The 52,813-nt window shown below is 43.4% G+C and carries 44 protein-coding genes and 1 pseudogene (1 of these 45 running past the window's edge); 21 read left to right on the top strand and 24 right to left on the bottom strand.

Going from position 1 to position 52,813, the window contains the following annotated elements; all coding sequences use genetic code 11:
- A pseudogene (locus C505_RS24595) lies at nucleotides 1-237 on the top strand (IS256 family transposase); the annotation flags it as partial.
- 22 nt (nucleotides 238-259) lie between these two features.
- Here the strand turns inward: C505_RS24595 and C505_RS0117425 are convergent.
- From C505_RS0117425 to C505_RS22835, 3 genes are all read right to left on the bottom strand, one after another.
- Nucleotides 260-2,791: a hypothetical protein gene (locus C505_RS0117425; RefSeq protein WP_018693918.1), complete on the bottom strand. Its 2,532-nt coding sequence runs from the start codon at nucleotides 2,789-2,791 to the stop codon at nucleotides 260-262.
- Nucleotides 2,792-3,038: 247 nt separating this feature from the next.
- The gene (locus tag C505_RS0117420; RefSeq protein WP_026318061.1) at nucleotides 3,039-4,016 is read right to left on the bottom strand and encodes a 2-hydroxyacid dehydrogenase; all 978 of its coding nucleotides are present in this window, start codon (nucleotides 4,014-4,016) and stop codon (nucleotides 3,039-3,041) included.
- Between the two features lie 186 nt (nucleotides 4,017-4,202).
- Complete coding sequence (locus C505_RS22835; RefSeq protein WP_018693916.1) at nucleotides 4,203-6,086, bottom strand: lipoxygenase family protein; 1,884 nt, start codon at nucleotides 6,084-6,086, stop codon at nucleotides 4,203-4,205.
- A gap of 198 nt (nucleotides 6,087-6,284) precedes the next feature.
- Between C505_RS22835 and C505_RS0117410 the strand changes: the two genes are divergently transcribed.
- The 14 genes from C505_RS0117410 (at nucleotide 6,285) to C505_RS0117345 (ending at nucleotide 18,273) form a co-directional block, all read left to right on the top strand.
- Nucleotides 6,285-6,887, top strand: coding sequence for an anthranilate synthase component II (locus tag C505_RS0117410; RefSeq protein ID WP_018693915.1), 603 nt, complete (start codon nucleotides 6,285-6,287; stop codon nucleotides 6,885-6,887).
- 162 nt (nucleotides 6,888-7,049) lie between these two features.
- Nucleotides 7,050-8,192: an HDOD domain-containing protein gene (locus C505_RS0117405; protein WP_018693914.1), complete on the top strand. Its 1,143-nt coding sequence runs from the start codon at nucleotides 7,050-7,052 to the stop codon at nucleotides 8,190-8,192.
- A gap of 275 nt (nucleotides 8,193-8,467) precedes the next feature.
- Entirely contained in the window at nucleotides 8,468-9,685 is a 1,218-nt protein-coding gene (locus tag C505_RS0117400) for an aspartate aminotransferase family protein (RefSeq protein ID WP_018693913.1), read from the top strand.
- An 82-nt stretch (nucleotides 9,686-9,767) separates the two neighbouring features.
- The gene (gene astA, locus C505_RS0117395; protein WP_018693912.1) at nucleotides 9,768-10,796 is read left to right on the top strand and encodes an arginine N-succinyltransferase; all 1,029 of its coding nucleotides are present in this window, start codon (nucleotides 9,768-9,770) and stop codon (nucleotides 10,794-10,796) included.
- 19 nt (nucleotides 10,797-10,815) lie between these two features.
- Nucleotides 10,816-12,291 carry a succinylglutamate-semialdehyde dehydrogenase gene (astD, locus tag C505_RS0117390; RefSeq protein ID WP_018693911.1) on the top strand — a complete coding sequence of 492 codons (1,476 nt, stop codon included), beginning with the start codon at nucleotides 10,816-10,818 and terminating at the stop codon, nucleotides 12,289-12,291.
- 55 nt (nucleotides 12,292-12,346) lie between these two features.
- The gene (locus tag C505_RS0117385) at nucleotides 12,347-13,147 is read left to right on the top strand and encodes a DUF1338 domain-containing protein (protein WP_018693910.1); all 801 of its coding nucleotides are present in this window, start codon (nucleotides 12,347-12,349) and stop codon (nucleotides 13,145-13,147) included.
- A 139-nt stretch (nucleotides 13,148-13,286) separates the two neighbouring features.
- On the top strand, nucleotides 13,287-13,637 hold the full coding sequence (locus C505_RS0117380; protein ID WP_018693909.1) for a DUF3802 family protein: 351 nt from the start codon (nucleotides 13,287-13,289) through the stop codon (nucleotides 13,635-13,637).
- Nucleotides 13,638-13,835: 198 nt separating this feature from the next.
- Nucleotides 13,836-14,651: an adenosylmethionine decarboxylase gene (speD, locus tag C505_RS0117375; RefSeq protein WP_018693908.1), complete on the top strand. Its 816-nt coding sequence runs from the start codon at nucleotides 13,836-13,838 to the stop codon at nucleotides 14,649-14,651.
- 80 nt (nucleotides 14,652-14,731) lie between these two features.
- The gene (gene epmA, locus C505_RS0117370) at nucleotides 14,732-15,697 is read left to right on the top strand and encodes an elongation factor P--(R)-beta-lysine ligase (protein ID WP_018693907.1); all 966 of its coding nucleotides are present in this window, start codon (nucleotides 14,732-14,734) and stop codon (nucleotides 15,695-15,697) included.
- 262 nt (nucleotides 15,698-15,959) lie between these two features.
- Nucleotides 15,960-16,220 (top strand): helix-turn-helix domain-containing protein, encoded by a 261-nt coding sequence (locus C505_RS22830; protein WP_018693906.1) that lies wholly within the window; start codon nucleotides 15,960-15,962, stop codon nucleotides 16,218-16,220.
- 1 nt (nucleotide 16,221) lies between these two features.
- Complete coding sequence (locus C505_RS24590) at nucleotides 16,222-16,416, top strand: hypothetical protein (RefSeq protein ID WP_018693905.1); 195 nt, start codon at nucleotides 16,222-16,224, stop codon at nucleotides 16,414-16,416.
- On the top strand, nucleotides 16,400-16,993 hold the full coding sequence (locus C505_RS0117355) for a hypothetical protein (protein ID WP_018693904.1): 594 nt from the start codon (nucleotides 16,400-16,402) through the stop codon (nucleotides 16,991-16,993). The genes C505_RS24590 and C505_RS0117355 overlap by 17 nt, the downstream gene beginning before the upstream one ends.
- A gap of 271 nt (nucleotides 16,994-17,264) precedes the next feature.
- Entirely contained in the window at nucleotides 17,265-17,852 is a 588-nt protein-coding gene (locus tag C505_RS0117350) for an LON peptidase substrate-binding domain-containing protein (protein WP_018693903.1), read from the top strand.
- A 46-nt stretch (nucleotides 17,853-17,898) separates the two neighbouring features.
- Complete coding sequence (locus tag C505_RS0117345; protein WP_157369173.1) at nucleotides 17,899-18,273, top strand: hypothetical protein; 375 nt, start codon at nucleotides 17,899-17,901, stop codon at nucleotides 18,271-18,273.
- 418 nt (nucleotides 18,274-18,691) lie between these two features.
- Here the strand turns inward: C505_RS0117345 and C505_RS0117335 are convergent, their stop codons facing one another.
- Nucleotides 18,692-19,837, bottom strand: a complete 1,146-nt coding sequence (locus tag C505_RS0117335; RefSeq protein WP_018693900.1) for an acyl-CoA dehydrogenase family protein — start codon at nucleotides 19,835-19,837, stop codon at nucleotides 18,692-18,694.
- Between the two features lie 719 nt (nucleotides 19,838-20,556).
- Between C505_RS0117335 and C505_RS22825 the strand changes: the two genes are divergently transcribed.
- From C505_RS22825 to C505_RS23865, 3 genes are all read left to right on the top strand, one after another.
- Nucleotides 20,557-22,773 (top strand): cytochrome c peroxidase, encoded by a 2,217-nt coding sequence (locus tag C505_RS22825; RefSeq protein WP_157369171.1) that lies wholly within the window; start codon nucleotides 20,557-20,559, stop codon nucleotides 22,771-22,773.
- A gap of 178 nt (nucleotides 22,774-22,951) precedes the next feature.
- Nucleotides 22,952-24,136: a hypothetical protein gene (locus tag C505_RS0117325; protein WP_018693898.1), complete on the top strand. Its 1,185-nt coding sequence runs from the start codon at nucleotides 22,952-22,954 to the stop codon at nucleotides 24,134-24,136.
- Nucleotides 24,137-24,423: 287 nt separating this feature from the next.
- Nucleotides 24,424-24,849, top strand: a complete 426-nt coding sequence (locus tag C505_RS23865; RefSeq protein WP_169337065.1) for a CesT family type III secretion system chaperone — start codon at nucleotides 24,424-24,426, stop codon at nucleotides 24,847-24,849.
- A 78-nt stretch (nucleotides 24,850-24,927) separates the two neighbouring features.
- On the opposite strand, the gene trpS is transcribed toward C505_RS23865, so the two are convergent.
- Complete coding sequence (trpS, locus tag C505_RS0117315) at nucleotides 24,928-25,932, bottom strand: tryptophan--tRNA ligase (protein ID WP_018693896.1); 1,005 nt, start codon at nucleotides 25,930-25,932, stop codon at nucleotides 24,928-24,930.
- 290 nt (nucleotides 25,933-26,222) lie between these two features.
- On the opposite strand from trpS, the gene C505_RS0117310 reads away from it, so the two are divergent.
- Genes C505_RS0117310 through C505_RS0117300 form a run of 3 tightly spaced genes read left to right on the top strand, consistent with a single transcriptional unit; the run spans nucleotide 26,223 to nucleotide 29,069 of the window.
- Nucleotides 26,223-27,221: a TRAP transporter substrate-binding protein gene (locus tag C505_RS0117310; RefSeq protein ID WP_018693895.1), complete on the top strand. Its 999-nt coding sequence runs from the start codon at nucleotides 26,223-26,225 to the stop codon at nucleotides 27,219-27,221.
- Nucleotides 27,214-27,780: a TRAP transporter small permease gene (locus C505_RS22815; RefSeq protein ID WP_018693894.1), complete on the top strand. Its 567-nt coding sequence runs from the start codon at nucleotides 27,214-27,216 to the stop codon at nucleotides 27,778-27,780. The genes C505_RS0117310 and C505_RS22815 overlap by 8 nt, the downstream gene beginning before the upstream one ends.
- Nucleotides 27,768-29,069, top strand: a complete 1,302-nt coding sequence (locus C505_RS0117300) for a TRAP transporter large permease (protein ID WP_018693893.1) — start codon at nucleotides 27,768-27,770, stop codon at nucleotides 29,067-29,069. The genes C505_RS22815 and C505_RS0117300 overlap by 13 nt, the downstream gene beginning before the upstream one ends.
- A 70-nt stretch (nucleotides 29,070-29,139) precedes the next feature.
- Here C505_RS0117300 and rpe read toward each other — a convergent pair whose 3' ends face one another.
- The 19 genes from rpe to C505_RS0117205 form a co-directional block, all read right to left on the bottom strand.
- The gene (gene rpe, locus C505_RS0117295) at nucleotides 29,140-29,802 is read right to left on the bottom strand and encodes a ribulose-phosphate 3-epimerase (RefSeq protein ID WP_026318058.1); all 663 of its coding nucleotides are present in this window, start codon (nucleotides 29,800-29,802) and stop codon (nucleotides 29,140-29,142) included.
- A 20-nt stretch (nucleotides 29,803-29,822) separates the two neighbouring features.
- Nucleotides 29,823-31,265 (bottom strand): metalloprotease TldD, encoded by a 1,443-nt coding sequence (gene tldD, locus C505_RS0117290; RefSeq protein WP_018693891.1) that lies wholly within the window; start codon nucleotides 31,263-31,265, stop codon nucleotides 29,823-29,825.
- A 16-nt stretch (nucleotides 31,266-31,281) separates the two neighbouring features.
- Nucleotides 31,282-32,124, bottom strand: a complete 843-nt coding sequence (locus C505_RS0117285) for a carbon-nitrogen hydrolase family protein (protein ID WP_018693890.1) — start codon at nucleotides 32,122-32,124, stop codon at nucleotides 31,282-31,284.
- A 9-nt stretch (nucleotides 32,125-32,133) separates the two neighbouring features.
- Nucleotides 32,134-35,967 carry a YhdP family protein gene (locus C505_RS0117280; RefSeq protein WP_157369169.1) on the bottom strand — a complete coding sequence of 1,278 codons (3,834 nt, stop codon included), beginning with the start codon at nucleotides 35,965-35,967 and terminating at the stop codon, nucleotides 32,134-32,136.
- Nucleotides 35,967-37,439: a ribonuclease G gene (rng, locus tag C505_RS0117275; RefSeq protein ID WP_018693888.1), complete on the bottom strand. Its 1,473-nt coding sequence runs from the start codon at nucleotides 37,437-37,439 to the stop codon at nucleotides 35,967-35,969. Before rng ends, C505_RS0117280 begins: the two co-directional genes overlap by 1 nt.
- On the bottom strand, nucleotides 37,439-38,002 hold the full coding sequence (locus C505_RS0117270) for a Maf family protein (protein ID WP_018693887.1): 564 nt from the start codon (nucleotides 38,000-38,002) through the stop codon (nucleotides 37,439-37,441). The genes rng and C505_RS0117270 overlap by 1 nt, the downstream gene beginning before the upstream one ends.
- Nucleotides 38,003-38,010: 8 nt before the next feature.
- Nucleotides 38,011-38,502 carry a rod shape-determining protein MreD gene (mreD, locus tag C505_RS0117265; protein ID WP_018693886.1) on the bottom strand — a complete coding sequence of 164 codons (492 nt, stop codon included), beginning with the start codon at nucleotides 38,500-38,502 and terminating at the stop codon, nucleotides 38,011-38,013.
- Complete coding sequence (gene mreC, locus C505_RS22810; RefSeq protein ID WP_083938381.1) at nucleotides 38,495-39,361, bottom strand: rod shape-determining protein MreC; 867 nt, start codon at nucleotides 39,359-39,361, stop codon at nucleotides 38,495-38,497. Before mreC ends, mreD begins: the two co-directional genes overlap by 8 nt.
- Nucleotides 39,362-39,369: 8 nt before the next feature.
- Nucleotides 39,370-40,413: a rod shape-determining protein gene (locus C505_RS0117255; protein WP_018693884.1), complete on the bottom strand. Its 1,044-nt coding sequence runs from the start codon at nucleotides 40,411-40,413 to the stop codon at nucleotides 39,370-39,372.
- A 183-nt stretch (nucleotides 40,414-40,596) separates the two neighbouring features.
- On the bottom strand, nucleotides 40,597-42,480 hold the full coding sequence (locus C505_RS0117250; protein WP_018693883.1) for a formylglycine-generating enzyme family protein: 1,884 nt from the start codon (nucleotides 42,478-42,480) through the stop codon (nucleotides 40,597-40,599).
- Between the two features lie 206 nt (nucleotides 42,481-42,686).
- Nucleotides 42,687-47,507 (bottom strand): LamG domain-containing protein, encoded by a 4,821-nt coding sequence (locus tag C505_RS0117245; RefSeq protein ID WP_018693882.1) that lies wholly within the window; start codon nucleotides 47,505-47,507, stop codon nucleotides 42,687-42,689.
- Nucleotides 47,504-47,968: a hypothetical protein gene (locus tag C505_RS0117240; RefSeq protein WP_157369167.1), complete on the bottom strand. Its 465-nt coding sequence runs from the start codon at nucleotides 47,966-47,968 to the stop codon at nucleotides 47,504-47,506. The genes C505_RS0117245 and C505_RS0117240 overlap by 4 nt, the downstream gene beginning before the upstream one ends.
- The gene (locus C505_RS0117235) at nucleotides 47,940-48,803 is read right to left on the bottom strand and encodes a PulJ/GspJ family protein (protein WP_018693880.1); all 864 of its coding nucleotides are present in this window, start codon (nucleotides 48,801-48,803) and stop codon (nucleotides 47,940-47,942) included. Before C505_RS0117235 ends, C505_RS0117240 begins: the two co-directional genes overlap by 29 nt.
- On the bottom strand, nucleotides 48,803-49,342 hold the full coding sequence (locus C505_RS0117230) for a prepilin-type N-terminal cleavage/methylation domain-containing protein (protein WP_018693879.1): 540 nt from the start codon (nucleotides 49,340-49,342) through the stop codon (nucleotides 48,803-48,805). The genes C505_RS0117235 and C505_RS0117230 overlap by 1 nt, the downstream gene beginning before the upstream one ends.
- Entirely contained in the window at nucleotides 49,329-49,868 is a 540-nt protein-coding gene (locus tag C505_RS0117225) for a type II secretion system protein (RefSeq protein ID WP_018693878.1), read from the bottom strand. The genes C505_RS0117230 and C505_RS0117225 overlap by 14 nt, the downstream gene beginning before the upstream one ends.
- A 19-nt stretch (nucleotides 49,869-49,887) precedes the next feature.
- Nucleotides 49,888-50,415 (bottom strand): type II secretion system protein, encoded by a 528-nt coding sequence (locus C505_RS24855; RefSeq protein WP_018693877.1) that lies wholly within the window; start codon nucleotides 50,413-50,415, stop codon nucleotides 49,888-49,890.
- Nucleotides 50,416-50,426: 11 nt separating this feature from the next.
- Nucleotides 50,427-50,993, bottom strand: coding sequence for a type II secretion system protein (locus tag C505_RS0117215; RefSeq protein ID WP_018693876.1), 567 nt, complete (start codon nucleotides 50,991-50,993; stop codon nucleotides 50,427-50,429).
- 60 nt (nucleotides 50,994-51,053) lie between these two features.
- Nucleotides 51,054-51,608, bottom strand: coding sequence for a hypothetical protein (locus tag C505_RS0117210; protein WP_018693875.1), 555 nt, complete (start codon nucleotides 51,606-51,608; stop codon nucleotides 51,054-51,056).
- On the bottom strand, nucleotides 51,605-52,813 hold the 3' portion of the coding sequence (locus C505_RS0117205; RefSeq protein WP_018693874.1) for a type II secretion system F family protein. 9 nt of this gene lie beyond the right edge of the window; 1,209 of the gene's 1,218 nt are visible here — the last part of the coding sequence; its start codon lies off the right edge, out of view; the stop codon is at nucleotides 51,605-51,607. The genes C505_RS0117210 and C505_RS0117205 overlap by 4 nt, the downstream gene beginning before the upstream one ends.

The following is a 52,813-nucleotide window of genomic DNA, read 5'->3' as shown; positions in this document are numbered from 1 at the left end:
ATTCGAACGACAAATCCAATCGAGTCCGTGTTTGCGACGGTTCGTTTAAGAACCACGAAAAGTAAGCATGGTGGCAGTCGAAAAACGACACTGGCGATGGCTTATAAGCTGCTGGTAACCGCACAAAATAAATGGCGTCGATTGAGAGGCTACCGCCTTCTAGCTGATGTCATTGCAGGGATCGAATTCAAGGATGGAGAAAAAGTAACGTCGGATGATCAACAGGATGCTGCATGATCATGTCATACACCAGATTTGACTATAGCTCGCCGATGATCCCTTCCAGCTCAGCAGATGAAAATTTATTCGATTCATCAATCCACCCAGGGATCATCGCATCCACTCGCGCTGCCGCATCTGTTCGCGGGCCATGTGACATAGCTGAAACAAACTCATGTTGTGGTATATGATGTTGAAACGTATCCGTCGCGAGAGTTGAAGACATCGCACTCATAGAACTGTTCTCAAGTGAAGATGTTGTCGTACTGTGTTGAACATCATCTGACTGAGATGGGGAAACGCCTTTCGACTCAACATGTTTCTGTTGCGCGCTCGGATCTTCCATTTTTTTGGAGTTAAATTGAATTTTTTCTGGAAAGTCTCCAACAAATTCAGGCTCATAACCCATCAATGCTGGATAATTCGCAGCAAGCACTTCTTGAATATTCATATCAAACTTCGTATTCAAATCGAAGTCCCAAGAAATCTCCCTTAAATCCGGCTGCTGCGGATTATCTGATGCATCGTATTTCGCAGAGATAGTAAACTTGTGCGGATCATCTGCACTTGGAGTCGCCCGAACATTTTGTAGGAGCGGATGTTCCATTGCCAATGCACTTTCAATCATGCGTTGAACAGACATCGCATTTGAACGGATTGTATTTTGCATTAATCGATCAACGATTTCTTCTCTCGTCTGCTTACTTTCGTATTTGTGATTTTCCAGTGTCTGTCGTAACTCTGCACTATGCTCAACAATACCTCTGCTTTTATCTCTTAAACTCGAAATTACATCATCCGTTATATCTCCTTCCGATGAAGGCCAAGCTGTATTCCGAGTACAGATTTCGTAACTATCACCAAACGGGTTGGGCATACTCCCACTATCATCTTTGTGAAATTTCACATAATCCATCAGTGCCGCACGTTGCATGGATGTGACTTCGGATATAAACGCTTGTTCTTCTGCATTAAGCCCCAAAGCAGAAAGATCCCCAAGCAGGACATCAGCACGACGCATCATATTATTTTCAAGCAGCTTTGACTCCACAACGCCCCATGGAATATCGGGTGCACTTCCCCCACTACGACTGACCATCCAAGATTCATGATCTTCAAAAGTCGCTTTGCTGTCATCATAATCACCGACGGAAGTGGCAGGTGAAGATTGCGCTTCAGAAAACGATAAATCCTTGTCCTCGTTATAACCATTTATATCGTGATTTTTTGTACTCCAAGCATCGATGGTAAATGCACGAGAGTGTGTCGACATTGTGGTGAGGTTATGATCTGCATTTGCACTTTGTTCGTGGAACCAAGTATTGCCAATATAACCTTTTAAAGTTGCCAGATTCTCTTCTGAGCGCAAATCTGTCAGTGCTTCATCTGACATCTCTGCAACCAATGGTAACTGTGCACGCAAAGCTTGGTTCGTTGCCCCAGATTGAAGCAATGCAACAGCGTGATTCATATAGCTCTTATATAATGCAGCCGTTGTTTTACTTGTTGGTCCACAGGTTCCGTAGCCTTCTCCATTCATAAAAGCAGCAACTTGTAGTTTGAGTGCCCTCTCATCTTTTGCGGTCATTGAGTGAGATTCATTTTTCGATTTCTTCGCTTCAGAATCATCTGCTATCGCACTTTTCGTCATCTCAGGTTTCTTTTTGATACCGAGATCATGAAGGTTTTGGTCCAGCTGAAATAGAATGGATTGCATTTGCTCCCCAACAGCATAGCTCCGTTTAAAAATCACGTGATTTCGGTTATCAGTCTGTGATGAAGCAAGAAATGTATTTTCTTTAACACTCATCGAATTCACGATGTTACCGATAAAGCGTCCTGCAACCAATGAGAATCTATCCGCAGTGGAGACTGGTTTTGCTCCTTGGTAATTTAAAAAGTCTTTTTGAGTAATTTGTTGTAATTGTTGATCACGTAAACTGGCTGCCGCTGAGGATCTGGCGCTTTGAAATACACGTGTCATATTTGGGTTCGAAGTCATCCCATAAGTGGGCGGTCCATTCCTTTGCACTTTCTGATAAGAAGCGATGCTTTTCTGTTTTGCGATAAAACTAGCCAGTTCCTTTGACCGATACATCCCTTTTGATCCTTTCTTCCTTGTACGTTTTACTTTTTCCATTTGCTCCACGTCTTTAGACTTGAGTGTTTCGACGACATCTAAATTCCTTTTGCTTTTCGTCCGAGTGAGTCTTTCTACATGAGACTGCTGGCGATTAATACTTCGAATACTCTTGCGGCTCTTCGTTTTTACAAGTTTTGTTCTCGGGCTATCCGGCGACTCAGTCGTTGCTTCGGTCGCAAATCGAACGCCTCCTTTTTTCTTGGTTTTTTTATCTCCATGTTGCTGTTCTTCAACTTGAGAAAAGTGTTGTTGCTGCGAAGAAGGCTTCGTCATTTCGCTCACGGTTTCTTTCGCAGAAGCCGTAAACTGCCCTTGATTGGCAAGCGGTTTCGCATGTTTTATCGTACTGTCTTGAGTATCAGGCGTTGGTGTTTCTGACGGGATGTGAATCGAATCTGGTTTGTTCGTCACTGAGAATGGTTGAGTCATACTCACTCCTTTGTTTTGTTCATTGCATTCCTTTCGTTACGTCATAATTGATTCCTGACTTTGATTGGTTGGAGTCATCTTTAATCAATAACTCCGTTCCTGATAGGTACCTCATTTTTAAGAAATGTTTCTCATTTAGATTCTTTTTTCGACCAACAGCATCACTATACGACCAAACTTATGTTTCTGTTCGTTTTTATTCCAAAGAACCTAGGGTTTGCTGAACTTTCATAAAAATCAACAGACCCTAATCAATTTGGTTTTCTAACACGGCTTTTTGTTGCCATTGAATTACATTCTCTCTCGTGGTCATCGCAATCTCTTCCATCGCTTCTTTTGTAAAAAAGCCTTGATGCCCTGTGATCAGCACATTTGGAAAAGTGAGTAATCGCTGAAAATCATCATCCTGAATGATCTCATCACTTAAATCCTTAAAAAACAGGTCCGCTTCTTGTTCATACACATCAAGCCCAAGATAGCCCAACTTTTTTTCTTTCAAAGCTTGAATGCACGCTTTAGTATCAAGTAAAGCACCACGACTTGTATTGATGAGCATCACGCCCTGCTTCATTTGTTGAAATGCAGACGCTCCAATCATGTATCGGGTTTCTGGTGTTAAAGGGCAATGTAAAGTGACAATATCGGATAAAGTAAAGAGTTGATCCAGTGAAGCATATTCAACGTCTGTTTCCTGCGCAATTGGATCATAGGCGAGAATACGACAGCCAAAACCTTGCAATATTCGGATCAAAGCTTGCCCTATTTTACCCACTCCAATGACGCCAACCGTTTTTTGAAAAAGATTGAATCCGAGCAGCCCATTGAGATCGAAGTTATCTTCTTTTACTCGGTTATATGCTTTGTGGGTTTTTCGACTCAGCGATAACATCAGCGCAATGCAGTGTTCTGCTACAGCTTCAGGACTATAAGCAGGCACTCGAGTCACAGGGATATTGAAAGCTTTCGCGGCTTGTAGATCAACTTGGTTGAATCCAGCGCAGCGCAGTGTGATCAATTGAATACCCAAGTCTTTTAGTATCTGTAAGACTGCCTGCGATAAGTCATCGTTCACAAATGCACACACCACATCATGATCTTTGGCAAGAATAGCAGTCTGTTCATTCAGTGATTGTTCAAAGTAACTGACTTGTACATTGTCGTGTGCAAAAGCAGTATTGAAGAAAGAAACTTCATATTTTTGTGCGCTAAAAAATGCGATTTTAATTTGAGGTGATAATAACTTAGACATAATACAACTCGATTTACTTCTTTATCCATTTCAAAGTATAAGGAATGAGTCTAGTGGCTCATTGAGATACATCAAGAATGGGTTCATTGGATGCACAAAGTGCACCCAAATAGCTTTTCCAAAGCGTACTTCGATTCAATATATGCTTTTATCAAAAGAAAACTATATATTCACACTCGAAGGAATATTGCTCGGTAAAAGGTAGGTATAAGAAAGTAACGTCTTATATTTCCTATCACGAGCCAATATATCGCCTGTGATTTCCTTCTCCAATGCTTCCAATTGGGATTGGAATTTTGGGAGGGGTCCATCCGTGATTTTTGGATCCGTAAACCAAGTTCGATAGGGGAAAACATTCTGCTTATAGTCACCCAATGGCCGGTAATAAACAGAACCCAATAAGTGAAGCAAGGTTTGTTGCTGAAACGCCAAAATCAGCGGTGGCATCGCATCAACCCAATCTTGTTCGGTGACTTCATCTTTGACTATTTTTCCCCAAACGGCACCTGTGATCACTGGTGCATAAGACATAAGCGAACGCTGCGGGAAGTTTACTGCTGCATGTTGTGCACTTGCTGTGAAGATCACCATCGTTAGCACTTCAACCAATGCATTTTTTCCATTGATTGCTGGCAGACCTTTTATCTTACCTTGCTCGGAGACTTCTTTTGTCCAACTTGTGAGCTCTGCATCCTGTTTCACTTCATTATCTGTTCCATAGTAAACATTGACGTAATCGGTGACCCAATTTTCGATGACTTGCCATACTTTTGTCGCATCATCGCGATAAGGGTAATAAGGGAGGACGGTTACTTGATCGAGGCCACGCGCTTTTAAATCTTGGTGTAACATTGATTTTGCAAAATCAAACGATAAGCGATCTTGGATGGTCGCGTTTTGACTCGCCTGAATTGTCCCAGCAAAAATATGGTCAATAGCCCCACCTTCCGCAATCAAAGAAGTTGCTGCACTATTATTAATCGATAGTGTTCCTTCAAAGTGGGGGACGAGCAACTGGTAAATCGGATGGTTTTCATTGAGCGTCCGATGCGTCGCAACAGTAAAGGCTTCTTCGACCAAATGAGTTCTGGATAAATGAGCAAATAACTCGTGGTAATTGCCATCCGCATAGTTCGCGATCGACTTTGCAAGCTCCCAGCGATAATCTGTATTCTTTCCTTTTTTCGGGATCACAATCGGAGCATTATTCTGCGTTTGATCCACTAAGATCGCAATCGGTTTCAGCTGAGTCCGTTTCGGGTTTAATACAAAGGCGACGATGGGTGCAAATAAGAATTTAGGATGACCTAAAAACTCACCTGTGTTTTCTTCAAGCTGAATCAATTCATGATAATCACAAACAAACACACGCTTATCCGATAATGCAGCTTTTAGCGAGTCACCTTTTGCTAAGAGATGCGCCACATCTTTGTCTTTGAGTGGTAACTTATTGGGAAGTTGTTTGACTTGCTGAATCAACATCGGGTTTGGGCCAGCAACTCTCAGCTCTGCAAATGCCTGATCTGAGCAAATCAGATCAGCAACTTTTGGCAGTTCAATGGTCTGAAAGAGTGCCCGATATTGTGCAAGGCTGCTATTGCCTTCAACCTCACTTTTCAAGTAAGCAATAACTTCCTTGAGTTTTTCATCCAGTTCTTTTAAGTCACTCGCATTTTTAAAGAACTCAAACCCACCGCGTATTAAGTTGCCATTTTTAATATCAGACACGAGGTTTTGCAAATCAGCCCCAAACTTCTTCAAATCACTTTTCAGTTCTTGGAGTTCTTCTTTTGGGTATGCAGAAGTTTCTAACACCGCGAAAGCATTTTCCAAAATATCCATCACCACTGGTACTAACAGCTTATACCAAGCCAGGGTTGGCTTATCGGACTCCGGTACTTCCTTAGCAAGTGGAACTCCTTTTAAACTCTCTACATCGTAAGTCCATTGGTACAGACTTTTACGGGTATTTAAATCTGGTGTGACAGCCGCATAGGGCTCAGGCGTTTCCGGAAACGCCAAAGGCACATCTTTTTTCTGTTGCATGATGGTTTCCTTGTGGATCTCATAGCAGGATTCAGTGTGCGTGGGATTGAGATAAAGCTGGCAAATAGAGGTCAACTCTACCCACCCTTTCAAATTAGAAAAGCGATTCGAATAGTGCAAAAAAATCATTGCAAGGGAGCTAGAATATTTGTAACCTGCGCGGCCATACGCTTTATCTATTTTTACAGGGAAATATCAATGCTGCTTCTGATTGATAATTATGACTCGTTCACTTATAACTTGTCTCAATATATCGAAACGCTCGGCTGCCCTGTTGTTGTGAAGCGAAATGATACAATCACCCTTAATGATATAAAGGCTCTCTCTCCACAAGCTATTTTGATTTCACCAGGGCCATGCACACCGAATGAGTCTGGTATTTCGCTAGATGTCATTCAGCACTTTGCGGGGCACATTCCAATCTTAGGCGTTTGTTTAGGGCACCAAAGTATCGCTCAGGTTTTTGGTGGGGAAGTCTGTCGTGCAACGCAAGTCATGCATGGTAAAACCAGCATGATTGAGCATCATCAAACGGGTGTGTTTCAAGATCTCCCATCACCATTTCGTGTTGCACGTTACCACTCACTCATTGTTGAGCCAACATCGCTACCAGACTGCCTCGAAGTCACTGCATGGTATCTTCAAGAAGATGACACAATCGAGATTATGGGCCTCCGGCATAAAACACACATGATAGAAGGTGTACAATTCCATCCCGAAGCTATTCTCAGTCAGCATGGACATCAACTTCTCGCTAATTTCCTCCAAGCTTCTGGAATCGTTTTAAACACATCCGTTTAAATCCAAGTTAAGCAAATCACATTTCGCCTGCCATACTGATAAAAAGAAAAAGCGATTGAAAGTAAAACAAGAATTCGAATGAAAGAGAACGACCAATGATCCGTTCTTCTTATATAGCAGCAAGAGCCTAGAAAAACGCGACAGTGTATTTGATAATTTGGCATGCCAAAAAATAAATTAATTGATAACCTGAACCTTCGGTTTACACAATTGCTCATCAGTCACAAGTATGCCCTTATGCAGCAGGGTGCAAGTAACTTTTTGAATTTCGAAGACACAGAGCAAGGTTCTTCTCGTCGCGAACTACTCGCTGTCGAAGCTGTTGCAAGGATGAAAGATCGTGAGCAAATGGAAGATAAACAAAAATTTAAAGAATATATAGAAATTGCGCTTCATGAAAAAATCCGTTTTTTACTTGAAGAACGGCTGTCAGAAACCGAAGAAATCTATAAAGAAGTCATTCATATTCAAGATGAAGTCCCTGCGCTCCTAGACATTCTTAGCGTCAAAGCTGCGTCAATTAATCGTATCGACCCACTCGTCAACCATCTCGTTTGGCTTAAAGAAGAGTTAATTAAACTTGCTAATCTGCCCCAGTATCGAAGAAGCGATCGTGCAGTCGTTCGATTAGAAGATGCTGGGCTTGTCCTGCGTTTTATTGGCTTAGATAATCTGAAAATGATCATTCCTGCTTTCGCAAAACGTCACTGGCTACCACATAGTACAGAGCCTTACACACTGATGCGGCGAAAACTCTGGGAACATTCACTCGCAACAGGTATTGCAGCAAAACGTATTGCACAGGAAGAAGATGAAAATAGCTTCTTTGCTTATTGCCTTGGACTTTTTTGTGAGGTCGGTGCAACGGCTGTGATACGTCTATATATGAAAACGTTCCAGGAAGTCTGGGAAAAAGAAGTTCGTTTTGCCAGAGACGAACGGATGAAGGATGAACATGACGCGCTCGTCGATATGGAACTCAATCCCGCATTTTTATGTGAAATGTTACTGGCCCATTCAAATAATGTAAGTATGGATATGATCCAAATGATGGATCTTAAAAGATTGTACATTGCTCCAGCAATGCATGACCTTGTTGCAATCCCTTATGATGACCGCCAACCAATCGCTCAAATTGTAAGCAGAGCAAGCTGGTATAGTAAGTACAAAATACTGGTCAAACATCGGTTGATTAATAACCAAGAAGTGAAGGAACTTTTCCACTATTTACACATGAGTCGTTCCACATTAGAGATCTTAAATAAGACAAATCTGAAGAATTTGAGCCTAGAATTCGAGGATTAATCACATTTTTTTGCTGCATATTTATCTGAAAACGAAAACAATCGAGGTAAATCGCTGTTTTAAAAGAAATTAAAATTTTCACCTCCGGGGATATTCAGAAAATAGCTCGACTTATTATTCACCAAATAAGAATTTACACCCAAAAACATCACTTCAAGACTTCCCCGTTGCATGCAAGATAAAGACATTTTGCAGAATATCTGGGATAATTTGCGCTTAGATTTTAATCCAGATAGAGGCAAATTTGTCTCTAGCTATGTCGAAAGAGGATGATTATGTCTGAACAAAATTTGGTCTCCCGCGAGCTGTTTGACGAAGTCATGGTTCCAAATTACAACCCTTCATCTGTGATCCCCGTGAAAGGTGAAGGCTCCAGAGTCTGGGACCAAGAAGGACGAGAGTTTATCGACTTTGCTGGCGGTATCGCAGTAAATTGCCTAGGACACTGTCATCCGAATCTAGTGAAAGCGCTCAAAGAGCAAGGCGAAAAAATCTGGCACCTCTCCAATGTGATGACCAACGAACCAGCACTTCGTTTGGCGAAGAAAATCACTGATGCCACATTCGCAGAAAATGTTTACTTCGCCAACTCAGGTGCAGAGGCGAACGAAGCAGCGTTAAAGCTTGCACGTCGCTGGGCACTTGATAACTTTGGTGAACACAAAAACAAAATTATCGCATTCCACAAAGGTTTCCACGGACGTACTTTCTTCACAGTGACTGTTGGTGGCCAAGCAGCATACTCTGACGGCTTTGGTCCAAAGCCAGGCGCAGTTGCCCACGCAGAATTCAACAACCTAGAAAGCCTTGCAGATCTGATTGACGACGATACTTGTGCCGTCATGATGGAGCCAATCCAGGGTGAAGGTGGAGTGATCAGCCCAACCTCTGAGTTCATGGCTGGTATCCGTGAGCTTTGCGACAAGCACAACGCCCTTCTCATTTTTGATGAAGTCCAATCTGGTGTTGGTCGTACAGGTCACCTTTATGCATATCAAGCACTTGGTGTGACGCCTGATATCCTGACCACTGCAAAAGCATTGGGTGGTGGATTCCCGATTGGTGCAATGCTTTCTACGAAAGAAATCTCAAAGCACCTGAAAATCGGTACTCATGGTAGTACATACGGTGGTAACCCACTTGCATGTGCGGTTGCAGAAGCTGCATTCGATACCGTAAACACGAAAGAAGTGCTTGATGGTGTCAAGCATCGTGAACAGCTTTTCCGTGATGGCCTCAGCGCGATCAACGAAAAATATAATGTCTTTAGTGAAGTTCGTGGCGAAGGTCTACTCCTTGGCGCGGTCTTAAATGAGCAATACCAGGGTCGTGCTCGTGACTTCCTTGTCGCTTCAATCGACAACGGCTTAATGTCACTTGTCGCTGGTACCAATGTCGTTCGCTTTACTCCATCTCTTGTGATCCCAGAAGCGGACATCCAAGAAGGTTTAGCACGCTTTGAAAAAGCAGTAGCGCAAGTAGTTGCAGGTTAATTCCCTGCCATTCATTTTTGTTCATAAATACAAGGGAGGTGGCTTTTTGCCGCCTCTCCTATGCTTAAGACAGGAGTAAGCGATGTCGATGATTATTCGCCCAATCCGAAGTGAAGACTTTCCTGCTTTACTCAAGATTGCAGAAGACTCGGGTCACGGTTTCACCTCATTGCCCGTCAACGAAGAACTGCTGAAGTGTAAGATTGAACGCTCAGTGCAGTCATTTCATAAAGAAGTCACACAAGCGGGTGACGAAAGTTATTTGTTTGTAATGGAAGATCTCGATACAGGTTGTGTGGTTGGTACCAGTGCTATCGAAGCCGCGGTTGGCTTAGACGACGCTTTTTACCATTATCACATGAGTAAAGTTGTCCACTCTTCTCGTGAGTTAGATATCTACAATACTGTTGATCTGCTGACGCTTTGTAATGATTACACTGGTGCAACAGAGATCTGCACGCTCTTCTTAGATGAAGGCCATCGTATCAACAACAATGGTAAAGTGCTTTCGAAAATGCGTTTCATGTTCATGACAAATTATCGTGAGCGTTTTTCAAGTACCATTTTTGCTGAGATGCGTGGCGTTTCTGACGATGCTGGTAACTCACCTTTCTGGCAGTGGCTTCAAGAACACTTCTTCTCAATGGACTTCCCGACAGCAGATTACCTGACAGGGATCGGCCAAAAACAATTCATCGCAGAATTAATGCCGAAATACCCAATTTATGTCAATCTACTGTCCAAAGAAGCGCAATCTGTCATTGGAGAGGTTCATCCAAACACCCGTCCAGCGATTGAAATGCTGAAGTCTGAGGGATTCCGTTTCCGCGGTTATGTCGATATATTCGACGCAGGTCCTACGGTTGAAGCCCATCTGGATGATATTCAATCCGCACGCAATAGCGTTGAAGTCGAAGTGAAAATCGGCGAACGTTCTGACGAAAGCAGCCAAGCATATATCGTCACGAACCTGAAATTAAAAGATTTCAGAGCAACGCAATTACGCTTCTCCAAACATGTCAAAGATGAAGCGCATGTTGTACTCACGCAGAAAGAAGCAGATGCACTGCTCGTTTCTCCTGGCGACAAACTCCGTATTGTTGCACTTTAACTGAATTGAGGAAGAATCAATGACACGCGATGTTCAGTTTATTCAAGGTCAATGGCACTCTGGTGAAGGCCATGCAATGTCATCCCTGAATCCAGCAAAAAATGAAGTGATTTGGGAAGGAAATACTGCAACACCTGAACAAGTAGATGTTGCTGTTAAAGCTGCCCGTGAAGCATTCTACACTTGGTCTGACTTATCTTTTGATGCACGTTTAGACATCATCAAGGCCTACGGTGAGCAGCTAACAGAAAACAAAGAAAAAATCGCAGAGGCTATCGCGCAAGAAACAGGAAAGCCAATCTGGGAAACCCGTACAGAAGCGGGTGCGATGCTCGGTAAAATCGATATCTCCGTTCGTGCTTACCACGAGCGTACTGGTACTGTTGAAAATGCAATGCCGCTGGGCAAAGCATTTGTCCGCCACAAGCCACACGGCGTAGTCGCAGTATTTGGTCCTTACAATTTCCCGGGCCATCTACCAAATGGGCACATAGTTCCTGCACTCCTTGCAGGCAACACAATTGTCTTTAAGCCAAGTGAACTCACACCGATGGTTGCGGAACTGATGCTGCAACTGTGGGAAAAAGCAGGCCTCCCTGCGGGTGTCATCAACATGGTTCAGGGTGAAGTTGAGACAGGTAAAGCGCTTGCTTCTCACCAAGGCATTGATGGCCTGTTTTTCACTGGTAGCTCTCGCACTGGTCATATTCTGCATGAGCAATTTGCAGGCCAGCCGGGCAAAATCCTTGCGCTAGAAATGGGCGGCAACAATCCGCTTATCGTCAAAGAAACCGCAGATATTCCTGCAACTGTCCACGATATTGTCCAGTCAGCATTTATTTCAACAGGTCAGCGCTGTACATGTGCAAGACGTTTGTTCCTGCCAGCAAATTCGGAAGGGGATCAGATCCTTGAGAAATTAATTGCAGCAACAAAAGCAATCAAAGTTGGCTACTACGACGATGCAGAGCAACCATTCATTGGCTCGATGATCTCCGAGGGTGCAGCAAAATCAATGGTTACAGCGCAACAAATGCTTACCGAAAAAGGCGGTGAGATCCTTGTTGAGCTGGTTCATCAAAAAGAAGGCACTGGCTTTGTTTCTCCAGGCATTATTGATTGTACAAATGTCGCTGACTTTCCGGATGAAGAGCATTTTGGCCCTTTACTGAAAGTCTTCCGATACACTGATTTTGATCAAGCCATCGATCAGGCAAATGAAACAAGCTATGGTCTCTCTGCGGGATTACTGAGCGATGATCAAGCACTGTATGATCACTTCTTCAAGCGCATCCGTGCTGGTATCGTCAACTGGAATCGCCCAATTACAGGCGCAAGCTCTGCAGCACCATTTGGTGGCATCGGGGCAAGTGGTAACCATCGCGCGAGTGCTTACTATGCCGCTGACTATTGTGCATATCCTGTTGCGTCCGTAGAACTCGAAAAATCCGTTCTACCAGAAACGCTCAGCCCAGGGCTCAATATTGAAAAATAAATCAGAAGCAGCATACGCTGCTTCTTTTTTTTGAGAAGGAAAAACCGAGGTTACTATGCATACCAATGTGAATGTATTATTTGATCACCTTTGGCAAAATTATCTGGAAGTTACCCCTTCCGCGAAACAAGTTCATGAAGTTTTAGGCAAAGGTCAAACACTCATCAACGATCACGTGGCATTTCGGACGTTTAATATCGAAAAAGTGAATTTGGACAAGCTTGCCGCACATTTCGAAGCACTAGGTTATGTCGCCAAAGGCGATTATGACTTTGAAAAGAAAAAGCTCAAAGCAAAGCACTTCGAACATGAAGATCCAACACTTCCTAAAGTTTTTATCAGTGAATTGCTCGTTGAAGAATTCCCTGAAGATATTCAACAGATTATTCATAAAATGGTTGATCAGTTGGACGCATCTTTAGTCACCGCGGATAACTTCCTATACTCTGGCGCACAGTGGCAAGTCTCTTATGATGAATATCTTCGTCTCCTACAAGAGAGCGAATACGCCGCTTGGATGTCTGCCTATGGCTACCGTGCAAACCACTTCACCGTGAGCATTAACCATCTCGGCGAAGATGAGTCCATTGAGAACGTGAATCAAGTTTTGAAAGATGCTGGATTTGTCCTCAATGCCAGTGGCGGTGAGATCAAAGGATCTCCGGATGTTTTCCTTGAGCAATCATCAACGATGGCTGATAAAACCAATGTTCAGTTCTCAGACCAATTGGCTGAGATCCCAAGCTGTTTCTATGAGTTTGCTCGTCGTTATACACTACCAAATGGCGAAATCTATACGGGCTTTGTTGCTGCTTCCGCAGATAAAATCTTCGAAAGTACCAACGTCAACGCATAAGCGATGGATGTTTATCACAGAGGGAAGAAATTCCCTCTCTATTCCCGCCTTTCATTTGCCGATACCCTCACTCAGTATTATGATTTAATCAAAGAATCTCTTGAAACAACGCATTGGAATACCAAGCAGGGCTTTGACAATGGTCACGAATACTTCCGGCTATGACTCGCTTATTGAATATTTGACTGAAAACTTAAGTCTTTTTGAGAAAACGGGTCCAACTCGCCCGGAAGCAATACCTATTATTGAGTTATTAGAAAAACAGCTATCAGAAAAAATAATTAGTTTATGTACTCAGCATCCTGAGCTTGAGACCAATCATCGCGGTGTGATCATCCGTGAAATCGATGGGATCATGTATGATTTACAAGAAGTTCTTTCCGGGATTTCTTCCCGTCCTGCAACACAGGAGCAGGAAGAGTTTATCGAAGAATATACAGGACTGATTAAGAATTTATTTGATGCCTCAATCTCGGACTTACTCGATTAAAATACGAATCAACACGCTGTTCACAAAATCATTAGGATTTTCGTGCGAGATACGCTAGAATCGCCGCTCGATTTTTATCAAACTTAGTCATGAATGCTCTACGGCTTTAGGCTGTCACTGCAAACCATTTCTGACTTCGATTGGCCGGGTTTGTCTGACAAACCCAATAAAGTGGTATCTTTTTGAGGATGGCTGCCTGTGGTGAAACCATTTGATAAGATAAAGCTGCACGGCTTTAATAATCTCACAAAAAGCCTGAGCTTTTGTATTTACGATATTTGTTACGCAAAAACCGAAGAACAACGCCAAGCTTACATCGAATATATTGATGAACAATATAACGCAGATCGTTTAACGGATATTCTCAAAGAAGTGTGTGACATTATTGGTGCCAACATTCTGAATGTTGCACGACAGGATTATGATCCACAGGGAGCAAGTGTCACGATTTTGGTTTCGGAAGAGCCGATTTATACTGAAAACGTAGACCAGCAGGAATCCCCTGGTCCAATTTCTCCAACCATCGTTTCTCATTTGGATAAGAGCCACATCTGTGTTCATACCTATCCTGAAGTTCACCCAGATGATGGGATCTGTACTTTCCGTGCTGATATCGAAGTCTCGACTTGTGGGATCATTTCTCCGCTGAAGGCACTGAACTACCTGATCCACCAGCTAGAGTCTGATATTGTAACGGTTGATTACCGTGTCCGTGGTTTCACAAGAGACGTGAATGGCACAAAACACTATATTGATCATCCGATTAGCTCTATCCAAAACTTTATGGATGAGGAAACACAAAATGCTTATCAAATGATTGACGTGAATGTGTTCCAAGAAAATTTATTCCATACAAAAATGGTGCTCAAAGACTTTGAGTTGGAAAACTACCTGTTTGGTGTCCAACTCAACGACCTCAGCCATGAAGAGCAATGCGATATTGCAGGCAAACTGCATCACGAGATGCAAGAAATTTTCTATGGTAGAAACCTGCCATTGATTGGTGAGAACTAATCACACATTATATCTTTGTTTAACGCCGCATCTTTATGCGGCGTTTGTGTTTTAGGTACTTGATAATAAAGAGTAAAGCAATGACCTGGCAACCCACTGCGTCAATTCAAAATTTGCAGCGTCGTGCAACAGCACTGAAAGAGATCCGCGCATTTTTCGCATTGCGTGATGTCATGGAAGTCGAAACCCCTGCACTCTCCCGTTACGGTGTCTCAGACGTTCACTTGAGAAACTTTGAAACGGAGTTTGTTGGACCGGGATATGCCAAAGGGATTTCGCTCTATTTACAAACATCACCAGAATACGCTATGAAGCGCCTCTTAGCGGCGGGAAGTGGGTCAATCTATCAAATGAGCCGAGCATTTCGTAATGAGGAGTCAGGCCGCTTTCATAATCCTGAATTCACGATGTTGGAATGGTATCGGGTGGGCTTTGATGCACCGAAGTTAATTCAAGAAGTCGATGAACTCGTTCAAAGTATTCTCAACTGTCCTCCAGCAGAAGTCATGACTTACCAACAAGCATGCCTGCAATTCCTCGGCCTTGACCCCCTCGAAGCGCCGCTATCCACACTTAAAGCAAAACTGACTGAACTTGGCTGGCCCGATGTTGCTGAGCAAGAAGACGATCGTGATATTTTGTTGCAATGCCTCTTTAGTGAAGGTGTTGAACTACAGATCGGCCAAGACAAACCGACTGTGATTTATCAGTTTCCAGCATCACAAGCTGCATTAGCAAAGATCTCTTCACAAGACTCTCGAGTAGCAGAGCGATTCGAACTGTATTACAAGGGTGTAGAGCTTGCAAATGGCTTTGATGAGCTCACGTCAGCCGAAGAACAACGTCAACGATTTGAACAGGATAACAGAAAGCGTGAGTCGATGGGGATCCTCCCGATGCCGATTGATGAAGACTTTCTTGCTGCCCTCGAAGCTGGGCTACCTGATTGTGCAGGCGTTGCACTGGGCGTTGATCGCCTACTGATGCTTGCGATCGAAGCAGAGCAAATAGAAGAAGTGATTGCATTTCCGACATCGCGTGCATAATTTAAGCTGCTTATTTCCAGATTAAAATTATTCATATGATTGATATCATCACCCTCTCTCCTATGTAGAAATCTCAGAAGCCCCCAGTGAACCTGATTGAATCATTAATCCGCATTGAGCGTAAACAGGTCATTTTGATTTAAAAAAAGGTACATAAGAAAAGATAAAACTAATACCTTACACCTATATTACTGTAAAATATGTGAAATATGCATGTGTGGTAATTTCTTTTATGGTACTTTTACCTGTTATGAATACGAACATGCACGAAAATAATCGTAAAAACAGTTTAGAGCATCAAGGGCAGATCTTACGTGAGGCGCGTAGAGACTCTGGTCTGACTCAAGAAGAGTTATCTGAGGTGCTCGACTGTTCTGTACGACATATCCAAAACATTGAAGCTGGGAAATGTGATCCATCATTTAGCCTCGTGAGACTCTGGATGCAAGCCACCCAAGACTGGCGCTCCTTTTTCTCATTTCTTCAAAAGCCGATCACCCCCTGTTTAAACAAGGAAATATGAAATGACAAACAAAATGCATGCTCATGATTCAATTCAATTACTTGAGCTAACTACTAACGAAACAATGGTGGTGAATGGTGGTAGCGTTGGTGGCACAGGAGATGGAGATACAACCCTTCCTCCTAAGAACTCGAGCATCATAGCCCATTCTTCCAATAATGATATCCATGGGGGGCAAAATGAAAGAGTCACATAAATATCTTCTACATACTTTTGGGCTGCTCCTATTCATGGTGAGTACTGGGTGGCTCATTCAATACCTTGGGTATCCAATTTTTTCGACGCCATGTGTATTGCTAGCAGCATCATATTTACTGATTATCCATTGGAAAGATAGAGCCGCAAGGCTCATCACATTCATCTATGTTTTTGCAACCTGCGTGAATTTACTTGGTACATGGATCACTTATCAGGATTTTTATCTATTCCTGATATTCGGTATCTTTTTTGACTTAGCCGCGCGTTGGATATATTTACACTATGATGTTGTTGCCAGATGGTTCAACTACCCATTACCAACTGGTTCTAACTTTTTTCAGGTCTTTGCAATCAGTCGAATTTTTATCGTAAGTATTTTCTATAACGCACTACTGTTAATTTCAATTATTCCATATTTGTATTTTGATATTGATGCACCAGCCGAATTTCTTCACAACTGGCAAGATCCATTTAAACTCTTCCTGAGTCTATTAATCTACTTAAACATCTGGTCGCTTTTGTTTGATTCAAACTCCCTTCAAAAACTCAGAAAATTAAAAGCAAAAGCAGCATAAATCTGATAGAACAACTCCCCCACTGTATTCTGCAATATCGTGGGGATTTCCTATGACACACTTGAAAAAGAAAAGCGCTAAATTAGTAGAAAAACTTCTTTTAATTTGAAAACGCTATCAACCGCATCATCAGTAGTGAACCATTACCATTCTGTCTATCCTTCTATAAATTGTGCACGCAAAAAAGAGCGGTAAAGGAATACAAAATACAAGATTTTTTTCCTACTTCAGAAGCTCTAATATAATAAGAAATAAAGAGGGAGGTAGGCATTTGACTGAAGAAGCGGCATCAATTCCATTATTTCCACTTACGGCACATGTTTTGCCGGGGGGACGTTTGCCACTGCGTATATTTGAGCCACGTTACTTGAAAATGGTCACTGATAGCCTTTCCAATCAAACCTACTTTGGGATGTGTATGCTCAATTCAGGCCCTGATCGGCAAAGTGTGTCAATTCATCCAATTGGTACGCTTGTTGAAATTATTGATTTTATGTCTCTAGACGGTGGTCTGCTTGGCATTATTGTTGAAGGTATACAACGATTTCGGATTTTGGATTTTACACCAGATAAAGATGACTTGTATTGGGGAGACGTCTCTCTTTTACCAAATTGGTGCCAACACAAAGCACCTAACAATGACCCTGTGATAAATAAACTGGCTTCGCTGTATCACAAATGCCCCGAGCTTGGGGAACTCTATCCAACCCATCACCTGGATGACATATCTTGGGTTTGTCAGCGTTGGTTGGAAATTTTACCGATTACTGCCAAAGAAAAACAGTCGCTTCTTAATATGGACAGCCATGTTTATACCCATCACTATCTTTTAAAACTGCTCTCAGAAAATGAAACTTAATGATTTCCGTATATGCTTTCAATAAGTATTTTGCAGTGATCTTATCGTGAAATTAATTCGTTTATTCTCACTATGCCCCTTTCTTCTGAACTCCTTTGATGGTCTTGCGAAAGTGATCCGCCTCTCTACTGGAGAATACCCGCCCTATTTCTCTCAAACGATGAAACACGATGGGTTTATTACGCACTTGATCAACGAAGCATTTTTAGCAGCCCCTGAGCCGATGCAAATTGAGGTCAAATTTTTACCCTGGAAAAGAGCGTATCAGGAAGCAAAAGAAGGGAAATATCACGGTAGTTTCGCTTGGTCGAATGCCCCCGTACACCAGCCTTTTTTCCGAATGAGTGAGCCCGTACTTTACGACACCCCAACATTCCTCATTATTCGTGGTCAAGGCCCGAAAAAAAATGGGATTCTTTAGAAGACTTTCAATCATTCCGTATTGGCGCAACAATTGGCTACACCTACACACAAGCATTTTGGGAAGGGAAAAAAAGTGGTCGATTAAAGATAGAGGAAAACCTGACAGACAAAAACAATATCCAAAACTCATCGCCGGTTGGATCCATGTGTTTCCCGTTGATAAACTCGTTGGAGAATATACCATCGCGTGTTTTTTTAAGGTGCATCGTGCTTCATTTTAATGGTTGGAAAAGCCGCTTAATCGAGTTTCTGCACACCTGTTTTTTTCTCGTATTCGTGATGATGCGAAATACCTTCAACAACAATTTAATGCTTGTCTTGAGACACTAAAAAAGACCGGAAAATATCAGGAAATCTATCAACGATTAAAAGAGGGCTACTACGAACCCTCTTGTGAAGAATAAACCCGTGCACTTTTATAAACGACCGTAATAAGCAAGCATTTCTTCTGTCGCTGCACTTCTTGAAGGTGGATGGAAACCAAGGAGGCGACAAGCGGGGAGTAAATACCCAAGCGTTTTGTTTTGAATAAACTGGATCCCCCCCAGTATTTCGAATGCACGGTCACTGATACGCTCTATTGCCTTTTGCGTCGAAAAGCGAACAGACAAGCATTGTGCCCGTAAAGCATCGTTAAATATACCTTCATCCAATTTTTCCGCTGTTGCCATCAATGCAGTCATTGTCGACTGATAATCAATGAGCATGTCGGATTTTTCAATCATATGCCCATTTTTTTCAAATAAAGCCTTATCCATCATCTGAGCGGCAACACCTAAGTACATTGCAGACGCCAAAACTTGAAACCAACAGGACACAGCATTCTCTGCTGCGCCTTTCCCTTGCATTGCAGCTTTGGTGGGATCATCGACTTGCGCATTCATAACATCACTCAATAACATGTATTCGTCTGGTACAAAAACCTGATTGAGTGTCACAGCTTGAGTATCTGAGTTTCGGAGAATATCAGCCTGCCAAAAGTCTCGGCAGCTGCTCACGCCTTCGGTTTGCCTTGGAATAATCGCAGCGCCAATATGTGTCTCTCCTTGTTCATTCGTGTAATTTAAACCGAGCAACATCGCATCCATGACATTCGCCATTGTGCACGGTTTTTTCTGCCCATTAAAAACGAATCCACCCGCTGATTTTTCTAACGATATTCCAAGCTTCAAAATATCTTGGTGGGCATAGCCTTCCGCAAACGCCGATGCAAGTAACATATTGTTTGAAGCAAGATAAGAAGTCAGCTGACGCACCTCAGGAATATATGCCGAGAATGAATCTAGCCCAGCCAAGCTATGGTGATGCATCACCATCATCAGGCCAAGCGAAGGCGCACGTCCAGCAACCCAATGGATCATTTGAGTTAACTCAGAAGCTTTCGCGCCTAGTCCACCAAATTCAACTGGTAGCGTCGCAGCCGACGTACGACTATCCCGAAATACGCCTGCAAGTGTTTCAGGAGATGAGTTTTCCCAATCCATCATGGATTGCGTAGAGAGTAATTGAAAAAGTTGTGGGAATTTTTGCTGCGTCATATCCGCAGCTTGATCAAGATGCATGATGTTTTCCTTTCTTGTAATAAGCAGAACCAGCCCATCCGCATGCTAAAGTGCAAGAATACCTGGATGACATCAGCCAAATGAATTAAAATATAAAATAAAAACAAATAGTTAATGCAAGCCACTCATTATGTGCGTGAATATTCCCCCTGTGCAAGCGCATTTCTCACAGAAATCACGATGTTTGAATGACTCGAATTTAGAAAACACCTCCGTTTATCTCAGATAAATTCATGTTTTATCTTCTCTCTCCCTATTGGTTCACAAATAATAAGTGACTTATCTCAATACATGAAGATAACAATACTTTTCTGAAAATTGACACACCATACTCAATCTCAGTGATTTTATGTTGTCCATAGGTAATTTATTGTATAAATCCGACACCCACCACTGTTTGCTTTATCATCTGCATCATTCTTTTTTCACTAGAGAAATTTATTTTCACTTCATTTTTTAACTTATATTCAGTGAATTAAATAAATAACCCAGAGAAATACCTGATAAATGCCAGTGGCTTTATTGAGAGGTAGAAATCACACATCTTCGAAAAGTAAATGTCACCACGTTCAATGTAAAAGTTTCGAAAATTCGCTTTTGACATATTTTCATACGTATAAAGTTAAATTGTCCGGACATCAATGATTTCCAATGTGATGTGGTTCAGCAGCACACCTCACTTGTTGGAATTGGACAATCAAACTCAGGAAATTTTAATAATGAGAACACTGACGTTTATGCTGTCTTTCTTTTTTGTCGTTTTTAGCACATCTGCGAATGAATCAGTATTGGATAAAGCACTCAAAAAATTGATCCAGCAACATCAATTGACTGGGGAGCCAACACGTGGTGTCGATATCCCAACCCCCAATGATCCAGAAGTGAAACTGGGCAAACTTTTGTTTTTCTCAAAATCTCTCAGTGGCGATAAAGATGTTGCTTGTGCAAGTTGCCACCATCCCTATTTAGGGGGTGGCGATGGACTTGCATTACCTATTGGCACTTTTGCTAAAGATCCTGACGTTTTAGGACCTGGCAGAGTCACGAAGACAGACCAGCTCTATGTCCCACGCAACTCTCCCACTATCTTCAATAGTTGGGCATATACTCGCAGCCTCTTCCGTGATGCGCGTGTCGAGTTGATTGATTTTAAATATCCAAGCAAAGGGATCAGTACGCCTGATGTCCCTTATGGTGAAGCCGATCCAAATGCAGGAGAAGGTCTCCTTGAAGCACAAGCCCGGTTTCCTACGGTTTCTCCCGTTGAAATGCAAGGTTTCAGCTTTGAGGCCGGCCAACCCACTCATGTGGTTCGCGCTCATCTTGCTGCACGTATTGGTGATTATGGTGTTGGGCAGGGAGAAATTTTTCGAAACCAATGGAGACAGTACTTTGAACGTGTCTATGGTCACATCACTGGTACGCAGGAAGAAATCGTGACTTACGAGAATATTGCCAATGCTCTCGCCGCATATCAACGTTCAATGAACTTCACAAACAACCCCTGGTTTCAATACATTCGCGGTGACCTGAATGCAATTGATGATTCCGTAAAACGCGGTGCAATCCTTTATTATACGCTCCCACCACCACCATCAGATGGTGGAGATCCACCTGACGAGCTTCCTACTCAGTGTGTTGGATGTCATAGTGAAGACACACTCACACAGTCGAAAGGGGACAATTATCATCGACTCGCATTCCCACAAATTGGTCCAGGTACAAATACAGGCCCATCAGAAACTGGAGATATTGGCCGCATGGCTCGTAATGGCAAAGAAGCAGATATCTTTAGTTTTCGCTCCCCAACATTATTGAACATCGAAGTCACGGGTCCCTATGGCCATGCCGGAAATTACAAAACGCTGGAAGAAGTGATGGATCACTATAATGACTTTCACAAAGCACTGAATAAATACTTTGATAACTCAGACTGGTGCAAGCTCGCTCAGTTTAAAAACACCGAGTCTTGTGAGTCCCTATTCCCCAACGCAAAATCAGATACTCAGCCCGCAATCGATATTGTGGATGATGAAATCGCTGATGGCGCACCTGTACTCAGGCCTTTGGGGCTGGATGAACAAGAACTGGCAGACATGGTCGCATTTATGAAAGCACTCACCGATCCTTGTGTGAAAAGTGCTCTCTGTCTACAACCCTGGTTGCCCCAACCAGAAGATGGTGATCCGGATGGACTCCTCCTACATCCCAAAAACGACCAAGGTGTCCCACTGAACCTCAAAAAAGACTGCACGAATAGTGATACCATCACAAGTGGTCAATCACTTCAGTGGGATCAAATGGAGTGTATTTCTGGCCAGGCCCACCATTTCTATGTAGATGTAGAAATGGATAATACAACGCTTTACATCAGTACCAGCAATGGACAGGGAAAATCTCAAATATTTTATCGTCAGGATGATTGGGCCATGCCGCATTCAGCGAAAGCGCGCTCTGAAGGGAATAATACCAACCAAGTCCTCATTGTCACCGCCAACCGGGGCCGTCATTATATTTTGATATATCACCCCCAAGGCTATCAGCAATTGGGTGTTGCCGTCAGTCAGGACTCAGCCAACCGGGAGCCTGGTGAGCAGCCGAAGTCAATTCACAATGCATGTCAGCAAATGCTACCAACCCGAATCAGCCAGCTCAATTTTGGACAACCATTGTGCGCTGCGAATCATCGTTCATTTTTCTTTTTCAATGTCCCTGCCAGCAATCAAACGATAGAAATCAGGACCGATCATGGGCAAGGCAACCTAAACCTATTTACTGGCCAAAACTGGCCTTCTCAAGCACATCATGATTTTTCTTCTACCCAGAATGGCAGTCGTGAATTCTTGCGATTGGATAGTATTCCAAAAGGGTGGTACTTCATCACGCTGGAAGGTGGAACAACCCCCGTATCCATCCAGATTGATCTCCAACAGTAAAGTATTATCCATCAAATTCAATACCAGGGAAGGTGTTGTTACCCAACTCAACAGCCATCGCTGCGATGATCTTCTATAAATAAGGTTGAGTACCTTTGACAGGTAATCTCAAATCAGTAAAATCCCCCTCCCAAATTGAAAGGGCATTTGCCCCTTGGAACAAAAAAAGAAGCTCCCAATGAAAAAAACAATTTTATTTTCAACGATTGCACTGGCTGTTAGCTATTCAACAACTGCATTTGCTCAACTCGATAATTTACATATCACCGCTCCAGCTCATTCTGCACAATCCGTGTTGAAAACACAGTGGGATGCAGAGCGTGAAGCATTATCTTTCATTGCGCATTTTCAATCGCGTGAGCCCAAGTGGCAGCGCGCACAAGTGGGTACAATTACCCCACTTTATCGTGACGAAACGTCTCTTCAGGCCTATGAAGTTGAGATCCTGTCTATACAAGGTGAAGCACAAGGATACTTGATTATTGAAGCAAACCCTCTCCGTGAGCAGGTCGCAGAATTTGCATTTGAAGGGACTTCTCCAACAAAAATCCTCAAATCCAATCTTCAAGATAATCGTCAATATCGTTGGCTATGGAATGGACCAGGCACATCTGCGGTGATCCTTGCACCAAAACATGAGGCCATCCTTTTCACTATCAACCCATCCGTCACTCAAGCTGACTTTTCTGTTTCCCGCAAAATCGAGCAATCCGATATGCAACCATTGTCACGGATGCGCAGGGATACCCCTGACTCTGAAGAAATTGTGATTGACTGGCGTTTCTCACCTTTCTATCAAGAATACCGTTACTGGCCAACATCCAGTAATGATAGAAATGAGTGCTATGCGGGTTGCACGCCTGTAGCCGCTGCAATGTTGGTCGATTTTTATGACCGCAATGGCTACCCAAATATGATTGGAGATGAAACTCAGCAAAATCATCAAGCGAATAGTCCATTGATGCGAGAGACCATTAACCAACTTCGTGGCGTGCTCAAAACTTATTGCCGCGAAGATGGTCAAGGAGGCACATCACAATCCAATAGCATCAATATTGTCGATTATATGAATCAAAGAGGCGATGCGCAGTGGAAAGCAAGACGCATCAGCTATGCTGCCATGACGACTTTCTCTTACTTGATCCAGGAAATGAAAGCTCAGCGTCCTGCGATGGTTCACTATCACACGCAAGGACAAATTGGCACGAATCATTCAGCCATTGCTTTTGGTTATATTTACGGTGGATATTGGGGAGATAACTTCCTTACTGTTCGTACGGGGTGGAGTCGACAAGAACAGATTCAATACAATATAAAAAGCATGGGAACTGTCGAAGCAACAATAGTCACTCGTAAAGACTAAGCAGCAACCAAAGTTGGTATCTCAACAGCCTTGTTCATTACACTCTATTACTTTGAGCAAGGCTTTTCTTTATCGCAATGAGAATAAAATTCCCTCACTCTCAACACTTATTTACGCTATCATCGCAACCTTCAATTCTTCAAGATTATTGCCAATCAAAAAAAATCGAAATTAATCACCATTATCAAAAATATTCTGCAACAATATACATCTCGACGTTACCCAACTATATTAATACTTTAGTATTGAAAAAATATCTCTCAATCATTCGTTTTTTAGGAAAGAAGATGTCTCAAAACTTTCAAAAACTCATTCAAGAACTTTGCCAGAAACTCTCTTTGAATGAGCCTGAAGAAATTTCAGAAATCGTGAGCCTCCAAGTTGGCGAACAGGCGATCCATATTACTGAATTTCCAGAAAACTCTCTACTCATGTTCAGCTATATTGACTTCGCTAAAATTGAAGCAACACCAGCACTTCTACAGAGAAATATTTTTGGGGAAGAACCACTGAAACCGATTCTTGGTCAAGATAAAGACAGTCAGGATTGGATTTTATGGAGTCGTCAGCCATTCAATGAAGATGATGGAGAAAAAGCGTATCACCAGTTGGAAATTTTAAGTGATGCGAATGACAAGTTACTCTCAGGCGATCACTCCTCCGCTGTGGAAGAAACAGCAGACCCATTATCAAGTTCAGGAATTCGTGTGTAATTTACATTGGATATTCCATATCGTTCCTTTTATATCATATGTGTCTGCCCTGCCACAAAGCAAGGCAGATCATAATGGCTAAGGCTTAGGAACGAATCCAACCGCATCGTAAACGCGTTTGAGTACACGATTTGCACGTACCGATGCAGCTTGAGCACCTTGACGCATCACTTGATCAAGGTAAGCACGATCTTCGCGGATCTCATTAAAGCGTGCTTGTAACGGTTCTAACATTGATACAACTGCATCTGCTGTATCTGTTTTCAAGTGACCATACATTTTGTCTTCGTATTCAGGGACTAATGATTCAATTGAACGCCCTGTAGTGCACGACAAGATCGTCAGAAGATTTGAAACACCTGGTTTTTCTTCAACGTCAAAGTAAATTCTTGCCTGTTCGTCAGAATCCGTCACCGCTCGCTTAAGCTTTTTGGCTACTTTTTTAGGGTCTTCAAGTAATCCAATGAAATTATTTGGATTCTCATCTGACTTTGACATTTTCTTTGCTGGCTCCTGAAGGCTCATAATACGCGCACCCACTTCCGGGATACGTGGCTCAGGCACTTTAAACACGTCACCATAAATATTGTTGAAACGCACAGCAACGTCACGTGTCAACTCAAGATGTTGTTTCTGGTCATTTCCAACTGGCACATCATCGGCATCATAAAGCAGAATATCAGCCGCCATCAGGACTGGATAATTGAATAGTCCAGAGTTGATATTATTCGCATGCTGTTGTGACTTGTCTTTAAACTGTGTCATCCGGCTCAACTCACCCATTTGGGTATAGCAATTCAGCACCCAAGCTAATTGCGCATGCTCAGGGACATGTGACTGAACAAAGATGGTTGCCTTTTCCGGGTCAATGCCACATGCAATATAGAGTGCAAGTGTATCTAAAGTGGCTTTTTGAAGCTTTTCCGCTTCCTGACGAACAGTGATCGAGTGAAGATCGACCAGCATAAAGTGACAGTTATGGCTATCCAACATCGTATTCCACTGACGCAAAGCACCAATGTAGTTTCCTATCGTGAGTTCTCCAGAAGGCTGTACGCCACTTAGTACGACTGGTTTTGACATAATTGTTACTCTATCCCGTGTTATAAATTCGAAAATACAAATACGGTACACCACCGCATCGCCGCAGTATAACACTATGTACCACTTTGTTCATAGAGGCATCAAAAACGATCCTCCACTTCAAATGGCATGGCTTGAGAAGCCTGTTTTATCCATGAGGAATAAAGAAAAAAGGTGGAAAAAAAGTGAACCTTGATTATTGAACCAAAAAATTTTATGGATTTGACTCTACTAATTAAACATAATGGGTACAGATTTTTATTCCCTTGATCAAAATGAAGGACTCAATCATGCGCTTTGATCAGTATGCAAATTATCAAACAATTATCCTCGCTCTATTTTTGTTGTTTTTTCACTTCAGCGCTTCTGGCAAAGTGAAATGGGATATGCCCACGGCTTACCATGAGAGCAGCTTTCATACGCAAAATATCAGAGACTTTACCCATGCAGTGAAAATTGCGACTGGTAGTAAATTAGTCATTCAAGTCCACAGTGGTGGGGCTTTATACAAAGGAGATACGATCAAACGCGCCGTACAAACTGGGCAAGTTCAAATCGGAGAGCGTTTACTTTCCGCGCATGCAAATGAAAATGCAGTATTCGCTTTTGATTCTATTCCCTTTCTTGTGGATTCGTTTGAAGAAAGTGAGAAACTCATGAATGCAGCACGTCCTATCTTAGAAAAAGTTCTCTTAAAGCAAAATTTAGTTCTTCTATATTCTGTGCCATGGCCACCAACAGGTTTTTATACAAAAACAGAAATTAAGTCCATCCAAAACCTCAAAGGCTTAAAGCTACGCTCATACAACAGTGCAACTGCAAGGATGGCTGAACTCTCTGGTGCAATCCCACTTCAAATTGAAGCTTCAGAACTGACGCAAGCGCTTGAAACAGGTATTGCAGATTCATTTTTGTCCTCCAGTGCAACTGGATATGATCGGAAAGTTTGGGAGTATCTGAATTTCTGGAATGATGCAAAAGTATGGCTTCCAAGAAACTATATATTCGTCAATAAACAAGCATGGGAGAAACTTGATTTAAAAACACGCCTGATTGTCAAAGGTGTCGCCTATATGGCTGAACAGTCTGGCCAAGCGAATGCTGAACGCTTATCCAATTGGTATACAGCACAACTCAAGAAACAAGGTATGAATGTACATACACCAAACAAACAACTGAAAAGTGACTTTGAGAAAATTGGTAAAAAAATGGAGAAAGAGTGGTTACAAAAAACAGGCCTGGATGGGCAATTTATTAAACTTGCATTTGAAAAAGCGATCAATGAATAAATCCTTCAATCCCAAATCAAAATCCCAAACTCTCAGAAACGGACTGGATACCGTATATCTTCTCTCTGGCTATCTCGGCGCCTTTTGTCTGTTCTTGTTATTTATCATTGTCATGATACAAATGATAGGTCGATGGGCTGGTATCCCTTTTCCTGGTGCAACAAACTATGCCGGGTATGCCATGGCTGCATCGTTTTTTCTTTCTCTCGCGTATACATTTCAACATAACGCACATATCAGAGTGCATTTCCTTCTCCATATTACTCCCAAAAAAGTGACTCATATCGTCGCATTCTGGTGTGCTTTATGTGGTGCGCTTATCACGACATATATGACATGGTATTTTTTCCGAAATGTATACCTTTCTTATTATTTTCTTGATATTTCGCAAGGGCAAGATGCAACGCACTTATGGATCCCGCAACTAACACTCGCAATTGGCGTACTCATTTTCTCGGTTGCATTATGGGATCGAACGTTGTCGGTAGTGATCCGCATGGTACGTTCACATGTTGAAAAATCAATGCCAGAGAGGGAGCGCACATCATGGATACAATGAATGCACTGATGATATGCTTGCTGTGCTTAGTTGTTTTGCTTGCTTCAGGAGTATGGGTTGGCTTAGCACTGATTGGTACTGCTTATATCAGTATGTCATTACTAACAACAAGACCAATTGGTGATGCTATGTTCACTGCGATGTGGTCTTCAGCTTCGAGTTGGTCTCTTACCGCATTACCGTTATTTATTTGGATGGGTGAAATATTGTTTCGAACACGCTTATCCAAAGATCTATTTCAAGGTCTATTTCCCTGGATGGAGCCATTACCAGGGCGTTTATTACATACAAATGTTCTAGGCAGCACAATATTTGCAGCTGTATCAGGCTCTTCCGCGGCGACCTTATCCACCGTCGGCAAAATTGCAATGCCTGAGCTGATGAAACGTGGCTACCCACCTTTTATGGTTTTTGGAACATTAGTCGGCTCTTCAACACTTGGATTGATGATCCCGCCATCATTGATCTTCATTGTCTATGGTGTCACGGTCAATACTTCAATATCAAAACTGTTTATGGCAGGTATATTCCCCGGCCTCCTTCTCGCCAGTTTGTTTATGGGATACATCATGATTTGGTCTTTAATCAATCATCAACAGATCCCAGCCGCTAAGAAGCAATTATCTTGGCGAGAGAAGTTCAACCATCTCAATTTATTACTACCTGTTCTTTTACTCATTGGATTTGTGATCGCCGCAATTTATTCGGGACTTGCAACCGCCACTGAGTCTGCCGCAATTGGTGTGTTTGGTGCATTATGCTTAGCCAAAAGTCAAGGATTTCTCACACGAGAAGCATTTCTTCAAAGCATTCTGAGTGCAACAAAAACCAGTTGTATGATTGGTTTGATCCTGACAGGCGCTGCATTTTTAACGCTGGCCATAGGATTTACAGGCCTACCTTCCCAAGCCGCAGCATGGATTAATTCCTTCGCATTGTCACCAATTGCTCTGATTGCCGCATTAACGGTGTTCTACATCATTCTTGGGATGTTCTTAGATGGGATTTCTGCAGTCGTGCTCACAATGGCTATTGTGGAGCCCATGATCCGTCAAGCTGGGATTGATATCGTATGGTTTGGCGTATTTCTTGTGATTGTTGTAGAAATGGCCCAAGTGACACCGCCCGTTGGTTTCAATCTTTTTGTCATGCAAGGCATGACTAAAAAGCCGATGAGTTATATTGCGAAAACCGCCCTCCCAATGTTTTTCATCATGCTATTGATGATTGGTATTTTGGTTCTCTTCCCGCAAATCGCGACTTATTTACCGCAACAGATGTCAAAATAACCTCACTGTCACTGCTCGATAAGATTTTCAGGCATGAATTGAAAAGTTTTTTCGATTCATGCCAAAGAAACTAGCTGAGTTCTTTTCTCATTTGAGAAATCACTTCTCGATAGTCTGACTGACCAAATATGGCAGAGCCTGCAACAAACATATCTGCGCCTGCATCCGCGATTTCTCGGATATTATCGACTTTGACACCACCATCTATTTCCAAGCGGATATCTTTGCCAGTCGCCTCAATTCGTTTTCTTACCGCTTGCAATTTATCCAGTGTGCTGGGGATGAATGACTGCCCACCAAATCCTGGATTGACTGACATCAACAAAACAACGTCCAGATTGTCCAACGTGTAGTCGAGGCAATCCAAGGACGTTGCTGGGTTTAATACAAGACCGGCCTTACAACCATGACTTTTAATGAGCTGAATGGTTCGATCAACATGTTGTGAAGCTTCCGGGTGAAAGGTAATGATATCTGCACCCGCATCTGCAAACATAGGAATGATGGCATCAACAGGCTGAACCATCAGATGAACATCAATGGGAGCGGTGACCCCATAATCACGAAGCGCCTGACACACAGAAGGCCCAAAAGTGAGGTTAGGCACATAATGGTTATCCATCACATCAAAATGAATGACATCCGCACCCGCTTCTAAAACAGCTGAGACATCATCACCTAAACGCGCCAAGTCGGCTGATAAAATGGAAGGCGCAATCAAAAAGTCTTTCAAAATAATACCTTTGTCTTTAGTTACTGCTGACTCGTGCCACCCACAGTCAACTCATCAATCTTCAGTGTCGGCTGACCAACACCAACCGGAACACTCTGGCCATCTTTACCACAGACGCCTACCCCTTTATCTAATGAAAGATCATTGCCAACCATTGAGATTTGCTGCATCACTTCAGGGCCATTACCAATGAGCGTTGCACCTCGGATCGGCTGAGTTACTTGACCATCCTCAATGAGATACGCTTCTGAGGCAGTGAACACAAACTTACCCGAGGTAATATCAACTTGACCACCGCCAAAGTTCGGCGCATATACACCTTTCTTCACTGAGGCGATAATATCCTCTGGCGAATCTTGGCCAGGTAACATATAGGTATTGGTCATTCTTGGCATCGGTAAGTGGGCGTAGGACTCTCTGCGACCATTACCGGTCGGTGCAACGTCCATTAAACGCGCATTTTGCTTATCCTGCATATAGCCTTTCAGGATGCCATTTTCGATGAGAACGTTATATTGACCTGGGACACCTTCGTCATCAATATTGAGGGAACCTCGGCGATCGGACAATGTCCCATCATCAACCACTGTGCACAGAGTTGAAGCAACTTGTTCACCTACTCTGCCACTAAACGCAGAAGCACCTTTACGATTGAAGTCGCCTTCCAAACCGTGGCCCACGGCTTCATGAAGTAGTACACCAGGCCAACCGGAGCCAAGGACAACCGGCATTAAGCCAGCAGGTGCATCTTGTGCAATAAGATTGACTTCAGCTTGACGGATTGCTTCATCCGCATATTGCAAAAAGCGTTCTTTTCCATTTTCTTTCTCTAGAAAGAATTCGTAACCTGTCCGGCCACCACCCCCTGCACTGCCTCGCTCCTTCCGGCCATTTTTTTCAAGCAGGACGGAACAATTCATGCGAACCAGAGGACGAATATCGGTTGCATAAGTCCCATCACTTGCAGCAATAAGAACTTCTTCATAAACTCCGGAAAGGCTGACCATCACTTGCACAACATCAGGAACCTTTGAACGAATATAAGCTTCCGCCTCACGCAACAGGGACATTTTTTGTTCTTGTGTCAAAGTCTCTAATGGATCCAGACTTTGAAAAATATTCGGAACCTGTTGGCGTCGAAATGCTTGAACCTGACCTTGCTCACCTGCCTGAGCAATACTCCTTGCTGCAAGTGCGGATTGTTCCAATGCAAATGGAGAAATTTCATCACTATATGAGAATCCTGTCTTTTCACCACTGACTGCGCGAACACCAACACCGCACTCTATATTGTAATTTCCTTCTTTAATTAACCCATCTTCCAACATCCAGCTTTCCTGGCGTGAGGATTGAAAATAAAGATCGGCATAATCAATTGAATGATGATGCATAGACGAGAGCGTGTCTTGCAGCGCTTGTTCATCCAGGCCATGTGCCTTCAGGAGTTGTTGTTCAACTTGCATTCTATTTTGATTACCTTCAAAGATTATTCTGTATAGCGCTAAACTGATTATGCGCCAGGATTGGCATCTTTTGCCTTACATTTTGTACAATATCAAAGTCTAGTTTGGCTTCAATCACTTGGGGTCTTTCGTCAGCTTGCGCCAATATCTCACCCCATGGAGAAACAATGAGGCTATGGCCATATGTTTCTCGTCCATTACTGTGCTTTCCGGTTTGATTCGCAGCAATCACAAAACTTTGTGTTTCTATTGCTCTTGCACGAATCAGTGTTTCCCAATGCGCTTTACCTGTGACATGAGTAAAAGCACTTGGAACACTGAGGATATTGGCTCCCTGCTTTCGTAAACTTTGGTAGAGCCCGGGGAAACGAACATCATAGCAAACCGACATACCCAAGCACCATTCATCATAGATTGATGCAGTCACAATCCGCTGACCAGGACTTGTTGTCTCTGACTCGCGGTAACTTCCTGTTCCATCATCGACCTGTACATCAAATAGGTGAATTTTCTCGTAATGTGCTTTGCATTCACCTTCCGGGTCAAATAAAAGAGATGTCGCACTAAATCGCGTATCATGTTTAGAAAACTGGATGGGTATAGTCCCACCAACCAACCAGATTTGATGTGTTTTTGCAATTGCAGACAACCGCTTCGCAATGACACTTTCTTCAAGCGATGCCATCAATTGCAAATTGGTTTGTTCCTTGCCTCCAAAATAAGAAAAACACTCTGGTAGAACAACAAATGATCTTGGCGCAACAGCCATGCCACTGAGCAAACGTTCGACCGTTGTGAAGTTCGCCTCCAAATCAGGCCCCGAGGTCATTTGCAATGCATAAACATGAATTTGACTCATTGATTTTACCTAGCGCCCCTTTTCAACGCGTTCTTTTGCAGCTTCTTTTAGTTTTTGATTGACTTCAACACTTTTTGTTTCACGTTTTACTTGTTCCATTTTTGGTTCGTCCAAGGTTCCAGTCAACCGAAAACGAACACCTGAAACAACTTCCGTTGATTGACGAACTTCATCAAAGGCTAAGGCAGCCAGTCCTGCCGCTGGATTGACCATAAACCCAAGTAGGAGTGGCAGACTGGAAGTATAGTTGGGTGAAAAAGTAATATCATAATCTAAGGTCTGCGTGGAAAGGTTCGTGCTGCCCACAAGGATCATATTTCCGGCTGACGCTGCCATTTTTGTGTTATCCGTCGTCATTAAACCATCTTCGATGCTCATATCCCCTGTGATTTGCGAATAAAACATCCCCTTCGAAAATACATCCCGAAAATCAAACCTGAGTTTGCGTACGATGGAATCAAAACTCAATAGAGACAGGACTCGCGCCCCTTTATCACTGACTTCTGTAAGTGAGCCTTCACTTAAACGCCAACTCACATCACCATCTAACGATTCAAAATGGAATCCCTCCGGTGCACCGTCCCACTTTAACTCAAAACCAGCTTCTGCTCCGCTATCTTTGATTCCCGAAGAAAAGCCAAGTCCGGTGAGCAAGTTACCAATATCTGGACTCTCAAATCGACCTTGAATGCGTGTATATTGCTTTCCTTGTGTATGCCACTCTCCCGTGGCTTCAAGAAGATGCGCCCCTTTCTTGAGTGAAAGCTTTTCGAATTGAACAAGGGTTGGTTGTGGCGTCATCACGAGGTCAACCACACCAATATCATAGTCACCAATACGGCATGATTGGCAATGGAAAGTTGTCGGAAGTAAAGATTGATACCAATCCGCATCATAGATGTAATCTACTTGGCGATTTGGGTGTACTTTTTCCTGTAATTTTAAATGAACGAATTCCGCATCAATATCAATATTCCGAGCATCGCCAGTTGGAATAATATTTGCGTGAAACTTGGCCTCATCGGAAGTAAATGCAAGACGCCAATCATTTGGAAAAAATTCCAACTCAAAGTTAGTATTTAAAAACGTGATGTCCTGATAAATCAGCGCTTTTTGCTGACCAACCACCCGATCGGGGGCAGATATAATCCCTTGTTCATCGTTTTCAGGTAATGCTTTTACAAAGGATTGAATAAAGTCGATCCAAGGTTCTAGCAGTATTTGAGGTTGTGCAACTGTGACAACAAACTCTTCCCCAAGCAATCCCAAATCATCCGGTCCCATGATCAAGTGAGCCTGCTTGATTGTCATCGTTTCATTCGGCAAGATCCCTTTAAAATAAAGTTGATCGTCCCAGTTCGCGCTGATCAGCTGCGAGACTTCATCACCACGGATCGTCACCAATAAACTCGAAGGTTGATTTCCCAGTTTAAAATATGGGTCAGGAAGCTGTACAACAGAGTCTTCGAGATTCATTTCAAATGTCGCGTTATACCGATATCCTTCTTCAGGAAGCGTTGTATCCAAAGTCAATGTCCAAGACTGTTCCCCAGAAACCCACTGTAATGCCGGGTGATCAATCGCGTGATCGACCTGCTCCCAAGTCCAGGCACCTGATGCGGTGATATCAACCCGATACTCATCTTTCGGTTGGTCACCCTTTATAGAAAACTTGAGCGGTAGCCCTTGAAGCATCGCTTCGACATCGGTCGCTTCAATCTTGGCATTATGGAAAGAAACGCCACCTTTTACCTGTGTCAAAGGGAGCTGTAGATCGGGTAATCCAATATTCAAATCTGAGAATTGAACTGCACCACTTGCAATCACATCATCATTTCCTTCCATGAGTGACACATCGAGATCAATCGCTGCATCGACCCGACCAACAGGTTGAATAAAGTTCAGAGCTGCGCCAACACTATCCGCAAGCGGCGTATCATTGAGATAACTGATGGCCCATTGTGGATCTAAATCATGCTTGATCCGGATCTTCAACCAATCTGATTCTGTCAGATCTTCAATCCATAAGTTCGCAGCATTACTGACGACAAACCCATTTAACGTTGCTTTCTTTACCCCAATATCTAAACGGGAGTTATGGACACGTAGTTTCCCGACAGCTTCAGTGATAGTTGGCCAAGATGGCTCAAAACGAATATCAATGTCCGAAAGATCACCCACCACATCAAATACACCCTGATTTTTTTCGAAAGGATAATCCGCAAATTTTCCTTCCCAAATCATTTTGACCTGCTGTAATTGACCTTTTTGAATCGAATTGTTCAAATAATCAACCAAGGCAGGGCTCATGAATGACTCTGAGTAATAATGACGCGCATGTAATGCATCGAGGCCCTTGAGACTCATCTTTGCACTCATATAATTTTGCGAATCAAGGGCAAGCTGGCCAGAGAGTTTCAGCTCCTTATTTGTTAGCTGAATATGCCTGGCTTTCAATTGCCAACCTGATTGCTCCCAGGCTATATTCGCATTCAATTGCAATAGGTCAACAGGGATCGCCCGTGTAAAGACATAGGGATAATTAATCTGAGAATTCTTTAATAAAGCAGACACTGCAGCTTGAGACTGATCAAACCATACCGTTGTATTGAGGTTTTGAACGCCAGGGATTTCATGAGCGGTTGCCCAGCTCATATACTTAAGCTGTATACGCCCACCAAAGAAGTCTTTACTATGAAACAGTGAAAGATCAGAAATTGATCCAGATAATGCCATTTGGGTGATTTGCGCTTTCGTTTCTTCTGTCAACGGGAATAAAGTCACCAGCGGATCCAAACCAACAAAGCTAAGGCCCTGTACGCAAACGGACTTGGAATCATGACTCAAGCTGCCACCAACTCGGATGGCTGGCCAGTTCTTTTGATCCGTTTGAAATAAAAGCTCAGAGCTTTGTAATTGCCATTGGGTGACGTCTTCATTGGCAGCGAGATAAATCTGACCGGTTTGTGTTGTGAGTTGATGAGATGCTTCTCCATCCAGCCAACGCAGGTGACTATTTCCTAGATCAATCAACAAGGATGTTGCTTTACCATCCTCAATATTCATCCAGGCCGAAAGAGAGAGAGAAAGCGCCTGAATGTGTGCCAATTGAGGAAAAAAACGCTGGATCACACTGCCCATACGAAGCTGGTCGGCATTCACATATAATTTCCCACTCAGCTTACGTTTATTTTTACCATGCAAGTCGAGAATAAAATCGAGTTGATTCTCTTCATTTCCTTCAACATTGAGCTTGCCAACACCTTGGTGATGACCTTCTTTGTTGTACCAAAGCAATTCATCAATCAGAAAACGCTTCGCTTTTTGTTTACCATGACGGAACTGCAATACACTGTCATAAATCGAAAATCGATCAAACTGCTGGAGGAACAAGTTCTCAAGTTGCTGGAACAAATCATTGGACTCGTGAGGCTCGTCTTCATCTTGTTTCTGTGAAACCGTATCCAGTTCAAGGTTGATCCCGGTCAATGATACATTTTCGGAAATGAGTTGTGCATGAAAAAGGGATTGCCAAAAGTTAATCTCAGCTTTTGCTTTTTGAAAACGAAGTTGAAAAGCATCCCCTTGTTTTGGATGAACAAGGACATCTTCCAAAGAAATTGAAGGCCCATATCCCATCCAGCGCGCATCAATTTTTCCGATTTTTACATTCGCATCAACACGGGCGCTCAACATGGACTCGATCGACTCTCGATAATAATCGACACGAGGGAGTGCAATTTTCAACAACGCAACACAAAAAGCAATAAACACAACCACAACGGCTAAAAAATACATGAAGCGCTTTGAAAACGTTTGATACATACTGATTGGATTTTGCACTACATCATCACCACATCAAACTGCTCTTGAGTATATAAAGACTCTGATTGTACTTTGATTTGTTTTCCGATAAACAGTTCCAACTCTCCGAGGCTGTGAAACTCGTCATTTAAGAGTGCTTCAGAAACTGAAGGTGCAGAATACACAACAAACTTATCTGCATCATAAGCGCGATTCACTCGGACAATTTCTCTCAAGATCTCGAAGCAAACTGTTTCGACTGTTTTTAAACTCCCTCGCCCTTTACAAACAACACATTCATCACAAAGAATATGCTCCAAGCTTTCCCTTGTCCGCTTTCGTGTCATTTCTACAAGGCCAAGCGCTGAAAATCCATTGATATTTGTTTTGGCCCGATCCCGATGAAGCGCCAACTCTAATCCATTTAAAACTCGGCGACGGTGGTCTTCACTTTGCATATCAATAAAGTCGATAATGATGATCCCACCAAGGTTCCGCAATCGAAGCTGCCTGGCGATTGCCTGAGTCGCCTCAATATTCGTATTAAAGATAGTTTCTTCGAGCGCACGATGCCCAACAAACGCGCCAGTATTCACATCAATCGTCGTCATCGCTTCCGTTTGATCGATGATCAGATAGCCGCCTGATTTTAATTCGACCTTCCGCTCCAGCGCTTTTTGAATTTCCGTTTCTACATTAAATAAATCGAAAATAGGACGCTCGCCCGGGTAATAAGACATGCGCTCCGTCAGCTCAGGTACAAATTCTTCTGTAAATGCATGGAGTTGCTGATAAGTAAGTTTTGAGTCAATGCGAATTTGTTCTAGCTCAGCCCCGACAAAATCACGCAAAATTCGGTAAGCAAGATTGAGATCTTGGTAGATGATCCCTTCTTTTCGCGTTTTCTTTTTCTTTTTGACAAGCTTTGCCCACAGTTTACTGAGGAAAATCGTATCTTGCTTGAGTTCGTCCTCACCGACTCCTTCTGCTGCGGTGCGAATGATAAAACCACCTTGATCCGAGCAATACTGCTCAACAATGCCTTTGAGACGCTCACGTTCCGCTTCATCTTCAATTCGCTGAGATACACCGACATGACTGGAGTCCGGCATAAAGACAAGGTAGCGCGAAGGCAGTGTAATATCAGTTGTCAGACGCGCACCTTTTGTGCCAAGTGGATCCTTTACAACTTGGACGAGAATATATTGTCCTTCACGAACTAAATCACGAATATCACGAGTTTGCAGGCTTCGTTGCTCTGCAATCTCTTCACCATATTCTTCGTGAAAAATGATATCTGAGGCATGGAGAAAAGCCGCCTTTTCCATTCCAATGTTCACAAATGCGGCCTGCATGCCCGGTAAGACCCTGCTGACCTTGCCGAGATATATATTGCCGACAATGCCGCGATTCCGCTCACGCTCCAAATGAACTTCCTGTAATACCCCATTTTCAACCAAAGCAACTCGGGTTTCACTGGGGGTGACATTGATCAGCAATTCAACACTCATCATGCCTCCTGTTGAATGTCTTTGAGAAGTTGTTCCGTTTCCATCATTGGTAGCCCCATCACCGCATGATAACTACCTTCAATTCTTGAAATAAAACGGCTGGCGCGGCCCTGAATACCATAGGCTCCGGCTTTATCTTGTGGTTCACCGCTTTCCCAATATCGGATCATTTCATCTTCTTGTATCTGGCGAAAAGATACATCCGTGATCACACATCGTCGCCGTGTGATGTCATTTTTTGACACTGCGACTGCTGTCATTGTCTGATGCTGACGTCCGGATAGCTTCGTCAGCATTTCAATTGCATGCGCCTGATTTTTAGGTTTGCCCAAAACCTCACCATCAACAACAACAATCGTATCCGCACCAATGACAATAGTATTTTCAGGTAATTGAGCCAGTACTGCTTGAGATTTTTCACAAGCTAAACGCGTGACATGTTCTTCCGGTGTTTCTTTACTCAGGATAGATTCGTCAATATCTGCCGAGATCACTTCAAACGGCACATCAAGTAATGCCAAAAGCTCCCTGCGTCGAGGAGAAGACGACGCTAAATAAATCATAAATAGTCCTACTGAATCGAAAATTGTCTTCTGAGTTTTCGAAGAAGCCAGAACACCCAAGGCCAACACAGTGCACCTGTCATCGCTGGCCAAAGGTAATTCGGAATAAAGTGAATCGTTGCAAAAAATCGCGAAAACCAGAATACAAGTAAATGATATAAACACAATAATACAGCAATCAGCAAACTTTGCTGCCATACCGAGAAATTACGAATGGTTTGGTAATTTGAAAGACAAAAAACACTGGTTATCGTAAACGAAATTGCATAGACCCCAAATACACTCCCCATCATAATATCCATCGCAAATCCGGTCAGCCATGCCACACCAATATTTACACGATTTGGCAGTGCTAAACACCAGTAAAGAACTACAAGCAATGGCCAATCTGGTCGAAAGAGTTCCAATTGAATCGGCACGGGCATCATCGACAGTACCAATGCACTGAGAATTGTCAGAAAGATATACCAGTTACTGCGTAAACCTGTATTATCACCCATTCTCTTCCTCCTCAATCTGAACGGCTTCCCCAATATCATCGACAGCGCCCCATAGGAGCAAGAGGTACTTTAACCGATCTAACTGAGCAACAGGCCTTGCGAAGACTGTCGAAAACTGCCTGCCTTCATCGCGGATAATTTTTGTCACCACACCAACGGGGTAACCTTCAGGAAAACGCTGTGCAAGACCAGATGTGATCAAACGATCACCGACGCGAATATCTGTACTGTGTGGGATATGATTCAACTTGATCCGATCGATATTTCCCGTTCCTTCTGCAATGGCACGCACACCTGTTCGTTCAATTCGAATAGGAATCGCCTGAGTTGAATCGGTAATGAGCAAAACATGGGTTGTTGTCGTTCCTGGAGTGAGCAACTGCCCAACAACACCAAGATCGTCGATAACAGGTTGTCCTTCATAGACTTTATCTAAAGTGCCACGATTCACAACTACTTGATGAGAAAAGCGGTCTTTACTGACAGCCATCACTTCAGCAACCATGCTTTTACTTTGATGTCTTGGACTTGAGTTGAGTAGTGCACGAAGTTTCTTGTTTTCTTGCTGTAAAAGGGCAAATTGCTGAAGTTTTTCATTCTGTTCCAACTGAAATTGTCGCAACAGTGCATTTTCCTCCATCAAAGATTCTTTGGTTTTGATGCGTAATGCAACAGATTCGATCGCTTCCTGCGGGGCATCCGCCAGATAAAGTACGGGAGAAATAATTGAAGTCAGATAAGTACGAACAATAGCCGATGTATCTGTAAAATGATCAAACGCCATCAGGCTGAGACTCAGCCCAATGGCGATAGAAAAACGAACCTTGAGTGATGGTCGTCGAACGAATATAGGATTCATGTAACTGTTTAATCGTCACTAAAGACATCACCACCGTGCATATCGATCATCTCGAGGGCTTTACCACCCCCCTTTGCGACACAGGTCAGTGGGTCATCAGCGATGATCACTGGAATACCTGTTTCTTCCATGAGGAGACGATCAAGATCTTTGAGTAATGCACCACCTCCTGTGAGAACCATTCCACGCTCAGCAATATCTGACGCAAGTTCTGGTGGCGATTGCTCTAATGCAACCATGACGGCACTGACGATGCCAGTGAGTGGCTCTTGAAGTGCTTCTAAAATTTCGTTGCTATTGAGAACAAATGAGCGGGGGACACCTTCAGCGAGGTTACGACCGCGTACTTCGATTTCTTTCACTTCATCCCCTGGATAAGCTGAGCCGATCTCGTGTTTGATACGCTCTGCTGTGGCTTCACCGATTAAACTACCAAAATTACGACGAACATAGTTAATAATGGCTTCATCAAACTTGTCACCACCAATCCGAACAGATGACGAATAAACAACACCATTCAAAGAGATAATGGCAACTTCTGTCGTACCACCACCGATATCGACAACCATAGAGCCTGTTGCTTCAGAAACAGGTAAACCTGCACCGATTGCCGCCGCCATCGGCTCTTCAATCAGATAAACATCACGTGCACCAGCACCTAATGCAGAGTCTTTAATCGCTCTTTTTTCAACTTGGGTTGCACCACAAGGCACACAGACCAGCACACGCGGGCTTGGTCGTAAGAAATTATTATCATGAACTTGGCGAATGAAGTGCTGAAGCATTTTTTCCGTGACATAGAAATCCGCAATCACGCCATCCTTCATCGGGCGAATTGCTTTGATATTTCCAGGGGTCCGGCCAAGCATTTGCTTTGCCTCATGACCTACAGCTGCGACACTTCGGGGACCACCAGCGCGACCTTGGCTAATTGCAACAACAGAAGGTTCGTTCAAAACAATACCTTGTTCTCGGACATAAATAAGCGTATTGGCCGTACCTAAATCAATAGATAGGTCATTTGAAAACATACCGCGGATTTTTTTAATCATGGAACCGGAGAGTCCTTTAAAAAGGTTAGTGTCGTGTTCTTTTGCGCTAACTTTACCAATGCACCTGAAATTCAGCAAGCACGCTCTACACTAGCACGATAAAAAATAACCAAAAACTTGAATAAAAGATTAATTTTGGTCAAATTCACAGCATAAGGAACTGGGATTTGACCAAATAAAAATCTATCGTTCGCGCACTACGCGAAATCCAATATAGTTAGAGCGGAAATCTGGAGAAAGTTCCATTCGTGTTGAAACGCGTGCCAAGCTTGGTGCAAAGTTCCACGCGCCCCCACGGACCACACTGTTATTTTTCATTCCGGCACCGATACTCCATTCCCAAACATTCCCGACCGTATCATAAAGGCCAAAACCATTCCGTTTAAAGGAAGAAACCGGGGCAGAGCCCGCATTGGACCATTTTGAACCACACCACCCACAGTTTGCACGATTGGTTCCGATGGCTTCTCCCCACCAGTAATCTTCTTCAGAACCAGAACGTGCTGCATACTCCCACTCATTTTCCATTGGGAGTCGATAACGCTTTCCTGTCACTTCTGACAACCAATCCACATAAGCTTGCGCATCATTGATACTCACACATACAACAGGGTGCTCTTCAGATTGTTCAAATCCTGGTGTCCGCCAGTTCAGCGCAGACTCATAGACTGGTTTTGCACCTTGATAAGCTGCACACCCTTCTCCTTTTTCAGCTTCTGTTGTGTAATTACTTGCTTCAATAAACTGGCTAAAATCTGCCACTGTGACTTCTTTTTGACCAATACTGAAGGATGTGGGAATGGATTTATTCGTGACAGGGCGCTCGTTATCCAACCCATTACCAGAAATGTCTCCCATTTGGAAAGAGCCCGCCGGGATCACCACCATCGCTGGACCAGGTTTATCATCAAGCAGGATATCTTGGATTTGCTCACCGATTTTGAAAATTTGCTCTGCTTTATCGAGCTTCGCCTTCAATGTTTGATTTTCACGCAGGAACAGCGTCTCTTTAAACGGCTCATATCCAAGCTTTACAACTTCGATATCATGCTCACCTGCTGGCAACATCACCGTTAATCGAGTTGTCCCATAGCTAACGCCATCAATAAACACTTCATCGTCATAAACATTGGATCGAACGGTAAGCTCGTACATGATCGAATCATCGACATCTCTGAGTTCATCCCGTCTTAACGTTGAAACAATTGGTTTTGAAATCGTCTTATTATTAAATGCGATACAATAACGCGCATCCAAATTCAACAAGTTACAGGCTTGTTCACGATTCAAGCTGCCTTTCATCGCTAGAGAAACATTGACATGGTAATTTCCTTGACCAGAAAAGCCACTATCGAGAATTGTTGTTCCCAGGATTTTCACCTTCGCATCCGACTTGCCACGTTCGCGTTTTGCGACTGTCGATTCTGTCAGGCTGGTATAGAGTTGATCAAGAAATTGTTTTGATGCTTTTTGCTTTGCAAGAAGTTTGCCCCGGGATTTACAGCGAGAGAGCGTATCATCATCACCACAAGTAATGGTGTGCTGGATATCTAATCGTCCCTCTTGATTAAACTCACGATAGAGGCGGTCAACCCGTGCTTTATGATAACGCTCTTTCAAACCTTCAAGCGTATTGAGCAAAGCATGTTTTGAAACTCGAACGATTTCGACTTCTTCCTGTTTATCCTGAATGCGCATTAATTGTGAAGTAATATCTTCTTTGTTTTTTTTATGTGCACCAACCGACTTCTGATAATTTTCGCGTGTCATTGTGATATCGATGTTCGGATCATCGATCATCTTTTGATACTGCACATTCATTTCTTCTAAAGCACGTTTTCTTGCAGCTTCCAAAGTCGAAGAATTTTTGCGAAGGCGTGTCAACTCCTGTTCAAGCTGTTTGAGCGCATTAATGTGGGATTGCAAACGTTGATTAAATGAGTCGAATTCTTTTTGTTTTGCCGCAATTTCGGTTTGAATGGCTGTGACATCCAGCGTCTCTTTTGCGAGGACGATGGTCGAGCTTAAACTCAGTGAACATGCAAGGGCTAAGGGTGCTAATCGCATATCTATCCGTTCCAAAACTTGTCAGTGTTGTTGAATCAAATGCTTGCTGACTCGAATCAAAAAGCACCACTATCGATTCGAATTGCTTTGCTTCGAAAACCGAAACGCTGTTCCTATGCTATTGACTAAACATGAAAAGCGCAACCCCGAAGCATCTTTTTATTCCCAAAATAGGACTGATTTCTCAGAAAAAGTCACGCAATAGATTAATCTTGCGCCGATTCTTTCCAATAGATAATTCTATCATTCCCACGGTATTTACCAAATGTGGCGATTGCTTTTGGATTTTCGAGTACCCCACCACTGCTGGTCCAATCATATTTTAACCAGTCCGGAACCGTCAGTTCCAGCTCCACTTGGCCCGTATGTTGGTTGTTCGGTTTATCCAATGTGAGTGGGGAAACAATTGAATCGCCACTACTCAGCGTAGTACTGGTTAGCGGTAAAATCACGCTCGTATCACCAGCAACAAGTTCATCTTCCGTACTCACATCAAAATTCAGTGATGCATCTGTATTGACGTATGTCGTGCAATTATCTTGTGCATTGATGATGAATTGATTGCCATCATAGTAATAAGCCTGATAGCGCATGCCCAATTCTCTTGTCTCCGGACCAAACGTATTTAAGAGTCTGCCTTGGCCATATCGCGGTGATATATCATAGACTGTTGCGCCATTTCTCATCTGGACCGAATCACAATCACCGCTACAGGTTGCTTGAGAAGCATGGAAATCTAAATCGATCGCGTTAAAGCCTGTATCTCCATCATTGAACTGAAAACCAATCAAAACATCGGTATAAGGCCCATCTAACACACCAGCACCATTATCAACACTGTCTGCCAAACGAGAGAACACAAGATCTTGTGTGATAGGTGCGATGCCATTTGTCCAATCATTCCGCACAACGGTAAAGTCGTTCATTCGCGCACCCAGCGCTGTTGATTGACCGCTTTCATGCCCAACCGTGAGCAAGTTACTCGAATTTGCAGCAAAGCCCCCACTATAGCCAGCCGTTGTCCCATCATCGAAGTTCTTCGCAATTAACCCCGCAGTGAGTGATAACGGTTGTCCCATATAATGATAGTTACTGCCACACTCTCCTAGCAGACTCAAACTCGCGGAATCCAAATCAAAATGATGTGGATAAAAACGACCGACAACAGCGCTTTCATAATTGGGTGTGTAAAGTGATCCAAAATAGGTATAGGATGGTATTTTCATCTTCATTGCACCCACTTCGGTATATTTGACCGAATGATCAACAGGATCACTGCCGGTATACCAATTCACATCAATTGATGCTGGTTGGGCACTGCAATAGGCTGGCTGACCAGCACCACCGTCACACTCTGCACGGAACGCTTCCATATTCACAATTATGTTATCCGTCCCCGTATCAAAATGATTTGCGGTCAACCCACCGATTCCACCACACATGGCTGTTAGTTCGATATTAAACGGCACGGCTGCTGCTTTAAACGGAGTGCAAGATGCATCATCAATTGTTGGACTGGATGAAGGGCAGGCAGCGTTCGCGTCGACGACGGAGATATTGAGTGTACTCGGAGTCGATAAGAACGCCGTTTGTAATTCACCATATAATGCAGAAACCCCAGGCACTGACCCATCATAAGGTGGTGCATCATGTTTGACTTTCAGTTTAAGACGCCCGACGTCCTCATAAGTCACCTGAAAAGTCCCTTGTCCTTGAGAATCAAAGTTAATTTGTCTGGATAAATGAGTGCTTTCTTGTTTCGTCAATGGCTTAAAAGTGGAGTCACTGTTTCCTTTCGCTTTCATATCCCCATCCTCGGCTGTAGAAAGCGCTCCAGCAGTGTTTACTTCATGTGAGGATATCCAGAGCTTCATCGTTTTGACTCCTTGAAATCCCTTTAACTGCGTACATTGACCTGTATTCGAAGTCGGATCTTTTCCCCATGCCGTCAAGGTATAATCGACTGGTGCGCTCACTGTACACGTTGCTTGATCAACAGCACCCACCATCGCCAGCCCAGATGCGGCAAAGTCGGTCACATCGGTCGATGTATACAGGCTACTATCATAGGTGACAGTCACGGCTAAATCCTGCGTTGCTTCTTCGTAATACCAATAAAAAGACTTTGTTCCATTATCACTGTCTAAATATGTGTATTGATTATTCGTCAGCGCAGAACCACCCGTTGCCTGTAAATAAAAATCACTGTTGACACTGCCGGATGTCGCAGGACCCAATGTGACCGTTCCAGTAAAGTCAGCTTTGGTTGTTCCGTCACTACATACCGCAGTCACATCAACTTGGGCACGCGTTTCAGGACAAGCCAATGCCACATCAGGTTGCGAAATTGAAAATCCAGCAAAAACACAAACACAACCACAATCAATGTCTTTTTTAGAGACTTCTTTATTATAAATCGCTGCAATCTCGCCAGCACTCAGCGCGCGTGTGAGTACCCGAACTTCGTCAATTTTCCCATCAAAGACTTTATCAACCGATGATGTTTTGAGGTTGCCAATGAAAAGATCTGAAGCGTTATTCAGTAATGCACTGCTGGTTTCGTAGTGGGTCGAGTCTAACGCACCATCAATATATAGTTTGACACGATTACTAGCCGATTGAGTGCCATCGAACACCACGGCTGCGTGGTACCACTGACCTGTCGTAAAGTCACTTTTTGTCGATTGGAATCGGTCATTGTTTCCTTGGATATCAATACTCAGCTTCGTTGGATGATCATTCCAAAAAAACATGGTGTAGGCCGATTGACTATTCGGATCAACACGTTTGGCTAATATCCCACGTGCATTGGATGGGGAAGTTGCAGTGAGGGTGTCGGCACTAAACCAGGCCATAAAGGTCACCTGAGTTGTATTATCCAGCAGACTATTATCGCTAACAACCACATAGTCATCCGTACCGTCTAATGCCAGAGATGAGCAATTGTATCCATAGCGGGAGAATGTTGCCCCATTTTGTGCAGTGCCATTCAAACCATAACCGGAAAGATCAGATATTGTTCCTCCTTGTGGAATGTCACAGGTATCAAACTTATACAATGCAACCTGTGAAAAATCCGCAAAAAACGCCTGCGAAAAAGCAAAGATACTGCCACGCTCGTAGGGGTGGCTGCGCTCAGAGTCAATATCTTGATCTTCATCGACCAGAAGACCAATGACATCTTTGGTCAGAGCACATCGGCGAAGCCAGCCTCCATTCCTGCTATTACGTGTATTTTTAGTCGCAACAGCCAGCGGTGCGCTGGTAAAGTCGGTGACAAAACTATAAGTGTTACAAGCATCATCGTGCCCATCAATGGTCTCTGGCGTTCGGATACTTTCCCAATAAATTAACTGACCATAGATATCCCTAAAAGATGACTGAACACCCGCTTCAACTGCAATGTAACCAATCGTCTCATTTTGAGGCACTCGACCATTATTTACCTCTGAGCGCTCCAGCGCGACGCGAAAGCCGTTGCTCGTGACATTGCTTACCGCTGTTGTTAACCAAGGAATCGATTGAGATCCAGGCGAATGATTTGGTTCATTGACCATGGTTTGGATGGTGGCTACAAAGCTTGGTGTGCTGGTAAACGCTGTCGTAAATGATCCATATTCCCAAGCGGACCATCCAGTCCAAAACCTGATCCACCAATGCGCTTGGATCTCATTCGTTTGGATTGTCCCCACTTCAATTTTTTTCCCATCAGGGAATGTATGTGCGCCGGGTTCTGCCGCCACATAATCAATGGTTGTCTCTACAAGATTGGCACTTTCGTCTGGCGGCTCAACCTGGACAATATCAAATGAAGTCGTTGTGACATTTTTAATACGCAACGCTTGCGGGTCTGAATCATCCTCCGTCGGCAACACCACCACAACAGGCGTCACAGAAAATGGCTGCTCAAATGTCACCGTTGTAAATGCATTAGGGTTTGCGGGTAATGTAACCTGACCTGCGGCTAATTTCCAATTCGCAACATGTGCAACTGTTTCGTCATCCCTGGTTAAGATCCCCCAAGTATTTTCCTTAAACATAAACCAGGAAATCGCTTCGATGTAACCATCCCTCTCAGTGTCATGAACCTGATCTTCATCAAGATGCACACGATAAGCGCTGCTTGTCGTACCACAATTACGTACCCAAGGACCATTGTATCCACTGGTGGTATTATGCTTGACGAGAATATTGATATTCTGATCTGTCCAAAGGGTCGAAATATCAAAGCAACCATCATCATGACGATCCGCAGATCCATAAGTAGAGAACGTTCCACCAGCAAGATAAGCATTTCCATTATTCGTTCCGGTACCCGGCTCAATCGCAACCCAGCCAATTGTTTCTCGATTATGACTGTCGTAAGCTTCGCCACCTTCTAAAGCAAGTGTGAATTGTGTCGTTGTAGGCACAGTGCCCACAGAAGTGCCCCATACGCTTGTCGTGACCCATGTACTGTCATTGTATGTATTGATGGTATGAAATACGGCCGGATTCGAAGAATAGGTATGGTCGAATGTCAGTAGATCGCCTGCGTCCACATCGCCAACGATATTTGCTTCATCGTCATCGTCGTCATCATTACGAAACTTGCCACTGCGCACTGTTGAGGTCGTATGCAAGTTTGCCTCAATTTTTGTGCCGTCAGGGAATGTCCAAGTACCTTGTTCAACAACCCAATATTGTACTGTCTCACTTTGCCAGGAAATATTGTTACAGTTGATCGCGCTCTGGCTACTCCCCACTGACTCACAGGGATTTTGCATACCCACTTTAAAACTGGTCGCGGTGACATCTTTGATTCGGACACTTAAGGATTGATCATTATTATGCGTCAGCGGACCAGCAATTACGACAGGTTGCGTATAACTTTGGGTTAAATTCACCGTTTGCCAATGGCCATTATTCACTGTATTTGTGATCGTGGTCGAACCCACTTCGAAATAGCCTGTTGCCGCCCAATTCATAGTAGAGAAGCAGCAAAACACTAGCAATACAACGATGCGTAAACAGTCATAGATTCTCATAACGTTTGCGCCTCCACAATCAGCTTACGACTGACTTCCCATGCCCCAATAGAAACACAAGTTGCTGTGCTGGTAAATTTATAATAGTTTTTACTGAGTATAGTACGTTGTGTGCACTCAAGCGTGACGCTACAGCTATTCATTCCTGTAATCACTGAGAAATCAGGAACACCATCTGCACGATCAATCACACCGATTGGGGATGCGGTGTCGATAGACGAGCAGGTGACCGCAGCGCCTCCACCAAGCGGGAAAATTCGTGTTAAAATCCAGTCAATACCACTTTGAGCGGCCATCAATGCCCGGGTATGGTAGGTTTGTAAGTAAATTGATTGTTGTCCGCTACTATTCATTTTCCACATTGCAGCCGCAAATACAGCAAAGACCACCATGATAAAAATGGCCACAACGAGCGTTGCACCGCGCTGGCGCTTAAGGGACATTCGGGATATTGACTTCATGTCGAAACCTCAATGCCTCACCAGAATCGGTGATAAAATATGCCGAAATATACACAATTGCATTTCGTTGTAAGGTCGCTGGAGAGAGCTGGAAAAATAATTCATACACACTGCTTTCTGGCTGGAGTTGATTCAACCCTTCTGCCATTAACACACCACTTTGACCAACCAGCACACGGTTAATCGGTGTCGGTTGTGTCGATAAATATCCATAGTTCTCATATCGATAAAGGTGCGAATCACCAGGCGTGGTGGTTTCCAAGCAATAGGTTACTGTGTTTGTACTCCCGACGACATAAGCGCGTTTTTGCCCAGAGTCTTCTGCAAAACTGCTGCTAAAGGTCCACCGGTCAACGTCAACATCGGCCATACCCACGCCTAATCCAGGTGTCTTATTCACGGCAGTGATCGGTAAACGGTGATTTCTTGATGCATCATAAACATCATTAGAAAATAATGGATTGATGATGACATAATCCCCCACATTGACGCCTGTTGCTTCAACAACATCCAATGTTGTCCCGCTGGTTGCTTCATCAATGTAGCCTGAGGACACTTTAAATGGGACAAATTCGATACATTGAAACTGCCCACAACTTGGTCCTACCGTCTCGCAAGATAGACGCACTGAATTTGGTACTGCACTTCTCAGTTCTTGTGTTAACCGCTCCATAGAAAATCGGCTTCGTGCAATCGTGCTTTGGCGATCTGAGGACTCAGCAAATACCTGTGCTCCCAACTGGATCATGGTTGAAGCCCCCAGGCCAGCAACACCAACAAGCGTGATCACAATCACAAGTTCAATGAGTGTATAAGCCGACTGGAACTTGGGCATTAATAATTCCCCTTATACACAGTAAATACAAAATCCTGTTGATTTGGCGATGTGACCGTAAGCCGGATCAGCTTAAACAGGTTTCCATCCCCAACATCTTGAATACCATTTAAATCATCATCATAAAACACGCTGATCCCAAGAGAAAAACCAGTGTAAAGTCCAGATAGACTGAGATCTTTCCCCAACGCATCTTGCAACGTAATATTGATGTAATCGTCTACATCATCATAATCAGGTCGAGACTCGCCTATATCCGCTCCCAATGACGTTGCTGCCGTACAACTTGGCGCCCCGGTTTCACTACAACGCAACGCACCACCAACGGGAGAGTTTTCATCAAAAGCTTTGCCAATGATCTCGTTTAATACAGATTGGGCAAGTTCGTTTGCGCGTACTTCCAGCATTGGATTCGCACTTTGCTGAAATTGCGGTCCAACAACAGCAGAAACCAAAAGCAAGACAACAGACAACGTGACGATCCCAACGATGATCTCCATCAAAGTAAAGCCTTGTTGAATGGTCTTAAGTACACTCATGGATATACCCTTGAGGCTCGATACACACTTTGGCTGTACTGTCTCCGGTAAAAGTAATATTGCAACCATTCACACAATTGAGTGTTGGTTTTCCTTGTTTATCAAAGGTGAGCCATGCGACGGTTTGTTGCTGCCCTCCTATCGTATAACTGCTGGTTGCCATTGTTGTTGTAAGCGTGACATTAGGGAAAACATCGCTGGTTAAGAATTCAAAATCAATACCCGTTTTCAAGTTAAAACTACCGCTGGGTGCCTGATTGCAATCTACACCGTCCATGATCCCAAAGCTTGTTGTAGTGAAATTGATAAAAAGACAGCGGGTATTGCTAAGACGAGACATGGATTGATACTGGATAAACTGCGCAGAAGAAACAAACTGATCACGAAAGGCGAATTCCTCCACCCCGCGCGTATCAAAAAATTTCGGCCCAATACCTACGGAAATTGCCACCAGCACCACAATGACAGTGACAAGCTCCAATAAGGTATAACCGAAATGTTGTACACGACGTCGCGTCGTTTTCATTTCAGACCATTGAAGTCGCTTAACAGCCGGACGAAGACTGTAATGCTACAATCGCTCTTGCTGACGCTGTCGCCGCAGTATATTGGACATAACAGTTTGTCGCAGTGAATGTCGCGGCCGCCGCAGTACTAGATGTTGTAAATAAACTCGCTGGTGCAACGTACAAGACACCACTGGCTGCAAAGTGCGCCCAATCCGCGGCATCAAGAGCCGATTGTGTTTGGCTACCCGTAATTTCCACCGCAGTCACATCGGTTGCAGCAATAAGACCATCCGAAGACGTTGCGGCTGGATCGCCATACACCGTATTCACGGTTGTGCCAGAAACACTGACCGCCGCTGAAGCTGAAGTATGTTCACCTTCGACAATAGATTTGCCTCGGACAATATCTCGTGCACTCTTTAAGCTGCTGACAAGCCCATTTACCGCAGCAATCCGAGCATCACTTTGGATACTGACAAATTTGGGAGCCGCAGTGACTGCGAGAATACCTAAGATCACGATCACAACGATCAATTCGATTAATGTAAAACCTTGCTGTTTCATACGCACCTCACCTAGTTCTGAAATACAACAACACTACCCGTCCTTGCCGTGTATATCAGACCGCTCCCAATTGAATCATCATTTGGAGCCGCCCCTTGATTGACAATTGTCGAAGACAGATAGTAAAAGCATTGATCGCCACCATCTGCTTCCGACCGTCCGACAACCTTTCCGAACAACCTCGTCTCTGAAATATTTCCGAAGTTATTGGTCACTGTTGGTGCAGACTGCAATAAATTTTCCATCATATATACACAGTCCGAATCATCAATTTGTGTATCCTGATTGTTTGAATTGGGTGATCCGCCAGTTGGGTAACCCGTATCCGGGTCTACACCAAATCCATTTCCGGAATACACAATGCCGCCAGAATTACCGCCTTCCAGCTCCCATTGTGCTCTCACCAAACTCACTGCTGATGCATATCCTCCAGCAATCCCTTCGACAGAAGCATCTTCTGCATCGTCTCTTACATCTACAAATCTGGGTACCGCTGCTGCTGCAAGTAAACCGAGGATGATCACAACGATCACAAGCTCTATCAGTGTAAAGCCTTGTTGTTCCCGATGTCGCAGCATGTTAGCACCCGCCTCCTCTCTCATGTGCACAGAGATCCTGGCATTATTATTCATACATTGTTATGACTTTGCTCGACCGCGAATGACGTCACCTGTCCCGATGTCGTAATAGAAAAACGGCTCGTCGTTAAACCAAAATTGGCATGTACCCTCATTTAATTTTGGTAAAAATTTCTGAGACATCAACTTTCCATCCCAACTTCCTGTCACTTTTAAGTCTGAGTCATTCTGTAAATGCTGCCATAGAAGCTCACAATGATTGTGATTTTCCTCGCTCTCTATAGATATCGGCCAACCACGACGTGTAAAGAGTAAAATTACTTCACTTTTTTCATATTTATTAATATCACTGGTTTGAGGAGATATTGTGTAAGGAATAATGTAATTACCAGTCGACATTCGGGTCGGGCGTGCTTTATTGCTCCAAGCAAAATGTGCTGTGTGAATCGCCGTTGAGAATGTATTAAAAGCTTTGTCCAATCGTGTTGCTTCAATATCTTGAAAATTTTTATTGAGATAGAATGCGAAATAGCCAAAGCACAAAACAATAATCAGGATAAAAAGCAACTGCTGAAAAATCCGCTTCATATCATCGCTGATATCTTCCTGACTCATTTCATTGCACTCATCATGTCCCACATTGGCGAGAAGATACCGAGGGCTAAAATCGCAACAAACCCTGCCACTACCCCAATGAGCATGGGTTCTATTTTTGAGGTCAGATTTTTTAGATCAAAATCAACTTCACGGTCATAGTAGTCCGCGACTTCTTTAAGAAGCTCATCCACTCGCCCTGTTTCTTCCCCAACAGCCACCATTTGCATCACAAGTGGCGTAAACATCTTACTTTGCATACTGACACGGAGCAGACTCTCCCCGCGTTCAATCGATTGACGCATTTCAATAATTTTTTCTGCCATGTAGGTATTATCAACCGCTTCTGACACAAGTTGGAGCGCAGTCGTGAGCGGGACGCCTGAATGCAGCATGATGGCAAAGGTTCGACTATACCGAGAAAGCACGGAGCGCTCGATAATACTGCCAATAATCGGCGCTTTAAGTTTATAGTGATCCAGGTTTTTCTGACCAGCCTCAGTATTCAAATAAGACTTGATCATGACCAAACCACCCACAACCCCGGCAACAAGAAGCGGCCATTTGTTGATAAAAAAGTCAGACATACCAATCAGTAAACGTGTCGACCACGGTAATTCCGTTTTAAACTTCGCGAACATATCGGAAAACGTCGGGATCACGAAAATATTCACAAACACAACCGCGACCGTAATAAACATCATGACCATCATTGGATAGCGTGTCGCTTGTTTGATTCGCCGCCGAGTTTCTTGCTCTGTTTCAAAGTATTCAGTCAACTGAAGAAATGCCTCATCCAACTTACCTGTATTTTCTCCGACATGCACGATACTCACTGTGAGGCGATTAAAGACCGCTGGATATTGTGACATTGCGGCGGATAGTGTTTTTCCTTTTTCCAATTGCTCAGCCAAGTCTTTTAACGTTTGTTTGAGTACTTTTGAGGTCGTTGTATCGGCAAGACCAATGATGGCTCGAAGGATGGGAATACCAGACTTCATGAGGGAGTACATTTGCCGACAAAAAATGAGTTTATGCTCAAATGTGACAGTCCCCACGACAAATTGGCGGAGTTTGAGCATCCACGGTGGATCTTCCCCTTTTTCTTCAATCAGAATTGGGATCACCCCACGGCGTACAATCTGATCTGCTGCTGCTGAGTTATTCGCAGCTTCAACTTCCCCTTTGACGATACTTCCTTTGCTGTCTCTTGCGCGATAGACGAA

It is taken from the genome of Algicola sagamiensis DSM 14643 (genome assembly GCF_000374485.1).
Classification (GTDB): domain Bacteria; phylum Pseudomonadota; class Gammaproteobacteria; order Enterobacterales; family Alteromonadaceae; genus Algicola; species Algicola sagamiensis.
The sequence above is the reverse complement of the archived record's forward strand: the minus strand, read 5'-3'. Positions and strand labels throughout refer to the sequence as shown.

Excerpts from the sequence above, each read along its gene's own strand:
- C505_RS0117310 (WP_018693895.1), top strand. The coding sequence starts at position 26,223 with ATGCGCTTTGATCAGTATGCAAATTATCAAACAATTATCCTCGCTCTA.
- C505_RS0117410 (WP_018693915.1), top strand. The coding sequence starts at position 6,285 with ATGCTGCTTCTGATTGATAATTATGACTCGTTCACTTATAACTTGTCT.
- C505_RS0117400 (WP_018693913.1), top strand. The coding sequence starts at position 8,468 with ATGTCTGAACAAAATTTGGTCTCCCGCGAGCTGTTTGACGAAGTCATG.
- C505_RS0117270 (WP_018693887.1), bottom strand. The coding sequence starts at position 38,002 with ATGATTTATTTAGCGTCGTCTTCTCCTCGACGCAGGGAGCTTTTGGCA.
- C505_RS0117425 (WP_018693918.1), bottom strand. The coding sequence starts at position 2,791 with ATGACTCAACCATTCTCAGTGACGAACAAACCAGATTCGATTCACATC.
- C505_RS0117210 (WP_018693875.1), bottom strand. The coding sequence starts at position 51,608 with ATGAGTCAGGAAGATATCAGCGATGATATGAAGCGGATTTTTCAGCAG.
- C505_RS0117285 (WP_018693890.1), bottom strand. The coding sequence starts at position 32,124 with ATGAGTCAAATTCATGTTTATGCATTGCAAATGACCTCGGGGCCTGAT.
- C505_RS0117335 (WP_018693900.1), bottom strand. The coding sequence starts at position 19,837 with ATGCATCTTGATCAAGCTGCGGATATGACGCAGCAAAAATTCCCACAA.
- C505_RS0117300 (WP_018693893.1), top strand. The coding sequence starts at position 27,768 with ATGGATACAATGAATGCACTGATGATATGCTTGCTGTGCTTAGTTGTT.
- C505_RS23865 (WP_169337065.1), top strand. The coding sequence starts at position 24,424 with ATGTCTCAAAACTTTCAAAAACTCATTCAAGAACTTTGCCAGAAACTC.
- C505_RS22815 (WP_018693894.1), top strand. The coding sequence starts at position 27,214 with ATGAATAAATCCTTCAATCCCAAATCAAAATCCCAAACTCTCAGAAAC.
- trpS (WP_018693896.1), bottom strand. The coding sequence starts at position 25,932 with ATGTCAAAACCAGTCGTACTAAGTGGCGTACAGCCTTCTGGAGAACTC.
- C505_RS0117230 (WP_018693879.1), bottom strand. The coding sequence starts at position 49,342 with ATGAGTGTACTTAAGACCATTCAACAAGGCTTTACTTTGATGGAGATC.
- C505_RS22830 (WP_018693906.1), top strand. The coding sequence starts at position 15,960 with ATGCACGAAAATAATCGTAAAAACAGTTTAGAGCATCAAGGGCAGATC.
- astA (WP_018693912.1), top strand. The coding sequence starts at position 9,768 with ATGTCGATGATTATTCGCCCAATCCGAAGTGAAGACTTTCCTGCTTTA.
- C505_RS24590 (WP_018693905.1), top strand. The coding sequence starts at position 16,222 with ATGACAAACAAAATGCATGCTCATGATTCAATTCAATTACTTGAGCTA.
- mreD (WP_018693886.1), bottom strand. The coding sequence starts at position 38,502 with ATGGGTGATAATACAGGTTTACGCAGTAACTGGTATATCTTTCTGACA.
- C505_RS24855 (WP_018693877.1), bottom strand. The coding sequence starts at position 50,415 with ATGAAACAGCAAGGTTTTACATTAATCGAATTGATCGTTGTGATCGTG.
- C505_RS22825 (WP_157369171.1), top strand. The coding sequence starts at position 20,557 with ATGAGAACACTGACGTTTATGCTGTCTTTCTTTTTTGTCGTTTTTAGC.
- C505_RS0117225 (WP_018693878.1), bottom strand. The coding sequence starts at position 49,868 with ATGAAAACGACGCGACGTCGTGTACAACATTTCGGTTATACCTTATTG.
- C505_RS0117235 (WP_018693880.1), bottom strand. The coding sequence starts at position 48,803 with ATGCCCAAGTTCCAGTCGGCTTATACACTCATTGAACTTGTGATTGTG.
- epmA (WP_018693907.1), top strand. The coding sequence starts at position 14,732 with ATGACCTGGCAACCCACTGCGTCAATTCAAAATTTGCAGCGTCGTGCA.
- C505_RS0117245 (WP_018693882.1), bottom strand. The coding sequence starts at position 47,507 with ATGAGAATCTATGACTGTTTACGCATCGTTGTATTGCTAGTGTTTTGC.
- C505_RS0117215 (WP_018693876.1), bottom strand. The coding sequence starts at position 50,993 with ATGCTGCGACATCGGGAACAACAAGGCTTTACACTGATAGAGCTTGTG.
- C505_RS0117240 (WP_157369167.1), bottom strand. The coding sequence starts at position 47,968 with ATGAAGTCAATATCCCGAATGTCCCTTAAGCGCCAGCGCGGTGCAACG.
- C505_RS0117250 (WP_018693883.1), bottom strand. The coding sequence starts at position 42,480 with ATGCGATTAGCACCCTTAGCCCTTGCATGTTCACTGAGTTTAAGCTCG.
- C505_RS0117355 (WP_018693904.1), top strand. The coding sequence starts at position 16,400 with ATGAAAGAGTCACATAAATATCTTCTACATACTTTTGGGCTGCTCCTA.
- C505_RS0117385 (WP_018693910.1), top strand. The coding sequence starts at position 12,347 with ATGCATACCAATGTGAATGTATTATTTGATCACCTTTGGCAAAATTAT.
- rng (WP_018693888.1), bottom strand. The coding sequence starts at position 37,439 with ATGAGTGTTGAATTGCTGATCAATGTCACCCCCAGTGAAACCCGAGTT.
- C505_RS0117380 (WP_018693909.1), top strand. The coding sequence starts at position 13,287 with ATGGTCACGAATACTTCCGGCTATGACTCGCTTATTGAATATTTGACT.
- mreC (WP_083938381.1), bottom strand. The coding sequence starts at position 39,361 with ATGAATCCTATATTCGTTCGACGACCATCACTCAAGGTTCGTTTTTCT.
- astD (WP_018693911.1), top strand. The coding sequence starts at position 10,816 with ATGACACGCGATGTTCAGTTTATTCAAGGTCAATGGCACTCTGGTGAA.
- C505_RS22835 (WP_018693916.1), bottom strand. The coding sequence starts at position 6,086 with ATGCAACAGAAAAAAGATGTGCCTTTGGCGTTTCCGGAAACGCCTGAG.
- C505_RS0117405 (WP_018693914.1), top strand. The coding sequence starts at position 7,050 with ATGCCAAAAAATAAATTAATTGATAACCTGAACCTTCGGTTTACACAA.
- tldD (WP_018693891.1), bottom strand. The coding sequence starts at position 31,265 with ATGCAAGTTGAACAACAACTCCTGAAGGCACATGGCCTGGATGAACAA.
- C505_RS0117325 (WP_018693898.1), top strand. The coding sequence starts at position 22,952 with ATGAAAAAAACAATTTTATTTTCAACGATTGCACTGGCTGTTAGCTAT.
- C505_RS0117255 (WP_018693884.1), bottom strand. The coding sequence starts at position 40,413 with ATGATTAAAAAAATCCGCGGTATGTTTTCAAATGACCTATCTATTGAT.